Raw genomic sequence first — 55,787 nt, forward strand, 5'->3', positions numbered from 1 at the left:
CGGCCGCCGCCGGCACCGAACCCGACCCGCTGCTGTCGCGGGCCCTGCTGCTCACCGTCAACGGCGTCGCAGCCGGCCTCCGCAACACCGGCTGAGACGGGCCACCGGGCCGCCTTCACGCCGATCCTCCGCCTTCCCGCAACCCACCGGAGTCCCACCATGGCAGACATCTCCCGCAAGCCCGACCCCTCACGCCGTGGGGTGCTGCGCACCGCGATCGCCACGACGGCGGCGGTGTCCGCCTCGTTCCTGGACGTCACCGCGGGCGTCGCACACGCTGCGGCGGAGCCCGGTGCCGCCGGCGGCCTCACCTCGGCGCCGTCGCACGGCCACGACGGGATCGGCAGGCTGAACGACCAGTCCGCCGTCCGTACCTTCACGGTCGGGGACACCCGGCTCACCTACGTCGTCGACGGGGTTCTGGAGCTGGACCCCACGGGATTCCTCCCCGCGATCCCCGCCGCCTACTGGCAGGAACACCCCGAGGCGCTGAACGCCTCCGGCCGCATCGCCGCCTCGGTGGGCGGAGTCCTCGTCGAACGAGGCGGGCGCAGGCTGCTGATCGACGTGGGCCTCGGCAGCAACGTCCTGTCGCCCACGCTCGGCGCATCTCGCGGCGGTGCCCTACTGCGCACCCTTCAGGCGCTCCGTGTGTCACCGCGTTCCATCGACACCGTGGCCTTCACCCACCTGCACACCGACCACACCGGACTCGGCTTCGTCAAGGACGGCGACCAGGTGTGGCACAAGGCCTTCCCGCATGCCGACTACCTGGTGGCCGGTGCCGAATGGGAGCCGTTCTGGCGCGGCGAGATCAAGGTGGGAGCCCCGTCCTGGGACGAGTTCATGGTGCCGATGTCACGTGTGCTGCGGCGGTTCGACGACGGCGAGGAGGTGTGGCCCGGTGTCACCGCGTTGATCACCCCCGGTCACAGCCCCGGGCACACCACGTATGTGATCACGGCCTGTGACGGACGGCGCATCCTGGTCCTCGGCGACGCCTTCCACATCCCCGCCCAGATGGCCCGTCCCGACTGGCCTTCCGGCCCCGACACAGATGTCGAAGCGGTGCGGAAGGCCCGGGCGACCCTCCTGGAGCAGCTGTTCCTGCCCCGTACGTACGCCTTCGCCTTCCACTTCGGAGACCAGACCTTCGGCCGCGTCGTGCGCGACGACGCGGGAGACGCGCACTGGCAACCGCTGCCTGCCCGGCATCTCCTCGCCAACCCGGTCGCCCTCTCCTGACATCCGCCCTACGGCTCGCTCGTCTCCGACTCCAGCTTCGCTCGCGTCGCCGCCCCGTACACCCCTGGCTCGTCCTGTGTGATGCCCCGGCTGACCTGGTAGTTGCGGACCGCGTCCGCCACCTGGGCGTCGTAGGTGCCGTTCGCCGGGCCCACGTACAGGGCCAGTTGGCGCAGCCGGAGCTGCAGTTCCCTGACCTCCGGGCCCTTGTCGCCGGTGCGCAGGGCCTCCGGGCTGCGGTGGGGCTGGGCCCGCGAGGTGGGGGACGCCGTGGCGGTGGCCGGCGCGGTCGTCGGTGTGCCGCTCGGTGTCGGTGACGTGGACGGCGTGGGGGACGGGCTCGACGGTGACGGCGACGGGCTGGCGCTCGGCGACGGCATCCTGCTCGGCGTAGGCGCCGCTCTGGACACCGTGGCGGCCGGCGCGGACGTGCCGTCCGGCGACGACGCCTCCGGGACGCTCGCCCGTATCTCCTGCGGCAGCGCACCGTCCCGCTGCGGAGGGTCGTAGGAGAACAGTCCGCTCGCGTAGCCTGCCGCCGCCAGGACCGCGATCACCGCACCCCCGGTGGCCGGCAGGGCGGTGCGCCGCAGGCGCCGGGGCCGGGGCCGCGGCTCGGCGTCCGAGGGCCCGGCGCCGGCCCGTTCCTCGACCTCGGACACGGCCGCGGTCTCCTCCGGTACGGCGGCCGACCGCGTCAACAGATCCGGCTCTTCCGATACGGCCCCCAACCGCACCGTCGCGTCCGGCTCCTCCCGTACGGCCCCCAGCCGTAACGTCTCGTCCCCCAGCTCCACATACGGCCTGATCCGCAGCGGATCGAAGTCCTCCGCCGCTGCCGCCTGCGCCGTGCGCGCCTCCCGGAGTGCCTCGGCCGCCCGTCGCGTGCACCCGCACGACGGCGTGCCGTCCCCTCGTCGCGGTGCCGCGCACTGCGGGCAGGCCTGTCCGTTCGGTCCGTTCACGCGTGGGCCCCCTCCCCGCCGAATTCCAGAAATTATGCAGATCTCCCTCACGGAATCTCCTGGCGGCCCCCGGAACTCCTCCTTCCCTCCAGGACTCAACAGGCCATAACGGGTCACACCGACCACGATGAGAGTGCACGATGGACGACAGCGCACGGAGGTCGTACGACCGTCCACGGGAGGCCTTGATGACCGATGACACCCAGGGCAGGGCGGCGGGAGAGGACGCGCGGCCGACGGAGCCGGCCATACCCGGCTGCACCGCGGTTGCGGGCACCGGTGGTGCCACCGCCGCGCGCCGCGCGCCCGGCGACGAGAGCGTGCGCGGCGGCGTCCTCGTCTCCATCGGCGCACTGCTGCTCGGCATGCTCCTGGCCGCCCTCGACCAGACGATCGTCTCCACCGCGCTGCCCACCATCGTCAGCGACCTCGGCGGTCTGGAGCATCTGTCCTGGGTGGTCACCGCCTACCTGCTCGCCTCCACCGCGGCCACCCCGCTGTGGGGCAAGCTCGGCGACCAGTACGGGCGCAAGAAGCTTTTCCAGGCCGCGATCGTGCTCTTCCTGATCGGCTCGGCACTGTGCGGCATGGCGCGCAACATGCCCGAGCTGATCGGCTTCCGCGCGCTGCAGGGCCTCGGCGGCGGTGGGCTCATCGTGCTGTCGATGGCGATCGTCGGCGACATCGTCCCGCCCCGGGAACGGGGCCGCTACCAGGGTCTCTTCGGTGCCGTCTTCGGTACCACGAGCGTCCTCGGCCCGCTGCTCGGCGGCCTGTTCACCCAGCACCTCAGCTGGCGCTGGGTCTTCTACGTCAACCTGCCCGTCGGTGTGGTCGCCCTCGCCGTGATCGCCACGGTCCTGCGCATCCCACGGAAGGCCGAACGGCACGTCATCGACTACCTCGGCACCCTCCTCATCGCCTCCGTCGCCACCTGCCTGGTCCTCGTCGCCTCGCTCGGCGGCACCACCTGGCCCTGGGGCTCGCCGCAGATCGCCGGCCTCGCGGCCCTCGGCGCCGTCCTGCTGGTGGCCTTCCTCCTCGTCGAACGCCGCGCCGCCGAACCGGTTCTGCCGTTGAAGCTCTTCCGCGTCCGCACCTTCACGCTCTCCGCCGTGATCAGCTTCATCGTCGGCTTCGCGATGTTCGGGGCGATGACGTACCTGCCGACGTTCCTGCAGATCGTGCACGGCATCAGCCCCACCCTGTCCGGTGTGCACATGCTGCCGATGGTGGCCGGCATGCTGCTGTCCTCCACCGCCTCCGGCCAGATCGTCAGCCGCACCGGCCGCTGGAAGGTGTTCCCGATCGCGGGCACCGCCGTCACCACCATCGGCCTGCTCCTGCTGCACCGGCTCACCGAGTACAGCAGCACCGCCGAGATGAGCGGCTACTTCTTCGTCTTCGGTCTCGGTCTCGGTCTCGTCATGCAGGTGCTGGTCCTGATCGTGCAGAACGCCGTCGCCTACGAGGACCTGGGCGTCGCCACCTCCGGCGCGACCTTCTTCCGCTCCATCGGCGCCTCGTTCGGCGTGGCCGTCTTCGGCACGGTCTTCGCGAACCGCCTCGCCGACAAGCTGGTGGCCGCGCTCGCCGGGCACCCGCTGCCGCCGGGCGTCAGCCCGGGCTCCCTGAAGGCCGACCCGCGCGGCATCGCGGCCCTGCCGCCCGCCGTACGGCCCTCGGTCCTGCACGCGTTCGCCGCCTCCATCACCGACGTCTTCCGCTACGCCGCCCCGGTCGCCCTCCTCGGCTTCGTCCTGGCCTGGTTCCTGCGCGAGGACAAGCTGCGCGGCTCGGTCACGGCGCCGGACGTGTCGGAGACCCTGGCGAGCAACCCGGTGCACCGCTCGTCGTACGAGGAGGCCGGCCGCGCGCTGTCCCTGCTCGGCTCCCGGGAGGGGCGCCGGGAGATCTACGAGAAGATCACCAGGAGGGCCGGGTACGACCTGCTGCCCGCGACGAGCTGGCTGCTGCTGCGGATCAAGAAGCACGGCTGGGCCGAGCCGGCGCTGCTCGCCGAGCGCAGTTCGGTTCCGCTGCCCGTCATCATCGCCGCCGCACGGCAGGTGGAGGAGCGGCGCCTCGGGGTGCGCGCAGGGCTCGAGATGGTCCTGACCGAAGAGGGCCGCGCGGTCGCCGACCGCCTCGCCGAGGCGCGCGAGGAGTCCCTGGCCGAACTGCTCGGCGACTGGTGGGGCCCGGACCGCCCGACCGACCTGGTCAAGCTGGTCCAGGAACTGAACGCTGAGCTGTGCGGCTCGGACGCGGAACGGCCCCACAACGGCTCGACGACACCGCGACAGCTGGGGCGGGCGGTGTAGCCGCTCATATCAGCTGCTTGGCGAACCAGTGCTCGGCGTAGTCGTTGTCGTTGTACGGCGCGGTCTCCTCGTATCCCAGGCGCGCGTACAGGGCGCGGGCCTCCACCAGGTCGCCCCGCGTGTCGAGCACCATCTGCTCCGCACCCAGCGCGCGGGCCGCGTACTCGGCGGCGGTCACGAGGAGCGGGGCGCCGCCCTTGCCGCGCACGTCCGGGTGCACGAAGACCCGCTTGAGCTCGGCCGTCGCCGGATCCATCAGCCGGACGCCCGCCGTGCCCGCCGGGCGGCCGTCGTGGCGGGCCACCAGCAGCACCCCGCCGGGCGGCGCCAGGTAGTGCCCGGTGTCGGCGGCGATCTCGCGCTCCAGCTCGTCCGGGTCCGTACGGCGCCCCTCGTGCAGCAGGTACCAGCGGTCGCTGACCTCCGTGTAGTACGCCCGCCACAGCGCGGCGGCGACCGGGGAGTCGAAGGGTTCCGGGGCGATGGTCCAGCTCATACGGGCCATTCTCCGAAGGACCCGGCAGGGGCGCGCAAACGAATTACGCGCCCCCTCCGGCCTGTCGGCGGTGGGGGAGCGTGGGTTCGTTTGGGGGCCGCCGTCCGGGCAACCCGGGCGGGAGACGGCCCACCGGGCCGTGAGACCTGAAGGCGACCCCGGAAGGCACCCATGTCCACAGGCTGGATCATCGCTCTGATCGTGATCGTGATCGTGGCGGCTGCCCTGGCGGGCGCGGCCGCGGTGTCCCCACGGGCCCGGGGCGCGGTCGGCGGGCGCGGCCTGAAGCGCCGCTTCGGACCGGAGTACGAGCGGACCGTGGCCCGGCACGACGGCGACACCAAGGCCGCGGAGCGGGAACTGACCGAGCGGCTGAACAAGTACGGCGCGTTGCACGAGCACCCGCTGGAGCCGGCCGAGCGCGAGCGGTACTCGGCGCGCTGGGCGGCCGCACAGGAGCGCTTCGTCGACTCCCCGGATGAGGCGGTGGCCGATGCGGACCGGCTGCTCGCCGAGCTGGCGGGCGTGCGGGGCTTCCCGGACGGCACGCGCTACGAGGAGCAGCTCGACGCGCTGTCCGTGCACCACGCCCGTCACGTCCACGGCTACCGCCGGCTGCACCGGGCCGCCCACGCCACGGACACCGGCACCTCCGGGAGCCGCGCGAGCACCGAGGAGATGCGCGAGGCCATGCTGGAAGCGCGTGCGCTCTTCGAGGACCTGATGGCACCCCCGCGCCGGCAGTCGGCCGGCCCCACGGAGAAGACGCCCCGGCACGCCGCGGGCAGCGCCGGGCAGTCCCGTCTGCCGTGGGCGTTCCACAGGCAGCATGTGAAGGGGAGTTGAGGGTGATGACGGAATCGACACCGGGCGGCGCCTTCGAACGCCCGGAAGCGACGGGGGCCCGGCCCGACACCGGAGAGCCCCGGTCCGCGGCGGAGTTCCGGCCCGAGAGCGGTGAGCGCCGGTCGGGCGTGGAGTTCCCGCCGGAGGCAGGGGAGGCCCGGCCCGCGGGCGAGTACCGGCCGGGGATGGGTGAGCCCCGGTCGGCGGCGGAGTTCCGGCCCGAGACCGGCGAGTCCCGGTCGGCGGCGGGCCTCGCGCGGGAGCCCCGGCTGCTGCCGCGGGAGGAGTGCGACAAGTTCGAGCTGCGGTTGCAGCACGCGGTCGGCAGGTTCGTCGACCGGCCCAAGGAGGCCGTGGAGGAGGCGGACCAGGTGGTCCAGGAGGTCGCCTCGCGCCTCGCGGAGGCCGTGTCCTCCCGGCGCCGCACCCTGAAGGCGTCGTGGCAGGAGACGGGCGACGCGAGCCACCCGACGGCCGACACGGAACAGCTACGGCTGGCGCTGCGGGACTACCGGGCGACGGCGGAGCGGCTGCTGAGCATGTGAGCGGTCCCGTGAAGACGGGGCCGGCCCGGACGACACCTCCGGGCCGGCCCCGTTCGTCGTGTCACCGCGTCGACGCGACGTGCCACCGCGCCGGCTGTGCTCGGTGGGGGCCGCGGTGAGCGCTCAGTCCGCTCCCGTGCGCCCCGCATGGCGTTCGCGCCACTGCCTGACGACCGCCTCCACGTCGTACGGCTTCAGGCCCAGCGGCGGGCCCGGGGGCGGCTTGAACATCATGTCGCGGATCTTCACGTTCAGCTGTTCGACCAGTCGCCGTGCCACCCGCTCCGAGGGTGCCTGAGCGGCCGCCGCCAGCGTGTCCTCCGCCTCCTTGCGCAGGGCCAGCGTGGGCGGCAGGACCGAGATCCCCTCGCGGGCCATCTTGCGCTTGATCCACCACAGTTCGTCGTACGCCGTGTCACTGACGGCCGGTGACGGCTCCCCCGCGCCGGGGAGGTTCGCGAACTCTCCTCGCGCCTGGGCGTCACGGATCTGTTTGTCGGCGAACGACTCGAAGCTGACGCCGGGTGGCTTGCGCTCGGTCATGCGCTCATTGTGCCGGACGTCACCCGACGGAGCGATCGGGCGAATTATCATTCCGGCGCGGCACGTCAACCGGGACGGACCGCAAGCAACCCGAACCGCCGCGCCCGAACCGCCCGCGCCCGAACCCCCGCACCCAGAAGGAGCGCACGTGCTCGAACTCACCATGGCCTCGGTCTCCGCGGCGGACGCCGGGGCGACGGCCGGCATGCAGATGGCCGACGCGCCCAGCGACCCGGGCACCGTGCTGCGGGTGGGCCGGGACAGGTCCGTGTGCCGGCTGGCGACCCCCGACGACTGGCTGTTCGTCTCCCGCGTCCATCTGGAGTTCCAGTGCGGCCCCGACGGCGGCTGGCAGGTCACCTGGTTGCGCGGCTCCCAGCCCGATCCCTCCTCCGAGGTCCTGCTCACCCTCGCCGGACACCCCGCCCAGCCCCTGCTCTACGGCGGGACGGCCCAGCTCCCGCACGGCGCCTCCGGTGAGCTCGTCATCCAGGACCGCACCGCCCCGCGCAGCGTCAATGTGGGCTTCTACCACGAGGCCTGAGCATCCCCCTCGGGGTCAGCCCACCACCCGGGCCAGCGCGAACCCGTCGTACCCCTTGGTGCCCACCGTCTGCACCGCCGTCGCGCTCAGCTTCGGGTTCGTGGCCATCAGTTCGAGTGCGGCCCGGGTTCCCCGCACACTCGGGTCCTCGCTGCCGACGTCGGTGACCTGGCCGCCGCGCACCACGTTGTCGAGGACGATCAGGCTGCCGGGGCGGGTCAGCTTCAGCGCCCACTCGACGTAGTGGGCGTTGTTCACCTTGTCCGCGTCGATGAACACCAGGTCGAACGGTTCCTGCTGCTCCTCGGCCAGCTTGGGCAGCGACTCCAGCGCCGGGCCGACGCGCACTTCCGTGATCCCGGCCAGACCCGCTCGTTCGAGGTTGCGACGGGCGACCTCCGCGTGCTTGGCCTGGTACTCCAGGGTGATCAGCCGGCCGTCCGCGGGCAGCGCGCGGCCCAGCCAGATCGTGCTGTATCCGCCGAGCGTGCCGATCTCCAGGATGCGGCGGGCGCCCTGGATCCGGGCCAGGAGCTGGAGCAGCTTGCCCTGGTTCGGCGCCACGTTGATGTGCGGCAGTCCCGCGGCGTCGCTGTCCCGCAGGGCCGCGGTGAGCGCCTCGTCCTCGGGGGCGAGCAGGTCCGTGAAGTACGCGTCCACGTCGTCCCAGAGCTGTTGCGCTGTGCTCATGCACCATGCCTTTCGTGTGGCTGGTTAGATCGCCTAACTAGACTCCCTAACGAATATAGCCACGGCAGGGTGCCGTGTCAGCGGAATTCCACCGCTCGGGTGACGTGCCGCCCGGTCGGGCTACACGTCACCCGCGAGGTTGCTCCCGGTGGACCGGATCAGCGCTCCGCGCGCTCCAGCGACGGTGCCGAACCCGGCAGCGGGCGGCCCGCCGACTCCGTCATGAACCACACCGCGGCACCGCCGATCACGGCCGCCGCCATCATGTAGTACGCGGGCATCATCATGTTCCCGGTCGCGCCGATCAGCGCGGTGACCACCAGCGGGGTCGTGCCGCCGAACAGCGACACCGAGACGTTGAAGCCGATCGACAGCGAGCCGTAGCGGACCCGGGTCGGGAAGAGGGCCGGCAGCGCGGACGGCATGGCCGCCGTGAAGCAGACCAGCAGCAGACCCAGCGCGCCCATGCCGAGCGCGACCGCGAGCAGGCTGCCCTGGCGGATCAGCAGGATGGCCGGGACGGACAGGAACAGGAAGCCCGCACAGCCCGCCGCGATCACCGGGCGGCGGCCGACCCGGTCGGACAGGGCGCCCACGAAGGGCTGCACGATCATCATCAGCGCCATCACGGCGAGCACGACCAGCAGCCCGTGCGTCTCGTCGTACTTCAGCTCACTGGTCAGGTAGCTCGGCATGTACGACAGCAGCATGTAGTCGGTGACGTTGAAGACGAGCACCAGCCCGATGCACAGCAGCAGTGCCTTCCACTGGCCGGCGATCATCTCGCGCAGCGGCACCTTGGGCCGCTCGGCCTCGGCCTTGTCCACCTCGGCCGCGAACGCCGGGGTCTCCTCCAGGCGCAGCCTCAGGTAGAGCCCGATGACGCCCATCGGACCGGCGATCAGGAACGGGATGCGCCAGCCCCAGGACACCAGGTCGTGGGCGGACAGCAGCGCCGTCATCAGGGTGACCAGGCCCGCGCCGCCGATGTATCCGGCGAGCGTGCCGAACTCCAGCCAGCTGCCGAGGAAGCCGCGCCGCTTGTCGGGCGCGTACTCGGCGATGAACGTGGAGGCGCCGGCGTACTCGCCACCGGTCGAGAAGCCCTGTACCAGCCGGGCCACGAGCAGCAGGACCGGCGCGCCGACGCCGATCGCCGTGTACGACGGGATCAGGCCGATCGAGAAAGTGCCGATCGCCATCATGATCATGGTGATGGCGAGCACCTTCTGGCGCCCGACGCGGTCACCGAGCGGCCCGAAGACCATGCCGCCGAGCGGGCGGACCAGGAAGGCCGCGGCGAACGCGCCGAAGGTGGAGAGCAACTGCGCGGTGGAGTTGCCGGACGGGAAGAACACCTTGCCCAGCGTCACCGCGATGTAGCTGTAGACGCCGAAGTCGAACCACTCCATGGCGTTGCCGAGCGCGGCGGCCTGCACAGCGCGCTTGACCAGCGCCGGATCGGTGACGGTGGCGTCGGAGGACTTGGGGACGGGGACGGAGCGGGAAGCGGCAACTGTGGCAGCCGACAAGAGTTCGCTCGCCTACCTTTCGACGGGGACAGGGGCAGGGCCCGCCGTAGTACGGGGCGTGCGTGTGCTGCGTCTCGTACGGCGGACCGGTGGGTCGGCCGCAGGGGCCGGCCGGTGCCGGTCGGGGGTGGGCCCGCAGGGCCGCGCGGGCCGGCGGGAGACCGGCCGGAGACGGGGGCCCAGGGGTCCGGCACGGCGATGGGCCAGGACCAGCTACAGGAACAAGGCTTGCCACAAAGGCGAGCCGAAAAACGACCATAAGGGAAGTTGCCGCCATAACGGAAGGTGACCGGGTCGGCGCACAGAGCGCGAAAAGGCGCCGTGTCCAGGTGTGATGGACCGGCTGCGAACTGCCGTCCGCCGGTGATTCTGTGATCCATCTCGCGAACCGAACTGGAACCGGAAGCATCCGCGCACCGTCGTCATGCGGCCGAAGGCGGAGCGGCCCTCAGGTGAAGAGGGGGTTGCCCGCGTCTCACAGCGAGGGGGCTGCAAACCTCATAGGGTCAGGGCAGGGGTCGCCGCACGGGACCCGCGGGACGTCAGGGACCAAGGGGCGGGGAGGGCCGGCGAGGCGTGGCGAACGTGGAGCACAGCGGGCAGATGGGCGGTGCCTTCGGGGCGGGGGGCGCAGAGCAGGCTCAGGAACGGCTGAGAGCGGCCCGCGTCGCTCTCTGGCTGGTCGCCGCGGTCCTCGCCGTCCGGCAGGCCGCCGTGGTCCTGCACACCCCCAGGGCCCAGCGCCTCACCGATCTGGAGACCTGGGTCGGCGCGGGCGGCGTGCTGCACGTCAAGGGCTCGCTGTACGACTCGACCCGGTTCACCGGTACCCCGTTCGGCGGACTCATCCTCAAGCCGCTCACCCGGGCGGCCGAACAGGCCCTCGGCCTGGCCTGGACCTTCGGCACCCTCCTGCTGGTCGTCGCGCTCGGCCTGGTCGCCGCACGGGCGCTGCCGCAGCCGGTGAGCCGGCGCACCTCGCTGCTCGCCGCACCCGTGGCGATCAGCCTGCTGATGCTGTCGCTGCCGGTCCGCAACGCCCTGCACCTCGGACAGACCAGTATCATCCCGGTACTGCTGGTCCTGCTGGGCTGCTTCACGGTGCGCGGCGAGCGGACGAGCGGCCTCCTGATCGGCGTCGGCGCCGCGATGCAGCCGACGGTCCTGCTGTTCGCGCCGCTGCTGTGGTCGACCGGCCGTCGCCGCGCCGCCGCCTCCACCGGTGTCACCTTCGCCCTGTGCACGGCGCTCGCCTGGGCCGCGATGCCGCACGACTCCGCCACCTACTGGGTGCACCACCTCGCGGGCGTCGGCCTCGGCGGCAAGGCCGACGACCTCGCCAACCAGTCCCTGCACGGCGCCCTGCTGCGCCTCGGCGTGACCGGCCCCCTGGAGATCGGCCTGTTCCTCGTCCTCGGCACCGCCGTCGCGGCCTTCGGACTGCGCCGCGCCGTGCGGTACGCGCGCGACGGGCAACTGCTGCTCGCCGTCGCGATCACCGGCTGCGTGGCCGTCGCCGTGTCGCCGACCACCTGGCAGCACCAGCTGCTGTGGGTGCTGCTCGCGGTGGTCGGCCGGGTCGGCGCGCGCGCCTCCGACCGGTACGTGTGGCCGTTCGCCGTGGTCGCGGTGATGACGCTGCCGGCCAAGGCCCTGGTCCCCAACACGGCACTGCTGGAGCCGCTGAAAGACAACGTCATCCTGCTGGCGGCCCTCGCCGCCGCCTGCGCGGTCCCGTTCCTGGAACGGCAGTCCCCCGCCTACCGGTCACCGCGCCCCGCCGTGTACGGCGCCCCCGTCCCCGCCCGGCTGTCCCTGGTGCCGCTGCTGCCCTTCTGGCGCCGTGTCCTCAGCCGCCCCAACCTGCTGTTCGAACTGCTGCTGATCCGGGTCTGCTACGCCGCCTACTCCCAGGTGCGCCTGGCAGCGACCGGCAGCCGCGAGACCGCGGAGGCGCACGGCCGGCAGATCCACTCCGTCGAGCAGGCCCTCTCCATCGACATCGAGCACTGGGCCAACCACACGGTGGTGAAGGTGCCGTGGCTGGAACACTTCCTCGGCTTCTACTACGAGTCGTTCCACTTCGTGCTGCCGCTGACGATCCTCGGCGCTCTCTACGCCCGGCGCCCGGCCGACTACCGCTGGGCCCGCACCTCGCTCGGCTTCGCCACCCTCCTCGGCCTGCTCGGCTTCTGGCTCTACCCGCTCGCCCCGCCGCGCCTGATGCCGGGCCTCGGTTTCGTGGACACGGTGCACGGCGTCCAGAACCTCGCCAAGCCGGACTACGGCGCGATGACCGCGGTCACCAACCAGTACGCCGCCATGCCGTCCCTGCACTTCGGCTGGTCCCTGTGGTGCGGCATCGTGATCGCCGTCCTGGCCCCCCGCTGGTGGATGAAGGCGCTGGGCATGCTCCACCCCCTCTTCACGGTCTCCGCGATCCTGGCGACGGCCAACCACTGGGTCCTGGACGCGGTGGGCGGCGCGGTGGTGGTGGGCGCCGGCTTCGGGCTGACGTACGTGCTGGCCGGACCGCGGGCGTTGACGTCGCCGGTGGCGGTCGGAACCGGCCTTCCCCATGACCACACGATCAGAGACGGGCGACGGACCGTCAAAAGTCAGCCGACCAAGTAGAGAAGTTGGCTGTGAGGTCCATGCGAGAGTTGTGACCGTCGAGTAAGATCGCCGGGTTCATCGCTTCACTCAATGGCCTTCCACGGGGGATTGCGTACATGGCACGGCGCGGTACGCCCGGTTCGGCCGGCCTGAAACCGCGTGGCAGACATGTGCTGCCCCTCGTGGTGGCGTCGTCCGCGGTCGCGACCTCGTGCGTGGCCGCACTGACCGGCTGCATGTCGGGAACGCCGACGGCTCACGAGCCGCAGAAGAGCCCCACCGCCGACTGCTCCGGCACCCGTGTCATCGGGCACCGCGGCTCTCCTCGGCGCGCGCCGGAGAACACGATCGCCTCCTTCCGAGCCGCAGCCGCTCACGGCGCCGACTACGTCGAGACCGATGTGCAGTTCACCAAGGACGGCCGACCGGTCATCCTGCACGACGCCACCGTGGACCGCACGACCGACGGAACCGGCCGCATCGATCAGCTCACCGCGCAGCAGGTGTCCGGGCTGACGGTCAAGGGCGGTGGACGCGTCCCGACCCTGCGTCAGGCACTGTCCGCCGTCAAGGCGCTTCCGGTCCGGCTCCTCCTGGAGATCAAGGGGCCGCAGACGCCCGCGGCGGTCGACCAGGTCCTGCGGCTGGTCGCCGAGACCGGAATGACCGACCGCACCGTGGTCCAGTCCTTCGACGAGAACATCGTGCGGCACGCGGCGGCCTCCCCGTACAAGATCAAGCTGGCTCTGCTCCGGGACAAGCTCGACGCGGATCCCGTGGCGACGGCGCGGAAGTTCTCCCTGGCCGCCTACGCGGTGAACTTCAACAGCCTCAAGGCGCACCCCGACACGGTGCGCCGGCTCCACGCGGCCGGTGTCCAGACGTTCGTGTGGACGGTCGACGGCGACAGCAAATGGCGGACCGCGACGTCGTGGGGCGTCGACGGCGTCATCACCAACACCGCGGACCGGTTCTTCCAGTGGCGGAAAGACCACTGCGCTCGAAGGTGAGGGGGGCGAAAAGGCGACGTCGCACTTCACCTGCCGCGCTCGCTTCCCCGGCTGTCCTTACCGGCCTGCGCCCAGGAGCAGCCCCATCGGCCTTCCGGCAGGGCTGCTCACGCGCGTCAAGCGACGGTCCCGGCCTCGCACTCGAACCACACGGTCTTGCCGCCCGCACCGTGCGGTTCCACGCCCCAGTTGTCGACCACCGCGTCGAGCAGGAGCAGCCCGCGGCCGTTCTCCGCCTCCGGCCGCAACTTTGAGGGCATCGCGGGGTGTTGCCCGCAGCCGTCCGTCACCTCCACCCGGATACCGGCTGCCTGCCGCAGCACCAGCAGCGTGCAACGCCGATCGGGAACGTGGCGTACGACGTTGGCGATCAGCTCGGTCACGGCCAGCTCGGCGGCGTCGGCCAGTTCCTCCATCTCCCACTCCCGGAGGAACGAGCGGACGATACGGCGGATGTGCCGCGCCGAGTGCTCGGCGACGGTGAGGCGCATGCGGTACTGGGCGGGGAGGCGGCCCAGGAGGGCGACGGGAATGTAGTCGTTCACAGGACGAGCCTGACCTCGCCCGACTACGCTCGGCTACAGATTGGATACAACCGGTCCCGCTGTGGGCCGCGTTGCGCGAAGGGGGCCGTGCGTGACCCACATCAACATCCTCGACCCGGGCGCCTCACCGCTCGACTACTACGGTTTCGAGCTGCGTCGGCATCGAGAGGCTGCCGGGCTGACGCAGAAGCAGCTCGGGGAGATCGTCAACTACACCGGGTCGTTGGTGGGGCAGGTCGAGACGGCGCGGAAGGTTCCGACACCGGAGTTCAGTGAGCGGGTGGATGCGGCCCTGGGGACGGACGGGCTGCTGTCCCGGCTGGTCGAGCTGGTGCTGCGCAGCCAACTTCCGGCACGGTTCCAGCAGGTGGCGGCACTGGAAGTGCGGGCCACTGAGATCTGCACCTTCCAGATGGGCATGGTTCACGGTCTGCTCCAGACCGAGGCGTATGCGCGCGCCACATTAGGCGCACTGGACCAGGCCGACCTCGATGACCGGACCGCCGTACGTCTGGCCCGTCAGCGCATCTTCCAGAAAGAGGAGCCGCCGGTCTTCTGGCTGATCCTCAGCGAGGCCGCTCTGTATCAGGAGATCGGCGGCCCCGAGGCCATGCGTGGCCAACTGGCTCACTTGTTGTCCTTCGAGGACAACCCCCGGATCAACATCCAGGTGCTGCCGTTCTCGGCCGGAGCGCACGCGGGGCTGACAGGCTCATTCACCCTCTACCACTTCACCAACGACCCGGACATCGTCTACACGGAGAGCTACGGCAGCGGGCATCCGACCGCCAACCCGACCACCGTCAAGGACTGCTCGCTCCGTTACGATCATCCTCGTGCCGCCGCTCTCTCCCTCGGGGACTCGGCGGAGCTGATCCGGCGCGTGATGGAGGAACGCTATGGAGAGCAAGGCGATGCCGGCAGGGATCCAGTGGCGTAAGTCCAGCTACAGCAGTGACCAGGGTGGCGAATGCGTCCAGTGCGCCCCCCTCGGCCCCCTGGCCTGGCGCAAGTCGTCCCACAGCAGCGACCAGGGCGGCGACTGCGTAGAGATCGCCGAAGCCCCCTGCACCACCGTAGCCGTACGCGACTCCAAGACCCCCGCCGGGCCGGTGCTCACCCTCGCGCCGGCCGCCTTCTCGGCGTTCGTCTCCTGGGCGGCGGCTACAACCGCTGAATGATCGTCCCGGTGGCCAGTCCGCCCCCGGCGCACATCGTCACCAGCGCGAACTCCTTGTCCGTCCGCTGCAGTTCGTGGAGCGCCGTCGTGATGAGCCGCGCCCCGGTGGCACCCACCGGGTGACCCAGCGCGATCGCACCCCCGTTCACGTTCACCTTCTCCAGGTCCTGGTCGAAGACCTGAGCCCAGCTCAGGACCACCGACGCGAACGCCTCGTTGATCTCGACCAGGTCGATGTCCTTCAGGGACATCCCGGCCTTCCCCAGTACCGCCTTGGTCGCGTCGATCGGGCCGTCCAGGTGGAAGTGCGGGTCCGCACCCACCAGGGCCTGGGCCACGATTCGGGCGCGCGGGCGCAGCTTCAGTGCGCGTGCCATCCGTTTCGACGCCCACATGATCGCCGCCGCGCCGTCCGAGATCTGTGAGGAGTTGCCCGCCGTGTGCACCGCCGTGGGCATGATCGGCTTCAGGCGGGACAGCGCCTCCATCGACGTGTCCCGCAGGCCCTCGTCCCGGTCGACCAGGCGCCACATGCCCTGGCCCGCCCGCTGCTCCTCCTCCGTGGTCGGCACCTGCACGGCGAACGTCTCACGTTTGAACCGCTCCTCCGACCAGGCGACCGCCGCCCGTTCCTGGGAGACCAGGCCCAGCGCGTCGACGTTCTCGCGAGTGAGGCCGCGGTGGCGGGCGATCCGCTCGGCCGCCTCGAACTGGTTCGGGAGGTCCACGTTCCACTCGTCCGGGAAGGGCTTGCCCGGACCGTGCTTGGAGCCCGAGCCGAGCGGCACCCTGGACATGGATTCCACCCCGCAGCTGATCCCCACGTCGATCACACCCGCCGCGACCATGTTGGCCACCATGTGCGACGCCTGCTGGGACGAGCCGCACTGGCAGTCGACCGTCGTCGCCGCCGTCTCGTAGGGCAGGCCCATCGCCAGCCACGCCGTGCGCGCCGGATTCATCGACTGTTCCCCGGCGTGTGTCACCGTGCCGCCGACGATCTGTTCGACGCAGTCGGCGGGGATGCCGGTGCGGCCGAGGAGTTCGCGGTAGGTCTCGCCCAGGAGGTAGGCGGGGTGCAGATGGGCGAGCGCGCCGCCGCGCCTGCCGATGGGGGTGCGCACGGCTTCGACGATCACGGGTTCCGCGGCCATGGGGGCTCGTCCTCTCCTCGGTCACCCGCGCGGCGCGGGCGTCCCGGCCCACCCGCCACGCAGAACTAGTACGCGTTCTAGTTCTGTGTGCAGTTTGCTGACAGGGTGTCCAAGGCCGCAAGGGTCGTGCAGCCTCCGGAGCTGTGATCTGCACGAGTCTCGCACGCAATCGGGGCCCCGTACCCCTTGCGGCTTGTAGAACCCGTTACTACCTTCACGGAAACCTGATAGGCCGTCAGACGGAAGAATGGTGGGGTTCGCCATGCCCTGTCCCGCGCTGCCCGACGGGTTCGACTTCACCGATCCCGATCTGCTGCACCACCGCGTGCCCCTGCCGGAGTTCGCCGCACTGCGCCGGGCGGAGCCGGTGTGCTGGATACCCCAGCCGGCCGGGCTCGCGGGCTTCCAGGACGAGGGCTACTGGGCGGTCACCCGGCACGCCGACGTCAGGTACGTCTCCACACACCCGGAGATCTTCTCCTCGTCCCTCAATACGGCGATCATCCGGTTCAACGAGCACATCGAGCGCGACTCGATCGACGCCCAGCGGCTGATCATGCTCAACATGGACCCGCCCGAACACACCCGGGTCCGCCAGATCGTCCAGCGCGGCTTCACCCCGCGCGCCATCCGGGCCCTGGAGGACAGGCTGCGGGCCCGCGCGCACGCCATAGTCCAGGGCGCCCTCGCCCACGACGGCCCCTTCGACTTCGTCACCCAGGTCGCCTGCGAGCTGCCGTTGCAGGCCATCGCCGAGCTGATCGGCATCCCGCAGGAGGACCGGGGCAAGATCTTCGACTGGTCCAACAAGATGATCGCGTACGACGACCCCGAGTACGCCATCACCGAGGAGGTCGGCGCCCGGTCGGCCACCGAGATCATCGCCTACGCCATGAACATGGCCGCCGACCGCAAGCAGTGCCCGGCGAAGGACATCGTGACGGCGCTGGTGGCCGCCGAGGACGAGGGGAGCCTCAGCTCCGACGAGTTCGGCTTCTTCGTGCTGATGCTGGCCGTCGCCGGCAACGAGACCACCCGCAACGCCATCACCCACGGGATGCACGCCTTCCTCACCCACCCCGCCCAGTGGGACCTCTACAAACGGGAGCGGCCGAGGACCGCCGCCGAGGAGATCGTCCGCTGGGCGACCCCGGTGAACGCCTTCCAGCGCACCGCCACCCAGGACACCGAACTCCGCGGCAAACAGATCCGCAAGGGCGACCGGGTGGGGCTCTTCTACTCCTCCGCCAACCACGACCCCGAGGTCTTCGACCACCCGGACGTCTTCGACATCACCCGCGACCCCAACCCGCACCTCGGGTTCGGCGGCGGAGGCCCGCACTACTGCCTCGGCAAGTCCCTGGCCGTACTGGAGATCGACCTCATCCTCGGCGCGATCGCCGACGCCATGCCGGACATCAAGCCGGTCGGCGACCCGCGCCGCCTGCGCTCCGCCTGGATCAACGGGGTGAAAGAGCTCCGGGTCACCGTGGGCTGACGGATCCGGGCCGTCGGCCTCCCGGCGCCGCAGGCCCGCCCCGAGGGAGGCAGGGGCATCCCCCCTACGCCCCGCCCCTGCCTCCCCCGAGACCCAGGTGCCCCGGCAGTGTGCGAACGTCCCACGCCACCTCGGCGTCTTCAACAGGGCACAATCGTGCCCCTCGCCGACGACGTCGAACGGAAACGCGCGCCCGTGGCCCCTGCCGAGCCCACCCACGCCCAGCCCGAGGACGTGGCCGCCCCCCGGAACCGGCCCCTGCGGGCGCTCTGGAACCGCCATCGGATTCCGCTCCTCGCCACGCTCCCCACCCTGCCGCTGTACGCGGTGTGGTCGCTGTTCCTCGCCACCGGAGGCGGTGATCTCGCCGCCCAGGAGGCCTGGGCCCACTTCGCGGCCCGCTACGGCGCCTCGGCGTACAACCTCTTCTGGTACGGCGGGATGCACACCGCCAACTACAGCCTGATCTCCCCGTACTTGATGGCCGCGCTCGGTGTGCGCACGGTGACGGTGGCCTCCGGACTGGCCGCCTCCTGGCTCGCCGCGCTGCTGATCGTGCGCGCCGGGGTCCGCAGGCCGCTGGGGCCCGCGCTGCTCGCCTCCCTGGCGCTGTGGTGCGACGTGGCCTCCGGCCGCACCACGTTCGCGCTGGGTGTCGCCTTCGGGCTGGGAAGCTGTGTGCTGCTGACAAGGCGGCGGCTGGTGTGGGCGGCGGTCTGCGCGGCGCTCGCCACCATGGCCAGTCCGGTGGCGGGGCTGTTCCTGGCCGTGGTCGGGGCCGGGTTCCTGCCGGTACGGGACTGGGGACGGGCCCTGGTGCTGCTGGTGCCGCCGCTCGCGGTGGTCGCCTGCACCACGCTGCTGTTCCCCTTCCGAGGGCAGCAGCTGATGCCGGCGGACCGGATCTGGCAGCCGGTGCTGTTCGGGCTGTCCGTCGCGGTGCTGTCCCCGCGCGACTGGCGCGTCGCACGCTGGAGCGGCGTCGTCTACGCCGCCGGGACCGTCCTCGCGTATCTGATCCCCTCGCCCGTCGGGACGAACATCGAGCGGTTCGCGGAACTCTTCGCGCCCGCCGCGCTGCTCGCGGTCCTGCTCACCTCACCCCGGCTGCGGATGGTCCGGCGCACCCTGCTGATCGCGGTGCTGGCCTTCTCCGTCTTCTGGGTGGGCCGCAAGACCGTCGACGACCTGGAGGTCTCCACCACGGTGCCGGCCTGGGCAGCGGACACCGACGGAGTGATCCGCGCCGTCCGCGACGTGGGCGCGGACCGCACCCGCGTCGAGGTCGTCCCGGCCCGCAACCACCGCGAGGCCACGGCCCTCGCCCCGTACGTGAACATGGCTCGCGGCTGGAACCGCCAGCTCGACATGGAACGCGGCCGCCTCTTCTACGACGGCACGTTCTCGGCGGCCACCTACCGGACATGGCTGGACCACTGGGCGGTGGGTTTCGTCATCCTGCCGCTGGGCAAGCCGGACGGGTACGCCGAGGCCGAGGCGCGGCTGGTGCGCGACCACCGTCCGGCCTGGCTGGAGCCGGTGTGGCAGGACGCGCACTGGCGCGTGTACCGGGTGCGCGACGCGGTGCCCCTGGTGTCGCCGCCCGCCACCGTGGTCCGCACCACAGGCGCCGAGGTGGACGTCCGGATGCCCGAGGCCGGTTCGGTGACCGTCCGGGTGGCCTACTCGCCGTGGCTGCGCACCGAGGGGGCGTGCCTGCGCCGGGACGGCGACTTCACGCGGCTGACGGTGACCGCGCCCGGCACCTACCGGATCGGCTCCCGGTACGGCGGTCCTGCATCGGAACCGAGGCGCTGCTGACACCCGCGCGCCCGGACCTGTGTCCAGCCGACGGCGCCCATTTGTATCTCAATGGACTGCGGCGCGCCGAGGATGCAACGGATTGGCCGACAAGCCGCTGTTCAAGCGGACGTGATCGGTTGACGGTTGCTGGTGAGGGATGAACTCCGCGTCGAGGGGGCACAGACGGGCCGTCGGACCCGTCCTGAAGGGCAGGGAGATCGGTGGGGGTGGAAAGCACCGGCGGCCGCGTACCGCGTCGGCGACGCCGAACTCAGCCGGCGCCCCGGCCCGTTCCACCGCGCCCTTGAAGCCTGCCCGTCACATTCCCCGCCGCACGACAAGGAGCCCGGCCATGGCCCAGCAGCCTCCGCTCGTCCTCGACCCCACCGGCGCCGACCACCACGCCGAGCACCGCGCCCTACGGGCCCGCGGCCCGGCCACCCGGGTGGACATCCTCGGTGTCACGGCCTGGTCGGTGACCGACCCCGCCCTGCTCAAACAACTGCTCACCAGTCCCGATGTCTCCAAGGATGCCCGCACGCACTGGCCCGCCTTCGAACAGACGGTCAGTTCCTGGCCCCTCGCCCTGTGGGTCGCCGCCGAGAACATGTTCACCGCTTACGGCGCCAACCACCGCAAGCTGCGCCGGTTGGTCGCACCCGCCTTCGGCTCCCGTCGCATCGCCCCCATGAAACCCGCGGTCCAGGGCATGGTGACCCAGCTCATCGACCGCCTCGCGGGCGTCCCCGCGCACGAGACGGTCGATCTGCGCCAAGACCTGGCCTACCCGCTGCCCATCGCGGTGATCAGCCACCTCATGGGCGTGCCCGAGAGCCGGCGGGACGCCTTCCGCGTCCTCGTGGACGGCGTCTTCGACACCACGCTGAGCCCCGTGGAGGCCCAGACCAACACCGCCCGGTTGTACGAGCAGTTGGACCAGCTCATCGCCACCAAGCGCAGTACACCGGGGGACGACATGACGTCCTTGCTCATCGCCGCCCGGGACGACGAGAGCGACGGTTCCCGCCTCTCGCCCGAGGAACTGCGCGACACGCTGCTGCTGATGATCAGCGCCGGCTATGAGACCACCGTCAACCTCATCGACCAAGCCGTGTACACCCTGCTGACCCGCCCCGACCAACTGGACCTGGTCCGCAGCGGCGCTGTGACGTGGGACGACGTCGTCGAGGAGACCCTGCGCCACGAACCCGCCGTCAAACACCTGCCGCTGCGGTACGCCGTCAACGACATCCCGCTGCCCGACGGGCAGACCATCGCCCGCGGCGAGGCCATCCTCGCCTCCTACGCCGCCGCCAACCGCCACCCTGACTGGCACAGCGACGCCGACACGTTCGACGCCGCCCGCAAGCCCAAGGACCATCTGGCCTTCGGTCACGGCGTTCACTTCTGCCTCGGCGCGCCCCTGGCCCGTCTTGAAGTCGCCCTCGTGCTCCAGAGCCTCTTCGACCGCTTCCCCGACATCCACCTCGCCGAACCCGCGGGCCAACTCCCGCCCGTGGCTTCCCTGATCAGCAACGGTCACCAGCGGCTGCCGGTCCGTCTGCACGCCCACTGAGCACCAGCCGCCGCGCCAGGCACCTCATCAGGGGCCTGGCGCGAGGGGGCCCCTCGACCGAACGGGGTCAGGACCCGGTGACCCGCAAGAGAGGTGCTGGTGCCGTCACTCCCGCTCCGAGGCCACCACTGCCAGCACGGCCGTCGCCACGGCCGTGAGCAGCAGGGGCCAGCCCAGGCCGTGGTGGATCACCAGCCAGCCGCCGAGGACGGCGCCCGCGAGCAGGCAGGTCGCGGAGGCCGCGCGGCGCCGGGAGCGCCGGCCCGTGCCCCCGCCGAGCCGGGAGTCGGAGGCGAGCCCGGTGAGGGTCGAGGTGAGCACGGTGGTCGTCGTCAGGTCGGGCACCGCCAGCTTCCGCACCGTCGCGTTGCGCACCCCCATCGCGAAGGCCGTCACCGCGATCAGCGTGTACGTGGTCGTGGTGGTGCCCGGCGCGGCGAAGGCGACCGCCGCCGACGAGCCCAGCAGCACCGCCTCGACCCCGAGCGTCAGCCGGGCCCACGCGCGCCGTGACCCGCCGCCGTAGCGCCGGCCCGCGCGTCCGCCCGCCACCGCCCCCACCAGGAACGACCCCAGCGAGATCACCGCGTGCGAGGTGGAGAAGCCGGGCGCCCCGGCGGCGGCGAAGCCGAGCACCACCACGTTGCCGGTCATGTTCGCCGTGAAGACGTGTCCGAGCCCCAGGTAGCTCACCGCGTCGACGATCCCGCTGATCACGGTCATCACCAGGAGGGCGGGGACCAGGCGCAGACCGCGCGTTCCGGGCTCCTCCACCGGAGTGTCACTGCTCATACGGGCCTCCGGGCAGTGGGACGGGCGTGGTGCACTCAAGTGAAGGCGGGCGCAAACACCAAGGACACCACACCAGTTGGAGCGGTGGGGAAAGGGCTCGCCGTCCGGCCGCCGTGTGCGAGCCTGGGGACACGCCGAAGGCGGCGGCCCCGGGTGCGGGGGCTGCCGCCTTCGCGGTCGGGTGTGATCGGCTCGATCAGTACCAGTGGTGGGTGGACCAGAAGTTCCACGCCGCAGCCGGGCTGCCGTAGCGGGAGTTCATGTAGTTCAGGCCCCACTTGATCTGGGTGGCCGGGTTGGTCTTCCAGTCGGAACCGGCGGACGCCATCTTCGAGGCGGGCAGCGCCTGGACCAGGCCGTAGGCGCCGGAGGAGGCGTTGGTGGCGTGGATGTTCCAGCCGCTCTCATGCGAGACGATCTTGTTGAACGCTTCGTACTGCGCCGCGTCCGGAATCATCTGGTGCGCGATCGCCTGGACGGAAGAGGGCGAGGCCGAGGCCGACGTGGGGGTGGCGGCCTGGGCGGGCGCCGAGGCGAGCAGCGCGCCGGTGGCGGCGGCGGCGACGGCGGTGGCGGCGATGGCCTTCTTCGGGGAGGCGATGCGGCGGATGAAGGAGACGGTCACAGGAAACCTTTTCGTCGGGGACATGGGGGCCGCGAACATGCCGGAACCACGCGGGAGGCGGTGGGGGCATGCGTCGGCGCCGCGACCCGGGTGGGCTCGTCGGCGCCTGGCGACGTCATCCAGAGAAGCAGGCCGACGGGATGTCCGCAATGGCCCCTTTTACTAGTTGTGGTCGCATCCGACGGGAACGTCTGGCGTGTGATCTGGCTCTCAAACCGCAGGTCGGGCGGGCAATTGGCGTATTCATGCCATGGAGATGGATCTACGGTCCGGCGTCGTAGGTGACGGTGGTCACGTGGGGCGCCTCACGGTTTGGGTCACGTAACGCCCATAATGGCTATACGCATAGAAACCGGACAGTGTGACCCGCGCCGCACGAACGGCGGTTGCAATGTGACCGGCGTCGCAGGCGGCAGGCCCGAATCCCGAGCGGGATCCCTATGCCGACGCCAGCCGCGCGGTCGGGCCGCCGAACGGCAGGTGCAGGGCCCGGGAGGCGAGCAGCCAGTGGCCGTCGACCCTGCGGAACGTGTCCTCGTAGTGGCCGACCTGGACCGGTGGACCGGGCGGCACCATGGCGCCGGAGTAACCGTCGACGCGGTACGTCGTGAAGTAGGACGTGGCCTCGGCCGTGTCGGCCGACGTCACCGTGACGAGGATGTTGGACATGATCCGGCGCGAGAGGCGGTCCGCCGGCCGTGAACCGAAGTACTCCCGCAGCGCGTCCCGTCCCTCGAACCGCCGCCCGTCCCCCGGTGCCGGCCACTCCCAGACACCGTCCTCGGTGAACAACTCGGCCACGGAGTCCGGCTCGCCCAGGTCGAGACGGCGGACGAAGTCGATGACGACGCGCTCGCAGGCGCGTTCGACCAGAAGGCGGTCCAAGGGGTCCAGGGGGTCTGAGGGATCCAAGGGGTCCATGGCGTCCATGTGTCTTGGTACCAACCGCCGAGCACGCGGTGCCAGCCGTTTTCACACCGCCACGTACGCCACCGGATCGCTCCCCGTCACCGCCTCCGCCCGGCCCAGCTTCACCAGTCGGCGCAGATGGGCCTCGGCCTCCGCGACCGCGATGTGCCGTGAGCCGTACGGGATCTGCTCCCAGGGGCGGTTCCACTCCATGCGCTCGGCGAGCTGCCAGGGGGTGAGCGGGGCGGACAGCAGGGTCAGCAGCCCGGTCAGCCGCTCCCCGTGGTGCGCCAGCAGTTCCCGTACCCGGCCCGGCGCGTCGGTGAAGGGGTGCTGGTGGGCCGGCAGCACCTCGGCGGGCCCCAGGCGGCCGACGCGCTCCAGCGAGTCGAGGTAGTCGCCGAGCGGGTCGGTCACGGTGGTGTCGTCCGGGTCCTCGTACAGGCCGATGTGCGGGGTGATCTCGGGGAGCAGGTGGTCGCCCGAGAACAGGCGGCCGTGGCCCGGGAGCCCGGCGGGGTGGTCCTCCTCCAGGTGGAGGCAGACATGGCCGGGTGTGTGTCCCGGCGTCCAGATCGCGCGCAGGCTGCGCCCGGGGAGATCGAGGAGTTCCCCGGGGACGATCTCGCGGTCGGGCAGCGCGGGGGTGAGGCCCGGCAGGGCCCGGTGGCCGTGCGCGGCGCGCAGCGGGGCCAGGTGCTCCCCGGGGGCGCCGGCCGCGGCCAGCTTGTCGGCCATGTACGAGTACCAGCGCTCGGGGCCGGTGTCGCGGGTCCGCCGTACGACCGCGGTGTCCGCCGCGTGCATCGCGACCCACGCCCCGGACGCCTCGCGGACCCTCCCGGACAGGCCGTGGTGGTCGGGGTGGTGGTGGGTGATGACGACGCCGAAGACCTCCGCGGGCGACGTCCCGCACGCCGCCAGGCCCCGCGCCAGCGCGTCCCAGGAGTCCGGGTCGTCCCAGCCGGTGTCGATCAGCACCGGGCCGCGGTCGGTGTCGAGGACGTGGACGAGCGTGTGGCCGAGGGGGTTGTCCGGGATGGGGACCCGGAAGGACCGTACGCCTCCGCCGTGGTCGTGCGCCTGTGTCATCGGCTCCCCGCCCTGGCTCGTCGTCATCCCGCCTCAGCCCCGCCCATGGCCCTTGCCCGCTATAACGAGAACTTGTTTCACAAGGTCAGGCCGTGGCCTCGACCAGCCGCTTCATGCCGGGCTGGTCGGTCACGCAGCCCACCAGGCCGAGCGCCCGGGCCAGCGCCAGGTCGCGCTCGTCGTTGACGGTCCAGGCCATCACGTCGATGCCGGCGGCGCCGCACTTCTCCACGATGGCCCGGTTCAGCTGGCGCAGCTCCACGCTGACCAGGGTGGAACCGACCTTTTGGGCGCGGCCGACGAAGGTGTCGCGGTGCGCGCTGGGGCCTGCCACCAGCACGGTGCGGGCCTGCGGCAGCAGGTTGTGGATCTCGATCAGCGCCACGTCGTGGAACGACAGCACCGAGACCCGGTCCAGCAGGTCGCGGTCGGTGAGCACCTTGGCCAGCGACCGGGCGGCGGCCACGTCCTTGATCTCCGCCTGGATCGGCAGCGTCGGCCCGACGGCGTCCAGCACCTCCCCGAACGTGGGGATGCGCTCGCCGAGGCCTGCGTCGAGCTTCTTGAGCCTCCGCAACTTCTGGTCGGCGATCGGACCGGAGCCGTTCGTCGTGCGGTCCAGGGTCTCGTCGTGCATGACGACCAGCTCGCCGTCCTTGCTCAGGTGCAGGTCCAGTTCGATGCCGTCCAGACCCTCGCGTTCGGCCCGCAGGAAGGAGCGCAGGGTGTTCTCCGGCTCGGCGGCCATGACACCGCGGTGGCCGATGGTGAAGAAAGACACTCGGTTGTCGTCCTTGGGTGTGGTGGTGCGGGGCAGCCGAACGAGTGCCGTACCCCCGCCGGCCGGCGGGTCCCGAGCCTAGCTTAGTTCAACTAGAACTGGTATCAGTTCTGAAATGCCGTCAGGAAACGGCACCGCCGGCTCCGCAGGAGGCAGTCGCCATGACCGAGCTCGTGGAACACGGACAGCTGTTCATCGGCGGGGAGTTGACCGACCCCCTGGGTGAGGATGTCATCGAGGTGGTCTCCCCGCACACGGAGGAGGTCATCGGCCGGGTGCCGCACGCCTCGCGGGAGGATGTCGACCGGGCCGTCGCCGTGGCGCGCCGCGCCTTCGACGAGGGGCCCTGGCCGCGGATGACGCTCGACGAGCGGATCGGGGTCGTGACGAGGATCAAGGACGCGATCGCGGTGCGGCACGAGGAGATCGCCCGCCTGATCTCCTCCGAGAACGGCTCCCCCTACTCCTGGAGCGTCCTCGCCCAGGCGCTCGGCGCGATGATGGTGTGGGACGCGGCGATCACGGTCGCGCGGAACTTCAGGTACGAGGAGCGGCGGGACGGCGTCCTCGGCAAGCTCCTCGTGCGGCGTGAGCCGGTGGGGGTCGTGGCGGCCGTCGTGCCGTGGAACGTGCCCCAGTTCGTGGCCGCCGCCAAGCTCGCGCCCGCGCTGCTGACCGGCTGCCCGGTGGTGCTCAAGCCGTCGCCCGAGTCGCCGCTGGACGCCTACGTCCTGGGGGAGATCGCCCGTGAGGCCGGGCTGCCGGAGGGGGTGCTGTCGATCCTGCCCGCCGACCGCGAGGTCAGCGAGTATCTGGTCGCGCATCCGGGGATCGACAAGGTGTCCTTCACCGGTTCGGTCGCGGCCGGCAAGCGGGTCATGGAGGTCGCCGCGCGGAACCTGACGCGCGTGACCCTGGAGCTGGGCGGCAAGTCGGCGGCCGTGGTGCTGCCGGACGCGGACGTCTCCCGGGCCGTGCAGGGGATCGTCCCGGCCGCCTGGATGAACAACGGGCAGGCCTGCGTCGCCCAGACCCGCATCCTGGTGCCGCGCTCGCGCTACGACGAGTTCGCGGACGCCTTCGCCGCCGCGGCGAGCGCCCTTGTGGTCGGCGACCCGCTGGACCCCGCGACCCAGGTCGGCCCACTGGTGGCGCGGCGGCAGCAGCAGCGCAACCTCGACTACATCCGCATCGGCCAGGAGGAGGGCGCCAAGATCCTCACCGGCGGCGGGCGGCCCGCGGGTGCGGAGCGTGGCTGGTACGTGGAGCCGACCCTCTTCGGCGACGTCGACAACTCCATGCGGATCGCCCGCGAGGAGATCTTCGGGCCGGTCGTCTGCCTGCTGGCGTACGGCGACGAGAGCGAGGCCGTGAAGATCGCCAACGACTCCGACTACGGGCTGAGCGGCAGCGTGTGGACGGCGGACGTGGAGCACGGCATCGAGGTCGCCCGGCAGGTCCGTACCGGGACGTACTCGGTGAACACCTTCAGCCTCGACATGCTCGGCCCCTTCGGCGGCTACAAGAACTCCGGGCTCGGGCGGGAGTTCGGCCCCGAGGGGTACGGCGAGTACCTGGAGCACAAGATGATCCACCTGCCGGCCGGGTACGGGGAGGTGTAGCGCATGGGCGACCGCTGGCACATCGAGGTCGACCGCTCGGTCTGCATCGGCTCCGCGCAGTGCGTGCACCGCGCGGCCGACGCCTTCCGCCTCGACGCGGCTCGGCAGTCCCACCCGGTCGAGACGGACGCCGACGCGGGGGAGGAGATCCTTCAGGCGGCGGAGAACTGCCCGGTGGAGGCCATTGTGATCACGCTGGCGGGGAGTGGCGAGTCGGTGTTCCCGCCCGAGGGATAGATCGGGGGAACAGAACAGGGACAGATCAGGAGCAGATCGGGCACGGATCAGGGTGGATGTGCGGCGAACTGTCCGGAAAAAATATAAAAAATCATGGCTTGGGGTCTTCCATCCGAGCCTGGAGGTTCTATTCTGGAAGTTGCCTACGAGGCGAGTGAAGGAACTCGACCGGAGATGCCGACTGGGGCGTGAAGCTTAGGCTTCCGCTGTGGCCGACATCGACGGTCGACAGGCCGGAAGGTCGAAAGACCGGAAGGTCGACCGGAACCCGTCTCGTAGGTCTTTTTTTCGTGCCTTCTCGTGCCTTCACGCCGTGAGGTTCATGCCGTGAGGTCGATCAGGCGGCACACCGTCTCGATGTCGATCCTCACCTGGGCGATGGAGGCGCGGCCCGACAGCCAGGTGATCAGCGCCGAGTGCCAGGTGTGCTCGATCACGCGGACCGCGGAGAGCTGCTCGGGGGTCGGGTCCTCCAGGCCCATCGCGTCCAGGATGATCGCGGTGGTCTGACGTGAGACCTGGTCCACCTCCGGGCTCACGCTGCGGTCCGCGAAGGTGAGGGCGCGGACCATGGCGTCGGCCAGGTGCGGCTCGCGCTGCAGCGCGCGGAAGGCGCGCATCAGGGTCTCGGCCACCCGCTCGGCTGCGGTCTCGCCGGTCGGCGGCTTCTTGCGCAGCGTGCCGTGCATGCGCTCCAACTGGTCCTGCATGGTGGCGACCAACAGGTGCACCTTGGAGGGGAAGTAGCGGTACAGCGTGCCGAGCGCCACCTGCGAGGACTCCGCCACCTCCCGCATCTGCACCGCGTCGAAACCGCCCCGGCTCGCCAGTTGCGCACTCGCGTGCAGGATCCTGCGGCGGCGTGCCTCCTGCCGCTCGGTGAGCGGAGATGAGGCGTGCTGCGCGGCCGGTCGCGCGGTACTGGCTGGCACCTTGGCTTCCGCAGGCATGGGTCCCGTTCCGTGACAGTCGGTGAGGGCGGTGATCAGGTCGGTGAGGGGTGGACGGTCGGACAGCGTGGCAGGGCGTCAGCCGTGGCGCGAATCACCTGATCCACCGCTCACAGTGGCGCTACCTGCCGGTAGATTCAGAGGCTCTTGAACGATCAAGTCTGTAACTTGTTCTAGATTACCGTCCCGGCGTAGTCTCGCGGGAAACTGCAGGGAAGAAGGGGCCGAGAGTGACCGCTGAGGCCAGGGAGGCGGGTCCCCACGGGGGTTCCGCCGCCGGTGGGGGCACCTCCCTGTTCGAGCGAAGCCCAGAACCTGGGGGAGACGGCCCGCTGCGCATCGCGCTCCTGACGTACAAAGGGAACCCGTTCTGCGGCGGCCAGGGCGTGTATGTACGGCACCTCTCCCGCGAACTGGTCCGGCTCGGCCACCGGGTCGAGGTCATCGGCGCGCAGCCGTACCCCGTGCTCGACGAGGGCGAGGGCCTGGACGGGCTGTCCCTGACCGAGCTGCCCAGCCTCGACCTGTACCGCCAGCCCGACCCCTTCCGCACCCCCAGGCGCGAGGAGTACCGGGACTGGATCGACGCCCTCGAAGTCGCGACGATGTGGACCGGCGGCTTCCCCGAGCCCCTGACGTTCTCCCTGCGGGCCGGCCGCCATCTGCGCGCCCGGCACGGCGACTTCGACGTCGTGCACGACAACCAGACGCTCGGCTACGGCCTGCTGGGCGACGTGGGCGCACCGCTGGTGACCACCATCCACCACCCCATCACCGTGGACCGCCAGTTGGAGCTGGACGCGGCCGAGGGCTGGCAGCGGCGGCTGTCGGTGCGGCGCTGGTACGCGTTCACGCGGATGCAGAAGCGGGTCGCGCGCCGGCTGCCGTCGGTGCTCACCGTCTCCGGCACCTCCCGTCAGGAGATCGTCGACCACCTGGGCGTCCCCCAGGACCGTATCCACGTCGTGCACATCGGCGCCGACACGGACCTGTTCTCGCCGGACCCGTCGGTTCCGCAGGTGCCGGGCCGGATCGTCACCACCTCCAGCGCGGACGTGCCGCTCAAGGGCCTCGTCTTTCTGATCGAGGCACTCGCCAAGGTGCGGACCGAGCACCCCGGGGCGCATCTCGTCGTGGTCGGCAAGCGCGCCGAGGACGGGCCCGTCGCGCAGGCCATCGAACGGTACGGGCTTGAGGGCGCCGTCGAGTTCGTGAAGGGCATCTCCGACGCGGAGCTGGTCGACCTGGTGCGGTCGGCCGAGGTGGCGTGCGTGCCGTCGCTGTACGAGGGGTTCTCACTGCCGGCGGCCGAGGCGATGGCGACCGCCACGCCGCTGGTGGCCACCACGGGCGGTGCCATACCGGAGGTCGCGGGCCGCGACGGGGAGACGTGCCTGGCGGTACCGCCCGGCGACGCGGGGGCGCTGGCCGCCGCGTTGAGCCGGCTGCTGGCGGACCCCGAGCTGCGGGCCCGGCTCGGTGCGGCGGGCCGTGCACGGGTGCTGCGGCACTTCACCTGGGCGAAGGCGGCGGAGGGGACGGTGGCGCGGTACCGCGAGGCCATCGCCCTCGCCCGGGCCCGGCACCGCTCACGCGGGGGCGCCCCCGCCGCAACAGTCGCCGCCCCGGCAGCCGCCTCCGAAGACATCGTCGTACCCGACCGCGAAAGCAGGGCCACGTGCTGACCGTCGACTTCTCCCGGTTCCCGCTCGCTCCCGGCGACCGTGTGCTGGACCTCGGCTGCGGTGCCGGACGGCACGCGTTCGAGTGCTACCGGCGCGGTGCCCGGGTCGTGGCCCTGGACCGGAACGGCGAGGAGATCCGCGAGGTCGCCAAGTGGTTCGCGGCGATGAAGGAGGCCGGTGAGGCCCCGGCCGGGGCCACCGCGACGGCGATGGAGGGCGACGCGCTCGCCCTGCCGTTCCCCGACGAGTCCTTCGACGTCGTCATCATCTCCGAGGTCATGGAGCACATCCCGGACGACAAGGGTGTCCTCGCCGAGATGGTCCGGGTCCTCAAGCCGGGCGGCCGTATCGCCGTCACCGTGCCGCGCTACGGCCCCGAGAAGGTCTGCTGGGCCCTGTCCGACGCCTACCACGAGGTGGAGGGCGGCCACATCCGTATCTACAAGGCCGACGAACTGCTGGCGAAGATACGGGAGGCGGGCCTGAAGCCGTACGGCACGCACCACGCGCACGCGCTGCACTCGCCGTACTGGTGGCTGAAGTGCGCGTTCGGTGTCGACAACGACAAGGCGCTGCCGGTGCGCGCGTACCACAAGCTGCTCGTCTGGGACATCATGAAGAAGCCGCTCGCCACCCGGATCGCCGAACAGGCGCTGAACCCGGTCATCGGCAAGAGCTTCGTGGCGTACGCGACCAAGCCGCACCTGCCGCCTCTCGCGGAGGACGCCGAGACCGCCGAGACCGCCGAGGTGGCCGCCAAGTGACCACCCCCCGGACAGAACACCTCGTCCTGCCCGGGGTCCTCACCGCCGAGCAGGCCGCCGAGACCGTCGCCGGGATCCTCGCCGTGCAGCGGGAGGACGGCGCCATTCCGTGGTTCCGCGGGCACCACCTCGACCCGTGGGACCACGTCGAGGCGGCGATGGCGCTGGACGCGGCGGGCGAACACACGGCGGCCGAGCGGGCCTACGACTGGCTGGCACGCCACCAGAACGAGGACGGGTCCTGGTACGCGGCCTACGCCGACGGCGACCCCGAGCAGGTCACCGACCGCGGCCGGGAGACGAACTTCGTCGCGTACGTGGCCGCGGGCGTCTGGCACCACTACCTGGCGACCGGCGACGACACGTTCCTGGACCGGATGTGGCCGACGGTGTACGCGGCGGTCGAGTTCGTGCTGCGGTTGCAGCAGCCGGGCGGGCAGATCGGCTGGAAGCGGGAGGACGACGGCACGGAGGTGGCGGACGCGCTGCTGACCGGGTGCTCGTCCATCCACCACGCGCTGCGCTGCGCGCTCGCGATCGCCGAGCAGCGTGAGGAGCCGCAGCCGGACTGGGAGTTGGCGGTGGGCGCGCTCAGGCACGCGATACGCCGGCACCCGGAGCGGTTCCTGGACAAGGACCGCTACTCGATGGACTGGTACTACCCGGTGCTCGGCGGCGCGCTGACGGGCGCGGAGGCCAAGGAGCGCATCGAGGCGGACTGGGACCGCTTCGTCGTCCCCGGCCTCGGCGTGCGCTGCGTCGTCCCCAACCCGTGGGTGACAGGCGGCGAGTCGGCCGAACTCGCCCTGGCCCTGTGGGCGATGGGCGAGTCCGACCGCGCCCTGGAGATCCTCCAGTCGATCCAGCACCTGCGGGATGCGAAGACGGGCCTGTACTGGACGGGCTACGTCTTCGAGGACGGGGCGATCTGGCCCCGGGAACTCACCACCTGGACGGCGGGTTCACTGCTGCTCGCCGTCGCCGCCCTGGGCGGCGACGAGGCGACCTGCACGGTCTTCGGCGGAGAGCGACTGCCCCGGGGCCTGGACACCGACTGCTGCGCCTAGGGCGTGGTGCGACAGGCAGGTCATGGACCCTTGCGCACGATGCGGTTGGCCTGTGAGCCGTCGGACTTGGTGAGCCGGGGGCCGGAGGTCGGCACTCCCAGCTCGTCGGCGAGCTGCCGTCCGTAGAGGTCGACGGTCGCCTCGACGACATCGGCGAACGCGTCCACGGCGGTGCGGTTGGCGTGCCAGGCGTACGCTCCCAGCAGCACCGCGACGACGACAGCGGGCCACCACCAGATGCCCAGGAACAGATAGCACACTGCCCAGGTGGCCGACCACGCCGGGGCGGCCGAGCGTTCACGGGCCAGCGCGACCTCCTGCCGTGCTGTCTCCGGCAGGACCAGCCAGAGCCTGGACCAGACGATGCCGAGATCGAGTCCGTAGGTCTCCCGTACCCTCAGCTGGGTGGCGTGCATGCGGTCCCCGGTCCAGGTGGCCGACTGGGGTTCGTACCGGGCGATCGAGAACTGCTGGGCGAGGCGGAGTGCCGCCAGGGCGGCGGCGGCCGGGGTCCGGCGCGCCAGGGCCTCCCTGGCTGCCTCCTCGTAGCGGGTGCGCGCTCGCCGCCACCGCCTCGCACGTACGGCGATCAGAGCCCGGGCCAGGGGTGCGGCCGGTCGGGGCCAATGGCCCGACCAGACGACCTCGGTGATGCGGGTGACCGCCTGGACGGCGAAACCCGAGGCCGCCGCGAGCGGGACGATCAGCACCGCAAGAGCCGCCAGACGGGCCGTCCTGTCGCCCCGGGCGTCGGTGAGCGCATGGGTGAGCGGACGATACAGCCGGTGGACATCCGCCCAGTGCGTCTGGCCCAACTCCCGTCCCGCCAGCGCGAGGACGACGAACAGCAGCCCCGGCAGCAGGATGCGGTCGACGAACCGCTGGGGGGTGCGGCGAGCGATCTCGCCGATCAGCGTATCCACCGGTCACAGGGTCCGCTGTCGCATGGGAAGGGAGCGGAGCGCGCACTCGGGTGCCGAGGGCAGTTCGATGTACGGCCCCCGCGCCAGTTCGATACGGCTGCACGCCCCCAGCGGGCAGACCCAGCCGTCGACCTGCGGCAGCGGCTGCCACGGCGAGAGGAGGTCACCAGGCCCTCGGGACGCGTTGAGGCCGAGTCCGCTGGGCAGACCCGCCTCACGGAGCAACCGGTCGAGCCCGTCCAGACCCTCTCGCCACGCCGCGGAGCCCGGTGCGCCGGTGCGCACCGTATCGAGCAGCGCGTTCCAGCGTGAGCGGTGTGCCTTGCCTGCCACATCGTCGGTCAGCGACCGCAGATGCTCGCACAGGTATGCCATCGCGCGTGCGTACCGCGGCTCGGTTGGTGGCCCGACAGCGTCGTCACTGAACGTCCTGTCGTCTCCGCTCATGCCCGCGTCCCGCTCCCCACGTCTCGGCGCCGCCTACGTTACCGGGTTGGTACGCGTCATGTATCCAGGGCCGACCGGTGGTTGATGGTGTATCGGGTCTCCGTACGACCACGGTTCGCGTCTACGCTGGCACCAGGGAACAGCCGTGGGGGAGGGGATCCTCGGGTATGACCGGCGGGGAGCTGGTGCCGGCGATGGCCGTGCGCATCCACCAGGCATTGACCAGTGAGGACCTCACCTCCCTCCTCTCCGACGAGGCGCTCAGCGAGGCCCGTCGGTTGGTCGACGCCGCCGCGCCCTGCCCCGATGCGCCTTTCGACCTGGATCCGCTCATCGCCGCCGGTTGGTACTACTGGCTGCGTGTGGCGGCTCGGCGCGGGGAGCGGCCGGATCGGGACTTCGATCTCCTCAGCGCTCTGGACGACCAGGAAGTCCGTAACGACGCGACGTTCGCCGCCGTGCTGCTCTCCGTGGTCCACCGGCAGCGCCCCGATGACGTGCCCGACGACGTACGCCGCAGATTCGAGGACCCGACCGAGACCGGAGCGGTGGCGCGCATCCGCGCGATGGGCGACGCGGTGGTCGGCTGGTGCATCGGCACCCTCGTCACGCGTGAGGCGGCGGACAGGGGCGACGCGGCCATGACGGGCCGCGGCCTGGCCTGGCTACGGGCCGCACTGCCCGCACTGCCGGCCAACGACCCCATGCGGTCGTTGGTGCGGGGCACCCTGGGCGCAGGTGCCATGTCCAAGTACGCACTGGACGGTGACGTGGCCTCGCTGAGCGAGGCCGTCGACATCTTCGGGGGCACCCTGGACGAGTCCGGTGTCGGCGACGGACAGCTCTCCCCGGAACTGCTCGGGTCGCTCGGTGCCATGCTGCCGGCCGCGATGGCCGAGGGCGTGCTCCCTGCCGAGCAGGCCACGCAGCTGGCGGCACGCGTCCTGCCGTCCGTGCCCGCCGACCACCCCGGGCATGCCGCCCTGGCGTACGTACCCGTCCTGGCCGACGAGTTGGCGGCTGCGGCGAGCACCTCGGCCGACGCACTCGACGCCCTCCGTGGCGGCGTCCTGGCCCAATGGCACGGCGAAGACGGTCCGCTCGCCGCGCTGGAGCGGGGCATCGCCCTGTTACGGCGCTCCCTGGGGGATGCTGCGACCGACCGCACCGAGAGGGGGATACGGCTCAAGAACCTCGGCGCGGCGCTGTTCGCCCGGTACCGCAGGCAGGCCGGCGAATCGGCGGCCGACTCGGCCGACGAGGCGGTCGCCGTACTGCGTGAGGCGGCCCTGCTGCTGCCCGAGGACCATCCGGCGTACCTGCAGGTCCAGATGCTGATCTTCAGTGCGCAGATGTCGACCGCCTCGTGGGCGGTGGGCGACACCGCCGACAGCGCCTCCACGCTGTTCGCGCTGACCTCAGCGGCGGACGTCGCCACACCGGATGGCCGGGAGGGCGGCACACGGCTGGCCAACTCCCTCGTGTCCTTCGTCGCCGCCGCGATGCGCCTGGCCAATCGCCCCGACCCGGACGCGCGCCAGGCCGCCGAGACAGCCGCCGCCGAAGTCGACCGTCTCCTCGGCAGTGTCGACGACGAAGAACTCCCGCCGGGACTGCGCCCGCTGCGGCCGATGCTGCGTCCCGTCGTCCGCGGCATGCTCACCGACCTCGTCCGGCAGCCACCGGCCGTACCCGCCGGGGGCCTGGACGCGCTGCGCCAAACGGTCGCGTCGTTGCCCGAGGCCGACCCCCGACGCGGCGAGCTGGCGGGCGTCCTCGCCGCCGTCACCCTGCTGGACGCGTCAGCCGCGGCCGACCCTCGGGGAGAGCGAGAAGCCGCCCAGCACTTCGACAGCATGCTCCGAGTGCTGCCCGAGCAGCACCGGCTACGTCCCATGGCACTCGCCGGCACAGCTCAGCTCGCGGACCTCGCGGCGGTACGGGCGGGGGAGTTCGCGGCGATCCGTGCCGCCCTCGCCTTCGGTGAGCAGACGATGGCCGCGCTTCCCGACAACCACCCCATCGCGGTTCTGCTGACGATGCGAAAGCGCCTTCTGGAATGGCTGGGCGACGCGAACCGGAACGAGCCGGGAACAGACCGGCACCCGCCGACCGTGGACACCGCGGCGGTGGTCGGCCAGGTCCTACCGGGCCTGCTGGAACTGCACGGCTTCGTCACGCCGACGGAGCAGGGCACCAGCCCGGCGGAGCTGGAGGAACTCCGCGCGGCGATCGCCGCCCTGCCCCCGACCAGCAGGCAGCGGGCCTTCCTGGAGAAGACCCTCGGCGACATGCTCGCGGACATCGCCATCCGGACCCGTGCGGCGGACGCCGAGCGGGAGGCCGAGACCTGCTATGACGCGGTTCTTCGGGCACTGCCCGCGAGTGACCAGCTGGCGGTCGCGGCGCTGGTCGGAAAGTCGAAGGTCGCTCTTGCCCGTGCTTCCCGCACCGGCGATCTCGCGCTGCTCGCTTCCGCCTCCGAGCTGATGCAGCAGGCTCTCACCACGCATGGACGGGACGACGCCACGGCCGCCCTCCTGCGCCTCGTCCAGGTCGGTCTGGAGGGCGCCAGTTGCATGGCCGGCCCGGACAGCCGGTCAGCCGACGTGGTACGCGATCCGAGGCTTCCCGTCACGATGCGCATGGAGGCCGCCGTGTTGCACGTCCAGGACGGCGGTGTGTCCGACGCCTCGGCGGTGGACATCGCGGAGGAAGCAGTAGCGCTCCTCCGGCTCATGGGCGAGCGGGGCCAGACTCGCGCGGCGGCCGAACTCGGGCTCGCGGGCTTCGACGGCTTCGTGCGGTTCGCGGCGAGCAGGGCCCTGCGGGCCGGGGACGCGGAGCGGGCACTCACGCTGCTCGAGAACGGCCGCGGAGTGCTGCTGGGCCAACAGCTCGATCTGCGCGTCGACCTCACCGGTCTGCGTCGGCGCGCCCCCGCACTCGCCGAACGGTTCGCGACCTGCGCGGCGCGCCTGGAAGCGGACGCTGCGTCCTCCTCCACCGTAGCGGGGCGTTCGGAACTGGTGCGCGCTGCTCGGGAACGCCTCGAACGCCGCCGCGCCGCCGACGACTTCGACCGGGTGGTCACCGAGATCAGGGCCGTGCCCGGGTTCGAGAGGTTCCTCGCTCCGCTCACCGTCCCCGAGCTGACGGCGCTCCCCGCTCCCCGGCCCATCGTCGTCCTCAACGCCGGTGGTGCCCGCTGCGACGCGCTGATCCTCGGCACCGACGGCATCAGCACCGTCGAACTCGATCACGCGCTCGTTCAGGAGCTGCCCAGGCGCGCCCGATCCCTCACGCGGTCCCTGCGCGCCCTCGATCTGCGCTCGACACCGGTCCGGCAGCTCGCCGCCAACCGGGAGCTGCAGAGCGTTCTCTCCTGGCTGGCGGACGAGGTGACGGAACCGGTCCTGCAGGCGCTGGGCCTGGTTCGTGACCCGACGACCGGGACGGCGCCGACCCGGGTGTGGTGGGTACCCACCGGGCCGTTCGCCGTCATGCCCCTGCACGCGGCCGGGCGTGACGGCGACCGCGTACTCGACCACGTGGTGTCCTCGTACGCGCCGACCGTCCGAGCGCTGGCCAGCAGCCACACGAGCGGCCACACCAGTCGGGCCGCCCGCGACGGCACACCCGCCCGACTGCTCGGCGTCGCGATGCGGAACACCCCGGCAGCCCCGGACGGTCCCGCTCCCGGTCCACTGCCGCGGGCACGGACCGAGGTGGAGGCCCTGGCGCGGGTCACCGGGATGGACCTCGACCTGCTCTGCGACGACAACGCCACCTTCCAGGCCGTCACCGAACTCCTGCCGCAAGCCCGCTGGGCGCACTTCGCCTGCCACGCCCGCAGCGAGAGCGACGACCCGTCGGCCGGTCGGCTGCTGCTCCACGACCACGAACGCAGACCGCTGACGGTACTGGACGTCGCCCGCGCCCGGCTGCAGGACGCCGAGCTCGCCTTCTTGTCGGCGTGCGAGACCGCCCGGGTCGGCGAGCGCCTTGCCGATGAGTCGATCCACATCACGAGCGCTTTCCAACTGGCCGGCTACCGGCACGTGGTGGGCACGCTCTGGCAGGTCGACGACGCGGTGGCCGTGGAGATCGCGCGAGACTTCTACACAGGCCTGGCCCAGGACGCCGTGGTCGACGTGGACCGAGCCGCCCTCGCACTGCACCAGGCGGTGTGCTCCGCCCGCGACCGCTACCCGGACCTGCCGCATCTGTGGGCGGCCCACATCCACACCGGCCCCTGAGGGCCCGGGGCTTGTCGTCGGCGAAGGGAGTGGCCCGGCGGACGGAGGACGGGCGTGGCTGCGTCCGCCGGAACCGTTTCAGTGGCGGTGTATGCGGTTGGCGATGGCGTGGCCCACGAAGAGGTAGACGACCGCGGCCAGGCCGTAACCGGCGACCACCCGTGCCCACGCCTCGTGGAACGTGAACAGATCGTGCGACCAGCCCGCCAGCCATGCCGCCGCGTCGTGGACGAACTGCACGAGGTCGTTGGCGGGGTTCGCGTTCAGCAGATACATCAGGATCCACAGGCCCAGGATGACGGCCATGATGTCCGCGATCACGGCGATGACCGTACCGGCCTGATTCGCACCGTTGCGATATCGAGGGGACATGTCCTCCGGGTTGCCCGGCGCTTCGCGGTCAAACTCATGGAGGGCGGGGCGGACCGTGCGCGGGCCGGCTCACCCGATCGCCACGTCCGGGCGGCAAGGCCGGGCGACGTGGGTGAAGCTGTCGGTGGATCAGTCGGCTTCCCGTCCCGGAGGCTCCCGTGCCCGCACCGATACGCTCCCCGAAGCTCTTCGAGCGGGGGGTACCCCCACTCGCCCTGGCGTTCGTCCTCTGCTCCGCGCTGTTCACCGGTGCCGCCGCCTGCGGTGACGGCAGCGCCGCGCAGCAGGCCGCCGCCTACATCGCGGTCCCCACGCCCACCCCGACGACCCCGGCGGAGCGGCAGAAGGTCGCCAGGGCCCGGTTCGTGGCGGACGCGGGGCTCGCGGCGGGGGCGGTCCACGAGTGGATCGTGAAGCCATGGAAGGCCGGTACGTTCAAGAAGGGCGCCCAGGGACGCAGGACGGCCCTGGCCAAGGCCGGACTCGCCGGCACCTTCGCGCACGACCGGCTCCGAGCCGCCGTACGCAACGCCCGGGGCGACCCCGGGCTGGCCAGGGCCCTCGCCCCGCTGGGGCCGGGCGTCGACGGGCTCCAGGACCTGCCGTCCCGCCTGAGCAAGGGCGACGAGTCGGCCGCGGCGTCCTACGCCGCGCTCGTCGACAAGGTGAAGGCCGCGGCCAAGAACGCGGGCGTCACCGTCCGCAGCCAGCTCCCGTCCGCCGCGCAGCTCGCACGCGGCTGACGGGGCCAACGGGGCACCGCCGTGCAGCGCTCCGCGGCGGTGCCCTACCTGTCTGCCACCGGGTTCAGTTCAGCTCGGCCAGCACCCGCAGCGAGTGCGGGTCCGGCGCCAGCGCCAGCAGGTCCGTCACCGGGCCCTTGCGCCACAACTCCAGCCGCTCCGCGATGCGTTCACGCGGCCCCACGAGTGAGATCTCGTCCGCGAACGCGTCCGGCACCGCCAGTACCGCCTCCTCCCTGCGGCCCTCCAGGAACAGCCGCTGGATACGGCGCGCCTCCTCCTCGTAGCCCATGCGGGCCATCAGGTCGGCATGGAAGTTCCGGGCCGCGTGCCCCATCCCGCCGATGTAGAAGCCGAGCATCGCCTTCACCGGCAGCAGCCCCTCGGCGACGTCGTCGCAGACCTTGACCCGCGCCATCGGGGCCACGACGAACCCCTCACGCAGGTCGGTCAGCGCCGCCCCGTACACCTCCGGGCGGGTCGGCGACCAGTACAGCGGCAGCCAGCCGTCCGCGATCCGCAGCGTCTGCGCCACGTTCTTCGGGCCCTCCGCGCCCAGCAGGACGGGCAGATCCGCGCGCAGGGGGTGCGTGATCGGCTTCAGGGGCTTGCCGAGACCGGTGCCGTCCGGGCCGGGGTAGGGCAGAGGATGGAAGCGGCCGTCCAGCTCCACCGGCGCCTCGCGGCGCAGCACTTGACGTACGACCTCGACGTACTCCCGGGTCGCGGTGAGCGGTGAGCGCGGGAACGGGCGCCCGTACCAGCCCTCCACCACCTGCGGCCCGGACAGACCGAGGCCCAGCATCACGCGCCCGCCCGAGAGGTGGTCCAGGGTGAGCGCGTGCATCGCGGTCGTGGTGGGGGAGCGGGCCGCCATCTGGGCAACCGCCGTCCCCAGCTTGATCCTTGACGTCCGCGCGGCGATCCAGGTGAGCGGCGTGAACGCGTCCGACCCCCACGACTCGGCGGTCCACACCGAGTCGTAGCCGAGCCGTTCCGCCTCCCGCGCCAGCGTGACGTGGTCCGCCGAGGGGCCCCGCCCCCAGTAGCCGAGCGCGAGTCCGAGCCGCATACCGCCTCCGCTTCCCTGACGGGCCATCAGATTTTTAGGGTGGCTGTGACTGTACGACGACGGCCCCCCGCCCGGAAGGGCGAGGGGCCGTGCGGACGAGGTGGGCTCAGCCGCGCTGGATGCCGCTCGTGTCCTGCAGGACACCCCGGCGGCCGTCCTGCGTCTGGGCCACCAGGGCCGGGCCGCGCTGCTCGATGGCCAGGTACCAGGTGCCGGGCGCCAGTTCGGCGATCGGCGTGGGGGAGCCGTCCTCCGGGAACAGCGGGCGCGGCACCGGCACCGCGAACCAGAACGGCGAGAAGTCCGCGGCGGGAGCCGCCTGCTGCGGCTGCTGCGCGCCGAACGGCTGCTGCCCCTGCTGCGGCTGACCGCCGTACGGCGGCTGCTGCGCGCCCGGGTAGCCGTACCCGCCCTGCGGCTGCGCGCCGTAGGTCTGCGGGGCGGCCGGCTTGGGGGCCGGGACGAGGCCGGCCTGCAGGGCCGGAACCAGCGGAGTGGCGATGGCCGCAGCGGCCATGACAACGGTGGCGACGAGGCCGAGGATCAGACCGGTGCCGGCGCCGACTCCGTTGTCCGACGCGGAGCCGACGTTGTCGACGCCGCCCATCGGGTCGAAGACGTTGCCGAGCGCGCTCCAGGCGGCGAAGACCGTGAACGCGACGCCGAACTGGCCGAGGTCGAGACCGGCGACCTTGGGCACCTGCGGCAGGCCGCGGGTGACGACGACCAGCGCGGCGCCGATGATGCCGGCCAGGAAGACGCTCAGCAGGAGCGGTCCGCTGGCCCAGGCGCTGGGGATGTCCGCGCTGCTGGGGGCCCCGTCAATCGAGTAGATGTCGAGGAACGACGCGATGAACAGCAATACCGCTGCTCCGATCACCACGCCGTCGCCTCTCGTGAGGGAGCGGATATTCACTTCGGGTCCTTCGTCTGTCGTCTCGTCGTCGGTGGAGGCGTCGCTGTCACCATGTCGACCTCGGCCGCGGTGTGAAGCGCGGGGGTGACCCCTCATCGTAGGGAGACACTATCGTCAGCCCGGCCGGGGTGTCCGCCGGGTCGGAGGCGATGATCGCTACCCGCGCAGGAAGCTCACGATTCCCTCAGAGATTCCCTGCGCCGCCTTCTGCCGCCACGAGCCGCTGGTCAGCAGTGCCGCGTCCTTGGAGTCGCGCATGTTGCCGCACTCGATGAACACCTTGGGAACCGTTGACAGATTGAGACCGCCCAGATCGCTCCGTACGACGAGACCGGTGCCGTTGCCCACGTAGTTGGACGGAGCGCTTCCGGTGACGCGGACGAAGTCGCCCGCGACGCGTTCGCCGAGGTCGCGGGAGGGGCCGACGATGGGACGGGTGTCGGCGGCGCCCTTGTGCACCGAGGCCGGGAGGATGACGTGGAAGCCGCGGTCGCCCTGGGCCGCGCCGTCCGCGTGGATGGAGATCGCCGCGTCCGCGTGCGCCGCGTTGCCGATCCGCGCCCGCTCGTCCACGCACGGCCCCCATGACCGGTCGCCGTCCTGCGTGAACTTCACCGCGGCACCCTGCTGCTCCAGCAGCGTGCGCAGCCGGCGCGCCACGTCCAGGGTGAACTGTGCCTCGGTGTAACCGGAGTTGGTGGACGTGCCGGTGGTGTCGCACTCCTTGAAGTTGGTGCCGATGTCGACCTTGCGGTTGATCTCGGCCGTGTGGCGGACGTTGCCGGGGTTGTGCCCGGGGTCGACGACGACGACCTTGCCGGCGAGGGGTCCGGAACCGGAGCGTGCGGTGGACGACGCGTCCGGCTGCGCGCCGCCGGCTGGGGAGCCGGAAGCCCCCGGTGCGGCGGCGGACGGCGAGGTTCCCGCGGACCTGGCCGGGGGCGCCCCGCCCGCCGCTCCGCCACCGCTGTCGGCCACGGCCTCGTACACCAGCCACCCGAGCACCGCCGCCGGCACCAGCGCGGCCACCGCGACCGTCAACGGCCCACGCCGACGGCGGCGGGGTTCGGGGGCATCGAAGTCCGGTCCAACGTACGACATGCCTGCCACCTTAGGGCGCTGCCGCGTGTCCGCGGGCTACCCGGCCCGTCCGTGTCGGCCGACGTCGCCCGCCGGCGGTGTCGCGGCGAGGGGGACTGCGCCGTTTCGGCGCTGAGCCGACGGCCGCGCGGCCGCCCCAGGGGCGAGGGCGACGAGGGCCCGCCTGCGACCGTTCGGGTCGGGCCGCCGCTCCACGAAGCCCGCGTTCTCCAGGCGGTCGACCATCCCGGACGCCGATCCGGAGGCCGATCCGGCCGCCGGCCCGGTCAGCCGGGCGATCTCCCCGGTCGTCACCCCGGTCGAGCTCACCCCGTCCGTGCCGGGGCCGACCGGCCACCCCGCGCGCACCTTCGCGACCTGGGCACGGGACCACACCGACGGGTCTGACGGGAGCGGAGGCTCCGGATCGCCGGAGGATGCCGGCGACCTCACGGAAGGGTCAGCTCCGCGCCCGCGTTCGCCGCAGGACGCGCAGTGAGCCGGTTGCCGAGACCTCCGTGAACTCGCCCGACTCCAGGGCCCTGAGGTAGACGCGGTACGGGGCCTGGCCGGTGAACTCGTCCTTCGGGTCCGGGAACACGTCGTGGATGACGAGGAGGCCGTCCTGGGCCACATGGGGGGCCCAGCCCTCGTAGTCGGCATGGGCGTGTTCGTCGGTGTGGCCACCGTCGATGAACACCAGGCCGAGCGGGGTGCCCCAGACCTTCGCCACCTGGGGGGAACGGCCCACGAGTGCGATCACGTGGTCCTCCAGGCCCGCCCTGTACAGGGTGCGCCGGAAGGTGGGCAGCGTGTCCATCAGGCCGACCGCGGGGTCGACCGTCTCCGGGTCGTGGTAGTCCCAGCCCGGCTGCTGCTCCTCGCTGCCGCGGTGATGGTCGACCGTGAGCGCGGTGACCCCGGCGGCGCGGGCCGCGTCGGCGAGCAGGATCGTGGACCGGCCGCAGTACGTGCCGACCTCCAGCAGCGGCAGCCCGAGCCGCCCCGCCTCGACGGCGGCCTCGTACAGCGCCAGCCCCTCGTGCCGGGGCATGAACCCCTTCGCGGCCTCGAACGCGGCCAGGATGTCGGGCTTGGGGGCCGCGGGCATGGGGGTCCTTTCGGTCGTACGAGCGCATGGGCGCCCCATGGTGCCGCACCCCCCGGCGGCGCTGCGACGGGGGGTGCGGGTGGCGTGCACGACGGGCTGCTCAGACCTCTGCCACCGGGACCGGCTCCCCCGGAAGGGACAGGTCCAGGTCCACCGGGCGGTCGTCGCCCGAGTGGGTCGCCGACGAGGCGACGGGGGCGTGGCCCGCAGCCCTGGCGGCCAGGACGTACGGGCCCTCGGCCGGCACGGCCAGCGTGTAGCTGCCGTCCTCCTCGGTCAGCGTGGCGCCCGCCTGGCGGCCCCGGCGGTCGATCAACGTGACCTTGGCGCGGGCCACCGGGGCGCCGTCGGCGGCCAGGACCCGGCCGCGGAAGCCGCGCAGCACCTCCTCGGCGCGCTCCAGGTTCGCGTCCTCCTCGCTGCTCGCGCGCAGCTGGGGCCGGGCCGCGGGGCGGCGGCCGGGCAGGAAGAGGGCGAGCAGCAGGCCGAGGGCGACCGCGGCCGTCGCGATCAGGAAGGAGACGCGGAAGCCGTGCATCGTCGGGATGGCGAGGCCCTGCACGTGGTTCGCCGTGTTCGCCAGAACCATGCCGATCACGGCGCTCGACACCGATGTGCCGATGGACCGCATCAGGGTGTTCAGGCCGTTGGCCGCGCCCGTCTCCGAGGCCGGGACCGCGCCGACGATCAGGGCGGGGAGGGAGGAGTAGGCGAGGCCGATGCCGGCGCCCAGGACCACCGAGGTGACGACGGTCTGCCAGGCCGCGTCCATCAGGCCGAGGCCGCCGCCGTAGCCGAGGGCGATGACGAGCAGGCCGATGATCAGGGTGACCTTGGGGCCGTAGCGGGCGGACAGGCGGGCGTAGACCGGGGCGGTGAACATCATCGTCAGGCCCAGCGGAGCCACGCACAGGCCCGCGACGACCATCGACTGGCCGAGGCCGTAGCCGGTCGCGGTGGGCAGCTGGAGCAGCTGCGGCAGGACGAGCGAGACGACGTAGAAGCTGACGCCGACCATGATCGAGGCGAGGTTGGTGAGCAGCACCTCGCGGCGGGCGGTGGTGCGCAGGTCCACCAGCGGCGCGGACACGCGCAGCTCCAGCACGCCCCACAGGAGCAGGACGACGACGGAGGCGGCGAACATGCCGAGCGTGGTGCCGGAGGACCAGCCCCAGTCGCTGCCCTTGGTGATCGGCAGCAGGAGCAGCACCAGACCGGCGGACAGGCCGAGCGCGCCCAGCAGGTCGAAGGAGCCCTTGGCGCGCATCGGGGACTCGGGTACGGCGAGGAGGGTCAGGGCTATGGAGAGGGCGCCGAGTCCGGCGGAGCCGTAGAACAGGGCGTGCCAGTTGGTGTGCTCGGCGACCAGGGCGGCGGCGGGCAGCGCGAGGCCGCCGCCGACGCCGATCGATGAGCTCATCAGGGCCATCGCCGAGCCGAGCCGCTCGCGGGGCAGCATGTCACGCATCAGACCGATGCCGAGCGGGATCGCGCCCATCGCGAAGCCCTGGAGCGTACGGCCGACGATCATCGGCAGCAGGGCGCTCGTGACGGCGCTGACCAGGGCGCCGACCACCATCACGGCCAGGCTGGTGAGCAGCATGCGCCGCTTGCCGTACAGGTCGCCGAGCCGGCCCATGATCGGGGTGGCGACGGCGCCGGAGAGGAGGGTGGAGGTCAGGACCCAGGTGGCGTTGCTGGGCGCGGTGTGCAGCAGCTGGGGCAGATCCTTGATGACCGGGACGAGCAGGGTCTGCATCACCGCGACCACGATGCCCGCGAAGGCGAGCACCGGCACGATCGCGCCGGACGGCCTCGGTGCGGGCTGGTCGGTCGTTGGGTGCGTCATTGGATCGGGGCCTCCAGGCCTGGTCGGTGACGTGCGGAAGCGGCCCGCTCCGGAGAGCGGGGGAACCGGTAAGTGCTGGATAAAGCACGTATGCACAGGCAACTATTCCGATGCTTCGGCGTACTAACGAATCCTTGACCGACCCATGGGTTTCTGATCCGCCGTCAGGAGTGCGGGGGGTTGCGGCGCAGGATGTAGGTCGTACGGCCGAGGCAGGGCTGGGCGAAATCCCGATGCGCGGGGCGTGGCGGCGTTGGGAGCATGACCGCCATGCTGCGAGCCGCCGAAGACACCGCCGTCAACCGTCGTACCGCGCCGCCCGCCTGGGTGGTCGTCGCCCTCGCGTGCGCGGGACAGTTCCTCGTCGTCCTGGACGTGTCCGTCGTCAACGTGGCGCTGCCGTCGATGCGAGCCGACCTCGGGTTGAGCGCGTCGGGGCTCCAGTGGGTGGTGAACGCGTACGCGATCGCCTTCGCCGGGTTCATGCTGCTCGGTGGGAGGGCCGGGGACCTGTACGGGCGCAAGCGGATGTTCCTCGTCGGGCTGGCCCTCTTCACGCTGGCCTCCCTCGCCGGTGGGCTGGCCCAGCGGGACTGGGAGCTGCTGGCCGCCCGGGCCGTGCAGGGGCTCGGGGCGGCGGTGCTCGCGCCCTCGACGCTGACGCTGCTCACCGCGGCGGTCCCGGAGGGCGCCGCACGGGCCCGCGCGATAGCGACCTGGACCGCGGTGGGCGCCGGCGGCGGCGCGGCGGGCGGGCTCGTCGGCGGGCTGCTGGTGGACGGGCTGTCGTGGCGCTGGGTGCTGCTGATCAACGTGCCGGTCGGCGGGGTCGTCCTGGCCGGGTCGGTGCGGTGGCTGGTGGAGAGCCGTGCGGGGGACGGGCGGCGCCTCGACCTGCCGGGCGCCCTGCTGGTGACGGCGGGGTTGGCGACGCTCGCCTACGGGATCGTGCAGACGGAGGCGCAGGGCTGGACGGCGGCGGCGACGCTGGTGCCGCTCGCCGCCGGACTCGCGCTCATCGGGCTGTTCCTCGCCGTCGAGGCGCGGGCGAAGGCGCCGCTGATGCCGCTGAAGCTGCTGCGGGTGCGGTCGGTGTCCTCGGCGAACGCGGCCATGTTCGTCTCGGGCTCCGCGATGTTCTGCATGTGGTTCTTCATGACGCTGTACGCGCAGAACGTGCTCGGCTACTCGCCCCTGGACGCCGGGCTCGCCCTGGTGCCCAGCTCGCTGGCCGTGGTGCTCGGCTCCAAGGTCGCGCCGCGGGTGATGCGGGCCGTGGGGGCGCGGAACCTGGCGGTGCTCGGGACGCTGGTCGCCGCGGCCGGGTTCGGCTGGCAGTCGACGATGACGGCGGACGGCTCCTATGTGACGGCGATCATGCTCCCGGGCATCCTGATGATGCTGGGCGCGGGCCTGGCGGGCACCCCGCTGGCCGCGCTCGCGACCTCGGGGGCCGCGCCGGGGGACGCCGGACTGGTGTCGGGGCTCATCAACACCTCGCGCACCATGGGCGGTTCGCTCGGCCTCGCGGTGATGTCCACGGTCGCGGCGGCGCGCACCGGGGGACGCGGCTCGGCCGACGCGCTCACGCAGGGCTATGCGGAAGCCTTCCGGACGAGCGGCTGGGTGCTGCTGCTGGGGGCCGTGCTGATGCTGGCGTGGCTGCCGCGCACGGCCTCCGGTCGCAACGGGGCCTACTAGAGCCACCCCTGCTGCCGCGCCTCCCGCATCGCCTCCATGCGGTTGCGGGTGCCCGTCTTGCCGATGGCGGAGGAGAGGTAGTTGCGGACCGTCGACTCCGAGAGGTGGAGCCTGGCGGCGATGTCGGCGACCGTCGCCCCGTCCACGGAGGCCTTCAGTACGTCGCACTCGCGCGCGGTCAGCGGATTGGGGCCGGCGCTCAGGGCCGCCGCGGCGAGGGCCGGGTCGATGACCGTCTCGCCGGTGAGCACCCGCCGGATCGCCGCCGCCAGCTCCTCCACCGGCCCGTCCTTGACGAGGAAGCCGGCGGCGCCCGCCTCCAGGGCGCGGCGCAGATAGCCCGGGCGCCCGAAGGTGGTGAGGATCAGCACCCGGCAGCCCGGAGCCTCCTCGCGCAGCTCGGCCGCCGCGTCCAGGCCGCTCTTCCCGGGCAGTTCGATGTCCAGCAGCGCCACGTCCGGGCGATGGGTCAGCACGGCGTCCACGATCGCGTCACCCGCCGCGACCTGTGCGACGACCTCGATGTCCTTCTCCATGCCGAGCAGCAGGGCGAGGGCGCCGCGCATCATGCCCTGGTCCTCGGCAAGAAGTACCCGGATGCATCTCGTCGGCCGGTGACCTCGGGGCATCTCGTTCACGAGCCAAGAGTACGGGCAGCGGGCGGGCCCGGGGGCGTACCGCCGACCGTGCCGCCAACTCGCCGACATGACCCGGCAATTAAAGAATCTCCATTGTTCCGCACCGCCGGTCTTGACGGATTCTGACCGTGCCCAAACAATCGGCTCGGCATTCGGAGAACTCCTGGCGAATTCCTGTGCACCAACTCCCGTAGTTGTTCGGAATTTCGACAGGGGACAGGTTCGGCATTTCGGTCGAACGTTGTTCGGTATATCGAATAGAGCCCGCACGGCCCTACCGCAACGGAAGAGGTACCCCGTGTCCCCCACGCCACCGCCCCCACGCCCGCAGCGCCTCGGAAGCACGGTCCTGTCCGCGCTGGCCGCGTTCGTGACCGTGGTCGCGCTCGCCCTCGGCCTCTCGGTCGGCGCCGCCGCGCCCCCGGCCGCCGCCGCGGGCTCGCTCCCGTGCGACATCTACGCCTCCGCCGGCACCCCCTGTGTCGCCGCGCACAGCCTCGTCAGAGCCCTCTACTCCTCCTACAACGGCCCGCTCTACCAGGTGAAACGCGCCTCGGACAGCGCGACGACGAACATCGGCCTGCTGGCGGCCGGCGGGTACGCCAACGCCGCCGCCCAGGACTCCTTCTGCTCCGGCACGACCTGCATCATCACCAAGATCTACGACCAGTCCTCCCGCCACAACGACCTCACCGTCGAGGGCGCCGGCGGGGCCGGAGCGGCCGATGTCGGCGCGCCCGCGGACGCCCTCCCGGTGACCGTCGGCGGACACCAGGTCTACGGCCTGGAGATCTCCGCCGGCATGGGCTACCGCGACAACGCGACCTCCGGTGTCGCGGTCAACGGGCAGGCCGAGGGGATGTACATGGTCACCTCCGGCACCCATGTCAACGGCCGTTGCTGCTTCGACTACGGCAACGCCGAGACCAACAACATGGACACCGGCAACGGCCACATGGACGCCATCAACTTCGGCACCGAGTGCTGGTTCTCACCGTGCTACGGGCAGGGCCCCTGGGTCCAGGCCGACCTGGAGAACGGCCTGTTCCAGTCGGATTCCGGCTACAGCAAGAACACCTCCAACACCGGCACGGGACCGCTTCCCTTCGTCACCGCGCTGCTGAAGAACAACGGCCAGAACCATTTCGCGCTGAAATACGGCAATGCGCAGTCCGGCGGTCTCACCACCACCTATTCGGGCGGTGAACCCACCGTCAACGGCGGCGGCTACTCGCCGATGCACCAGGAGGGCGCGATCGTCCTCGGCACCGGCGGCGACAACAGCAACGGCTCCATCGGGTCCTTCTTCGAAGGCGTGATGACCTCGGGCATCCCGACGGACGCGGCCGACGACGCGGTGCAGTCGAACATCGTGTCCGTCGGCTACGGCGGCGCGACCGGCTCGGCCGGCTCCCTCACGCCCGGTTCGGAGATCTCGCTGCGCGCCACGACCTCCTGCTGCACCGGTGACTACGTTCGCCACCAGAACGGCTACGCGGTCATCTCGTCGATCACGTCGAGCAGTTCGAGCCTCGACAAGAACGACGCCACCTGGATCGTCCGCCGGGGCCTCGCCGGCAGTTCCTGCGTCTCCTTCGAGTCCAGGAACTATCCGGGCGACTTCCTGCGGCACTACAACTACCAGCTCCACCGCCAGCCCATGGACGGCACCGCGCAGTTCAGAGCCGACGCCACGTTCTGCCCGCAGACCGGCAAGAGCGGCACCGGGACGTCGTTCGCCTCGTACAACTACCCGAGCAAATACCTCCGCCACTACGACTACAACGTCTACATCGCGAGCAACGGCGGCTCGAACGCCTGGGACAGCTCCACCTCCTGGACGGACGACGTGAGCTGGGTGGTCAGTCAGCCCTGGGCGCCGTAGCCGCCGGGGACGGTGACCGGAGGGGCGGCTCCACGGACGGTACGGGCTCCACCGGGAGTTCGGCGGTGACCGTGAAGCCGCCCTGCGGCGACGGGCCGGCCCGCAGGGATCCGCCCGCCGCCGCCAGCCGCTCCGTCAGCCCCTTCAGGCCGGTCCCGCCGACACCCGGCGGGGCCGGCTCCGCGGGAGCGCCGCCGCCGTTGTCGGCGACCGTCAGCCGGACGCGCTCGGGGGTCCCGTCGACACTGATCTCGCAGCGGGTCGCGCCGCTGTACCGTACGGCGTTGGTGACCGCCTCCCGCACCACCCAGCCCAGCAGGGCCTCGGTCTGCGGGACCAGGGGAGGACCGGAGCGGCGTACCACGGGTTCGATGCCGGCGGCGGTCAGGGCCGAGCGGGCCCGGTCCAGCTCCGTACCGAGGCTGCCCTCGCGGTAGCCGGTCACCGCCTCGCGTATCTCGGTGAGCGCCTGCCGGCCGACCGACTCGATGTCCGTCACCTGCGCCAGCGCCGCGTCCAGGTCGCGGGTGGCGAGTCGGCGGGCCGCCTCCGACTTCACCACGATCACCGAGAGCGTGTGGCCGAGCAGGTCGTGCAGGTCGCGGGAGAAGCGCAGGCGTTCCTGTTCCACCGCGCGGTGGGCCAGCTCCTCGCGGGCGGCGCGCAGTTCCCGCACGGCCTCGGACAGGGAAAGGATCACGGCGGTCACCATCGTCGACAGGAACGTGCCGTAGGCGACGTTGACCCCGTCCCAGCCCTCGCGCAGGCAGGAGACGGCACCCGCCACGGCGGTGAGGACGAGGCCCGTCCTGCCGAGCCACGCGCCGCGCACGACCGCTCCCGTGGCGAGGCCCAGCAGCGGGAAGAACAACAGCCAGTTGCCGCCGTACCCGATGGCCAGGCCGAAGGCCACCACGCCCATCACGACCAGCGCCACCCGTGTGGACCGGGCCTCGCGCGTCTGCTTGTGGAAGGCGCGGAACGTCACGTAGACGTAGCAGGAGTTGAAGACAAGCAGGCCCACACCGCCGATCCACGCGTCGGGGGTCTTGCCCTGGAAGAGGTCGGAGAAGGCGCCCATCCCCATCAGCAGCCACGGCAGCAGGGAGAATCCGGTGGGCGGCGGTCCCGGGTTCTCGGGCGTCCTTACGGCCTTCCGGGCGGCCCTCTGCTCGGCCTTGAACCGCTCCTTGTTCTCCTGCCAGTAGCGCTGCAGCTCCCGCGCCTGCCGGACGGCCGACCGCCACTCGGCCCAGTGGCACGCGACCCGACTCTTCCAGGACATCTCCCCGTTCCCCCGTTCCCCCGTCCGGATGGTCCCCACGCTCCCGCGGTACGACAGCACAGCGTACGAACGGGACGTCGTCCTTTCCTGCGTACGACGCTACGCGGGGCGCGGTACCGCCCGGCAGATGTCTTTGTCAGTGATCCGGCAGGACAAATGTCCCGGCCCGGCGACCTGCCGGCCACCGAGCTGACGCGACGTCAGGAGACTTCACAACGGTGGACCGCTGGGCTATACAGGGTTCCGCCGGACTGGAACGCGTTCCAGTTCCGCCCGAGACGACCTCGGTGCGGCCGACGGTGCGGACGGCCGCACCGAGGTCTCCAACGGTCAGGAGCCCCATGCCCATCGACGAAGCCTCGGCCCTCGCGGCCGAACCCCGGACCGGCGAGATCACCTGGACCCGCAAGGACGTGCAGCTCTACCACCTCGGCATCGGCGCCGGCATCCCCGCCACCGACCCCGACGAACTGCGCTACACCCTCGAGTCCCGGCTGCACGTCCTGCCCAGTTTCGCCACCGTCGCCGGCGCCGGCTCCCCGGGCGTGATCGGCGGTCTGTCCATGCCCGGCGTGGACGTCGACCTCGCCCGCGTCCTGCACGGCGGCCAGTCGCTGACGATCCACCGCCCGCTCCCGGCCAACGGCAGGGCCACGGCGACCTCCCGCATCGCCGCCGTGTACGACAAGGGCAAGGCGGCCGTACTGGTGATGCGCACCGATGTCGCCGATGCCGACGGGCCGCTGTGGACCAACGACGCGCAGATCTTCGTCCGTGGCGAGGGCGGCTGGGGCGGCGATCGCGGTCCCTCCGCGCGCCTCGACCCACCCACGGGCGAGCCCACCAAGGTCGTCGAACGGCCGACCCGCGAGGACCAGGCCCTGCTCTACCGCCTCTCCGGCGACTGGAACCCCCTGCACGCCGACCCGGAGTTCGCCGAGCTCGCCGGGTTCGAGCGGCCCATCCTGCACGGCTTGTGCACCTACGGGATGACGCTCAAGGCGGTCGTCGACACGCTGCTCGGCGGTGACGTGACCCGTGTGCGCTCCTACGCCACGAGGTTCGCCGGTGTGGTGTACCCGGGGGAGACCCTGCGCATCCGCATGTGGCGCCAGGGGGAGCAGGGGGCGCAGGGGGCGCAGGGCGTGGTGCGGGTGACCGTGGGTGCGGTCGAGCGTGGCGATGCGCCGGTCCTCGCCGACACGATCGTCGAACTCTCCTGAACCGCCGCCGAGCCGCCCGAACACTCCTGAGCCACCGAGCCGTCCGAACACTCCTGAGCCACCGAGCCTCCGAGGGGAGCCGCACCATGCGCGCAGCCGTACTGCACGAGATCGGCCAGGACAAGCTGGAGGTCCTCGACGACGTCGAGGTGACCGGCTTCGGGCCCGGCAGGGTCAGGATCCGGGTGCGCGCCACGGGGCTGTGCCACTCGGACCTGTCCGCGATGAGCGGGGTGCTGCCGCAGCCGGGGCCGTTCGTGCCCGGCCACGAGGGTGCGGGGGAGATCCTCGACGTGGGGGAGGGGGTCACCCATGTGAAGGCCGGTGACCGGGTCGTGGTCTGCTGGCTGCCCGCCTGCGGAGCCTGTCCCGCCTGCCGGCGCGGCCAGACGGAGCTGTGCCTGACCGGGTTCATGAACGCGGGCACCCCCAATTTCAGGCGCCCCGGCGGTGACGTCTTCGGCTTCGCGGGCACCGGCACCTTCGCCGAGGAGGTCGTCGTCGACGCGGGCTGCGCGGTCCCGATCCCCGACGACGTGCCGTTCGACATCGCCGCCCTCATCGGCTGCGGGGTGACGACCGGGCTGGGCGCGGCGCTCAACACCGCCGATCCCGAGGCGGGTTCGTCGGTGGCGGTCATCGGCTGCGGGGGCGTCGGCATCTCCGCGATCCAGGGGGTACGGCTGAAGGGCGCCGCCGAGATCGTCGCCGTCGACCCGGTCGCCTCGCGCCGGGAGGCGGCGCTGAGGTTCGGCGCCACCAGGGCCGTGTCACCGGACGAACTGCCCGACGCCAAGCAGCAGGTCACCGGCGGCGAGGGCTTCGACTACGTCTTCGAGGTCGTCGGGAAGTCGGCCACGGCCCGGACGGCGTACGAGAACACCCGGCGCGGCGGCACGCTCGTGGTGGTCGGCGCCGGGGCCATGGACGACTTCCTCCGGCTCAGCATGTTCGAGCTGTTCTTCGACGAGAAGCGGATCCTGCCGTCCCTGTACGGCGGTGGGGACGTCCGGCGTTCGTACGAGCGGGCCATCGCGCTGTGGCGCGCCGGGCGCATCGACCTGGCGGGCCTGATCACGCACCGGGTGCCGCTCGCCGAGATCAACCAGGCGCTGGACCAGATGCGGACGGGGACGGCACTGCGTACGTGCATCGAGATCTGAACCTCGTCCGATCCTCATGCGAACCACCCTGCGGCGAGAGGACGTTCATGTCACTGCCACTCGAGGGACGCACCGCCGTGGTGACGGGCGCCGGCCGGGGGATCGGCCGGGTCGAGGCACTGGAACTCGCCCGGCTCGGCGCGGCCGTCGTCGTCAACGACTACGGGCAGTCGTCCACGGCCCCCGCCGAGGCGGTCGCCGCCGAGATCCGCGCGGCCGGCGGCCGGGCCGTCGCCCACACCGGGGACGTGTCCGACTTCGAACAGGCCCGAGCACTGGTGGACTTGGCGATCGACCGGTTCGGAAAGCTCGACATCCTCGTCAACAACGCGGGCATCCTGCGTGACCGCATGGTCTTCTCGATGTCCGAGGAGGAGTGGGACTCGGTGATCCGGGTCCACCTCAAAGGCCACTTCAACACCATCCGTTTCGCCGCAGCACACTGGCGGGCCCGCTCCAAGGCGGCGGGCGGGCCGGTGTACGGGCGGATCGTGAACACGTCGTCGGAGGCGTTCCTGGCGGGCTCGGCCGGGCAGCCCAACTACGCGGCGGCCAAGGGCGGAATCGTCGGGCTCACCACGTCGACGGCGCTCGCCCTCGCCAAGTACGGCGTCACCGCCAACGTGATCTGCCCGCGCGCCCGGACCCGAATGACCGAGGACGTGTTCGCCCGCGTCGAACCCCCAGAGGACGGCCTGGACCCGCTCGCGCCCGAGCACGTCGCCCCCCTCGTCGGTTACCTGGCCTCACCCGCCGCCGCACAGGTCAACGGGCAGCTCCTCGTCGTACACGGCGGAATGGTGGCGATCGTCGAACGGCCGCGGATACGCGCGAGGTTCGACACCAAGCAGGACGTCTTCACGTACGACGAACTCGACGCGCTGCTCACCCCGCACTACGCCGAGCGGCCGCGGGACGAGACGTTCGCGGCGGTGGAGGTGCTGGGGCTGCGGCACGAGGGCTGAAGGGCCCGACGCGGGTTCCCGTGCGACGGCCCCGCCCGTCGCGGGGACGGGCGGGGCCGGAGAGACGCGGCAGTCGGCCGGATACGGCGACTGACGGGCCGTCACATGCGGCGGCAGAGCTGGTTCAGGCCGCCGTGCCGGTCTGTTGCTGCTCACCGGCCGGCTTGCGGTGCCGGCCGTGCGGCGCCGCCTCGTGGTCCTCGGCGGAGACCGGACCGCGGTGCTTGCCGTGCCCCGGGTTCTCCTGGACCTCGGCAGAGAGAGGGTGCGTGGTGCTGGTGTCGCTCATCGGAAGTGTTCACCCCGTCGAAAACATGATCCTTCGTACAGCCGGGCGAGTCTAACGGGCGGCGACGACAGCCGTGCCGGGGGCCGGGGGTGTCGTGCCGCGGCTGCCGCCCTGGCCCTGCGCGTGCCCGGGAAACCCGTCCCTACTCCCGGCCGGGGCCTGTCTCTTGCGGATCCACACGAGGGGCGTCGGAGCCGCGTCGGCGCGCCGTGGCGACAGCGCCTGCTGCAACGTGACCGGTCGGGCCACCGACGGCTCCGGAGGCCGCGGAACCGGCCGTTCACCCGTCTCACCCGTCTCCCGGGCCGGCGCGGCGACCGCCGCCCCGGGCACCTCCAGCCGCGCCACCCCACACCGCACCGCGCCCGCCGCGTACGGCAGCCGCAGCACCCCGTCCCGCGTCCACAACCCGGCCCCAGCCAACCAGCCCGTCGGCGCCGCGAGTTGGTGGACCCTGCGGTTCACGGGGCGCCAGACTCCGACCCAGCTGCCGGCGGGCCCGTCGATGCGCAGCGCCACCGCGCAGCTCTCCGGCGTCAGCGCCTGCCCCGGCTGGATGGCGAACGGGGTCACCGGGCGGTCCAGCCGCAGGCACTCGGGGAAACGGACCGGGAGGGTGCTCCCCAACACGCCCCAGCCGAGCCGCTCCCGGCCGGGTGAGGGCGCGTCCGAGCGGATCAGCAGCAGGCCGCTGTCCGGGTCGGCGAGCAGCAGCCGGTCATTGCTGCCGTCCGCGATCTGCAGCAGCGGCGACACCTCGCCGCCCCGCTCCAGATCGACCACCACCGTCTTGGTGGGACCCCTGTCCTGCGGCGTGCGGTCCACGGCCAGCAGCCGGCCGGTACGGTCCAGCCACACCCCGCCCGAGCATCGGCCCGGCACCTGAGCCACCCGCTCGGGCCCCCTGGCACCGCCCGCCACCAGCCACACCGCGCTCGCCCCCTGGTCCACCTCCAGCGCGAACGCCCGGTCCCCCGTCGGCGCGGGCGGCAGCAGCCGCAGCCGGGTGCCCTGAGTGGCGCACTCCACCGCGCCCAGCAGCCGCTCCCCGGTCCCCGGCCCCGTCGGATACAGCAGCGAGAACGTGTGCCGCCCGGCCGCGACGCGATGGACCAGCACCCGCCCGTCGGCCAGCGGCTGCACCTCGGTGCCGGGCTCCTCGGGCTGGTTGACGGGCAGCGCCACGGCGTACGGTTCCGGGCCGTCCAGGGTCCAGCGCTCCGGGTACCAGGACGCGCCGTCCAGGGCGAGACGCGCCGCGTACGAACCGTCCGCGGTGATCACGCATCCGGGCGCGGGCGCCCCTTCGGGGCCGGTCGTCGTGGCGGATGTGAAGGCACAGGCCGTCATCGTTCGGTCACCTCCGGCGACGAAGCTAGTTTTCGTACGCACAGGCGTGGAATCCCCGGGCCGCCGCTTCACACGTAAGGGTGTCGGTGCCGGGATTCCTGTGAATAAACGGGGGCGGCTGTGCTGCACGAGGGGCGCACGGACGGCCAACTCACCACCTGTTGCTGTGACCGGACGACGAGCGGCCCGGTGCGCGTTCCTCCCGCCGCCCGGTCGAACGACCCGCGCCCGGTGGGTCACCGCCGCGGGGCAGGTAGCCTTTTCCCCGTGCCCCGTCTGTCTGAAGTCATCGCCGCGCTGGAGAACCTGTGGCCCGCCGAGCGGGCCGAGTCCTGGGACGCGGTCGGCACGGTCGTCGGCGACCCCGACCAGGAAATCTCCCGGGTCCTCTTCGCCGTCGACCCCGTCCAGGAGATCGTCGACGAGGCGGTGAAGCTGGGCGCGAACCTGCTGGTCACCCACCACCCGCTCTATCTGCGCGGTACGACGACGGTGGCGGCCTCCACCTTCAAGGGCCGGGTCGTGCACACCCTGATCAAGAACGACATCGCGCTGCACGTCGCCCACACCAACGCCGACACCGCCGACCCCGGCGTCAGCGACGCGCTGGCGGGCGCGCTGGACCTCAGGGTCGTGCGCCCCCTGGTGCCGGACGCCACCGACCCGGAGGGCCGTCGCGGCCTCGGCCGCGTCTGCGAGCTGGACCACCCGCTGACCGTCCGCGAGCTGGCCGCCCGCGCCGCCGAGCGGCTGCCCGCCACCGCGCAGGGCATCCGCGTCGCCGGCGATCCCGAGACCCCCGTCCACACGGTCGCCGTCAGCGGCGGCTCCGGCGACAGCCTCTTCGACGCGGTGCGCGCGGCCGGCGTCGACGCCTTCC

Annotated in this window: 52 protein-coding genes (1 of these 52 running past the window's edge); 26 read left to right on the plus strand and 26 right to left on the minus strand. The window is 71.8% G+C overall.

The window, feature by feature from the left end:
• Both ACFYZJ_RS03060 and ACFYZJ_RS03065 read left to right on the plus strand, forming a co-directional pair.
• A partial coding sequence (locus tag ACFYZJ_RS03060) for a phosphoenolpyruvate carboxylase (protein WP_388563343.1) occupies positions 1–95 on the plus strand: 95 nt, incomplete at its 5' end.
• Positions 96–159: 64 nt separating this feature from the next.
• Positions 160–1,245 (plus strand): MBL fold metallo-hydrolase, encoded by a 1,086-nt coding sequence (locus ACFYZJ_RS03065; protein WP_388562239.1) that lies wholly within the window; start codon positions 160–162, stop codon positions 1,243–1,245.
• Between the two features lie 8 nt (positions 1,246–1,253).
• Here the strand turns inward: ACFYZJ_RS03065 and ACFYZJ_RS03070 are convergent, their stop codons facing one another.
• Entirely contained in the window at positions 1,254–2,210 is a 957-nt protein-coding gene (locus ACFYZJ_RS03070) for a peptidoglycan-binding protein (protein ID WP_388562241.1), read from the minus strand.
• A gap of 188 nt (positions 2,211–2,398) precedes the next feature.
• On the opposite strand from ACFYZJ_RS03070, the gene ACFYZJ_RS03075 reads away from it, so the two are divergent.
• The gene (locus tag ACFYZJ_RS03075) at positions 2,399–4,534 is read left to right on the plus strand and encodes a DHA2 family efflux MFS transporter permease subunit (RefSeq protein ID WP_388562243.1); all 2,136 of its coding nucleotides are present in this window, start codon (positions 2,399–2,401) and stop codon (positions 4,532–4,534) included.
• A 4-nt stretch (positions 4,535–4,538) separates the two neighbouring features.
• On the opposite strand, the gene ACFYZJ_RS03080 is transcribed toward ACFYZJ_RS03075, so the two are convergent.
• Positions 4,539–5,030 (minus strand): GNAT family N-acetyltransferase, encoded by a 492-nt coding sequence (locus tag ACFYZJ_RS03080; protein ID WP_388562245.1) that lies wholly within the window; start codon positions 5,028–5,030, stop codon positions 4,539–4,541.
• Positions 5,031–5,201: 171 nt separating this feature from the next.
• On the opposite strand from ACFYZJ_RS03080, the gene ACFYZJ_RS03085 reads away from it, so the two are divergent.
• Together ACFYZJ_RS03085 and ACFYZJ_RS03090 are read left to right on the plus strand one after the other, a co-directional pair.
• The gene (locus ACFYZJ_RS03085; protein WP_388562247.1) at positions 5,202–5,876 is read left to right on the plus strand and encodes a hypothetical protein; all 675 of its coding nucleotides are present in this window, start codon (positions 5,202–5,204) and stop codon (positions 5,874–5,876) included.
• Between the two features lie 5 nt (positions 5,877–5,881).
• On the plus strand, positions 5,882–6,421 hold the full coding sequence (locus ACFYZJ_RS03090) for a hypothetical protein (RefSeq protein WP_388562249.1): 540 nt from the start codon (positions 5,882–5,884) through the stop codon (positions 6,419–6,421).
• A gap of 123 nt (positions 6,422–6,544) precedes the next feature.
• Here ACFYZJ_RS03090 and ACFYZJ_RS03095 read toward each other — a convergent pair whose 3' ends face one another.
• Positions 6,545–6,964, minus strand: coding sequence for a DUF1992 domain-containing protein (locus tag ACFYZJ_RS03095; RefSeq protein WP_388562250.1), 420 nt, complete (start codon positions 6,962–6,964; stop codon positions 6,545–6,547).
• 148 nt (positions 6,965–7,112) lie between these two features.
• Between ACFYZJ_RS03095 and ACFYZJ_RS03100 the strand changes: the two genes are divergently transcribed.
• On the plus strand, positions 7,113–7,508 hold the full coding sequence (locus ACFYZJ_RS03100) for a hypothetical protein (protein WP_388562252.1): 396 nt from the start codon (positions 7,113–7,115) through the stop codon (positions 7,506–7,508).
• Between the two features lie 15 nt (positions 7,509–7,523).
• Here the strand turns inward: ACFYZJ_RS03100 and ACFYZJ_RS03105 are convergent, their stop codons facing one another.
• Together ACFYZJ_RS03105 and proP are read right to left on the minus strand one after the other, a co-directional pair.
• Positions 7,524–8,198, minus strand: coding sequence for an O-methyltransferase (locus ACFYZJ_RS03105; RefSeq protein ID WP_388562254.1), 675 nt, complete (start codon positions 8,196–8,198; stop codon positions 7,524–7,526).
• Between the two features lie 158 nt (positions 8,199–8,356).
• On the minus strand, positions 8,357–9,730 hold the full coding sequence (gene proP, locus ACFYZJ_RS03110) for a glycine betaine/L-proline transporter ProP (RefSeq protein WP_388562256.1): 1,374 nt from the start codon (positions 9,728–9,730) through the stop codon (positions 8,357–8,359).
• Positions 9,731–10,306: 576 nt separating this feature from the next.
• Between proP and ACFYZJ_RS03115 the strand changes: the two genes are divergently transcribed.
• Positions 10,307–12,364, plus strand: coding sequence for a bifunctional glycosyltransferase 87/phosphatase PAP2 family protein (locus tag ACFYZJ_RS03115; RefSeq protein WP_388562257.1), 2,058 nt, complete (start codon positions 10,307–10,309; stop codon positions 12,362–12,364).
• Between the two features lie 98 nt (positions 12,365–12,462).
• A complete protein-coding gene (locus ACFYZJ_RS03120) occupies positions 12,463–13,356 on the plus strand; it encodes a glycerophosphodiester phosphodiesterase (RefSeq protein WP_388562259.1) in 894 nt (297 codons plus the stop codon).
• A gap of 116 nt (positions 13,357–13,472) precedes the next feature.
• On the opposite strand, the gene ACFYZJ_RS03125 is transcribed toward ACFYZJ_RS03120, so the two are convergent.
• Positions 13,473–13,901: an ATP-binding protein gene (locus tag ACFYZJ_RS03125; protein WP_388562261.1), complete on the minus strand. Its 429-nt coding sequence runs from the start codon at positions 13,899–13,901 to the stop codon at positions 13,473–13,475.
• 91 nt (positions 13,902–13,992) lie between these two features.
• Here ACFYZJ_RS03125 and ACFYZJ_RS03130 point away from each other — a divergent pair, with 91 nt between their 5' ends.
• Positions 13,993–14,841, plus strand: a complete 849-nt coding sequence (locus ACFYZJ_RS03130; RefSeq protein ID WP_388562263.1) for a helix-turn-helix domain-containing protein — start codon at positions 13,993–13,995, stop codon at positions 14,839–14,841.
• Positions 14,816–15,082 (plus strand): DUF397 domain-containing protein, encoded by a 267-nt coding sequence (locus tag ACFYZJ_RS03135; protein ID WP_388562265.1) that lies wholly within the window; start codon positions 14,816–14,818, stop codon positions 15,080–15,082. Before ACFYZJ_RS03130 ends, ACFYZJ_RS03135 begins: the two co-directional genes overlap by 26 nt.
• Here the strand turns inward: ACFYZJ_RS03135 and ACFYZJ_RS03140 are convergent.
• Positions 15,066–16,235 (minus strand): steroid 3-ketoacyl-CoA thiolase, encoded by a 1,170-nt coding sequence (locus tag ACFYZJ_RS03140; RefSeq protein ID WP_388562267.1) that lies wholly within the window; start codon positions 16,233–16,235, stop codon positions 15,066–15,068. The two genes, ACFYZJ_RS03135 and ACFYZJ_RS03140, sit on opposite strands and share 17 nt — an antisense overlap.
• Before the next feature lie 262 nt (positions 16,236–16,497).
• On the opposite strand from ACFYZJ_RS03140, the gene ACFYZJ_RS03145 reads away from it, so the two are divergent.
• The 3 genes from ACFYZJ_RS03145 (at position 16,498) to ACFYZJ_RS03155 (ending at position 21,112) form a co-directional block, all read left to right on the plus strand.
• Positions 16,498–17,733 (plus strand): cytochrome P450, encoded by a 1,236-nt coding sequence (locus ACFYZJ_RS03145; protein WP_388562269.1) that lies wholly within the window; start codon positions 16,498–16,500, stop codon positions 17,731–17,733.
• 195 nt (positions 17,734–17,928) lie between these two features.
• Complete coding sequence (locus ACFYZJ_RS03150; protein WP_388562271.1) at positions 17,929–19,554, plus strand: hypothetical protein; 1,626 nt, start codon at positions 17,929–17,931, stop codon at positions 19,552–19,554.
• A gap of 334 nt (positions 19,555–19,888) precedes the next feature.
• Complete coding sequence (locus ACFYZJ_RS03155; protein WP_388562273.1) at positions 19,889–21,112, plus strand: cytochrome P450; 1,224 nt, start codon at positions 19,889–19,891, stop codon at positions 21,110–21,112.
• A 105-nt stretch (positions 21,113–21,217) separates the two neighbouring features.
• On the opposite strand, the gene ACFYZJ_RS03160 is transcribed toward ACFYZJ_RS03155, so the two are convergent.
• The 5 genes from ACFYZJ_RS03160 to ACFYZJ_RS03180 form a co-directional block, all read right to left on the minus strand.
• A complete protein-coding gene (locus tag ACFYZJ_RS03160) occupies positions 21,218–21,904 on the minus strand; it encodes a YoaK family protein (RefSeq protein WP_388562275.1) in 687 nt (228 codons plus the stop codon).
• Positions 21,905–22,100: 196 nt separating this feature from the next.
• On the minus strand, positions 22,101–22,529 hold the full coding sequence (locus ACFYZJ_RS03165) for a transglycosylase SLT domain-containing protein (RefSeq protein WP_388562277.1): 429 nt from the start codon (positions 22,527–22,529) through the stop codon (positions 22,101–22,103).
• Between the two features lie 438 nt (positions 22,530–22,967).
• Positions 22,968–23,450 carry a nuclear transport factor 2 family protein gene (locus tag ACFYZJ_RS03170; RefSeq protein ID WP_388563345.1) on the minus strand — a complete coding sequence of 161 codons (483 nt, stop codon included), beginning with the start codon at positions 23,448–23,450 and terminating at the stop codon, positions 22,968–22,970.
• A gap of 51 nt (positions 23,451–23,501) precedes the next feature.
• Complete coding sequence (locus ACFYZJ_RS03175) at positions 23,502–24,530, minus strand: MBL fold metallo-hydrolase (RefSeq protein WP_388563347.1); 1,029 nt, start codon at positions 24,528–24,530, stop codon at positions 23,502–23,504.
• Positions 24,531–24,615: 85 nt separating this feature from the next.
• Positions 24,616–25,311, minus strand: coding sequence for a glycerophosphodiester phosphodiesterase (locus tag ACFYZJ_RS03180; protein ID WP_388562279.1), 696 nt, complete (start codon positions 25,309–25,311; stop codon positions 24,616–24,618).
• Between the two features lie 161 nt (positions 25,312–25,472).
• On the opposite strand from ACFYZJ_RS03180, the gene ACFYZJ_RS03185 reads away from it, so the two are divergent.
• Entirely contained in the window at positions 25,473–26,933 is a 1,461-nt protein-coding gene (locus ACFYZJ_RS03185; RefSeq protein ID WP_388562281.1) for an aldehyde dehydrogenase, read from the plus strand.
• Positions 26,934–26,936: 3 nt separating this feature from the next.
• Complete coding sequence (locus ACFYZJ_RS03190) at positions 26,937–27,170, plus strand: ferredoxin (protein WP_388562283.1); 234 nt, start codon at positions 26,937–26,939, stop codon at positions 27,168–27,170.
• A gap of 320 nt (positions 27,171–27,490) precedes the next feature.
• Here the strand turns inward: ACFYZJ_RS03190 and ACFYZJ_RS03195 are convergent, their stop codons facing one another.
• Positions 27,491–28,120: a TetR family transcriptional regulator gene (locus tag ACFYZJ_RS03195; RefSeq protein WP_388562285.1), complete on the minus strand. Its 630-nt coding sequence runs from the start codon at positions 28,118–28,120 to the stop codon at positions 27,491–27,493.
• Between the two features lie 230 nt (positions 28,121–28,350).
• On the opposite strand from ACFYZJ_RS03195, the gene ACFYZJ_RS03200 reads away from it, so the two are divergent.
• The 3 genes from ACFYZJ_RS03200 to ACFYZJ_RS03210 are packed head-to-tail and all read left to right on the plus strand — an operon-like array spanning position 28,351 to position 31,636.
• Positions 28,351–29,805, plus strand: a complete 1,455-nt coding sequence (locus ACFYZJ_RS03200; RefSeq protein WP_388562287.1) for a glycosyltransferase family 4 protein — start codon at positions 28,351–28,353, stop codon at positions 29,803–29,805.
• Positions 29,799–30,569, plus strand: coding sequence for a class I SAM-dependent methyltransferase (locus ACFYZJ_RS03205; RefSeq protein WP_388562289.1), 771 nt, complete (start codon positions 29,799–29,801; stop codon positions 30,567–30,569). Before ACFYZJ_RS03200 ends, ACFYZJ_RS03205 begins: the two co-directional genes overlap by 7 nt.
• Positions 30,566–31,636, plus strand: coding sequence for a prenyltransferase/squalene oxidase repeat-containing protein (locus ACFYZJ_RS03210; RefSeq protein WP_388562291.1), 1,071 nt, complete (start codon positions 30,566–30,568; stop codon positions 31,634–31,636). Before ACFYZJ_RS03205 ends, ACFYZJ_RS03210 begins: the two co-directional genes overlap by 4 nt.
• Before the next feature lie 20 nt (positions 31,637–31,656).
• Here ACFYZJ_RS03210 and ACFYZJ_RS03215 read toward each other — a convergent pair whose 3' ends face one another.
• Positions 31,657–32,559: a hypothetical protein gene (locus ACFYZJ_RS03215; RefSeq protein ID WP_388562293.1), complete on the minus strand. Its 903-nt coding sequence runs from the start codon at positions 32,557–32,559 to the stop codon at positions 31,657–31,659.
• Between the two features lie 3 nt (positions 32,560–32,562).
• A complete protein-coding gene (locus ACFYZJ_RS03220; protein ID WP_388562295.1) occupies positions 32,563–32,934 on the minus strand; it encodes a hypothetical protein in 372 nt (123 codons plus the stop codon).
• A 239-nt stretch (positions 32,935–33,173) separates the two neighbouring features.
• Here ACFYZJ_RS03220 and ACFYZJ_RS03225 point away from each other — a divergent pair, with 239 nt between their 5' ends.
• On the plus strand, positions 33,174–37,265 hold the full coding sequence (locus ACFYZJ_RS03225) for a CHAT domain-containing protein (protein WP_388562297.1): 4,092 nt from the start codon (positions 33,174–33,176) through the stop codon (positions 37,263–37,265).
• Between the two features lie 78 nt (positions 37,266–37,343).
• Here ACFYZJ_RS03225 and ACFYZJ_RS03230 read toward each other — a convergent pair whose 3' ends face one another.
• Positions 37,344–37,637, minus strand: a complete 294-nt coding sequence (locus ACFYZJ_RS03230) for a hypothetical protein (RefSeq protein WP_388562299.1) — start codon at positions 37,635–37,637, stop codon at positions 37,344–37,346.
• A gap of 158 nt (positions 37,638–37,795) precedes the next feature.
• Here ACFYZJ_RS03230 and ACFYZJ_RS03235 point away from each other — a divergent pair, with 158 nt between their 5' ends.
• Positions 37,796–38,380, plus strand: a complete 585-nt coding sequence (locus tag ACFYZJ_RS03235; RefSeq protein WP_388562300.1) for a hypothetical protein — start codon at positions 37,796–37,798, stop codon at positions 38,378–38,380.
• A 64-nt stretch (positions 38,381–38,444) separates the two neighbouring features.
• On the opposite strand, the gene ACFYZJ_RS03240 is transcribed toward ACFYZJ_RS03235, so the two are convergent.
• The 6 genes from ACFYZJ_RS03240 to ACFYZJ_RS03265 form a co-directional block, all read right to left on the minus strand.
• Entirely contained in the window at positions 38,445–39,452 is a 1,008-nt protein-coding gene (locus ACFYZJ_RS03240; protein ID WP_388562302.1) for an LLM class F420-dependent oxidoreductase, read from the minus strand.
• A gap of 106 nt (positions 39,453–39,558) precedes the next feature.
• Positions 39,559–40,368, minus strand: a complete 810-nt coding sequence (locus ACFYZJ_RS03245; RefSeq protein ID WP_388562304.1) for a hypothetical protein — start codon at positions 40,366–40,368, stop codon at positions 39,559–39,561.
• A 156-nt stretch (positions 40,369–40,524) separates the two neighbouring features.
• Entirely contained in the window at positions 40,525–41,469 is a 945-nt protein-coding gene (locus ACFYZJ_RS03250) for an N-acetylmuramoyl-L-alanine amidase (protein ID WP_388562306.1), read from the minus strand.
• 36 nt (positions 41,470–41,505) lie between these two features.
• On the minus strand, positions 41,506–41,901 hold the full coding sequence (locus ACFYZJ_RS03255; RefSeq protein WP_388562308.1) for a MarR family transcriptional regulator: 396 nt from the start codon (positions 41,899–41,901) through the stop codon (positions 41,506–41,508).
• A 7-nt stretch (positions 41,902–41,908) separates the two neighbouring features.
• Positions 41,909–42,559 (minus strand): class I SAM-dependent methyltransferase, encoded by a 651-nt coding sequence (locus ACFYZJ_RS03260; protein WP_388562310.1) that lies wholly within the window; start codon positions 42,557–42,559, stop codon positions 41,909–41,911.
• 100 nt (positions 42,560–42,659) lie between these two features.
• On the minus strand, positions 42,660–44,408 hold the full coding sequence (locus ACFYZJ_RS03265; RefSeq protein WP_388562312.1) for an MFS transporter: 1,749 nt from the start codon (positions 44,406–44,408) through the stop codon (positions 42,660–42,662).
• 270 nt (positions 44,409–44,678) lie between these two features.
• Here ACFYZJ_RS03265 and ACFYZJ_RS03270 point away from each other — a divergent pair, with 270 nt between their 5' ends.
• Positions 44,679–46,109 carry an MFS transporter gene (locus tag ACFYZJ_RS03270; RefSeq protein ID WP_388562314.1) on the plus strand — a complete coding sequence of 477 codons (1,431 nt, stop codon included), beginning with the start codon at positions 44,679–44,681 and terminating at the stop codon, positions 46,107–46,109.
• On the opposite strand, the gene ACFYZJ_RS03275 is transcribed toward ACFYZJ_RS03270, so the two are convergent.
• Positions 46,106–46,738 (minus strand): response regulator, encoded by a 633-nt coding sequence (locus ACFYZJ_RS03275; RefSeq protein WP_388563349.1) that lies wholly within the window; start codon positions 46,736–46,738, stop codon positions 46,106–46,108. The two genes, ACFYZJ_RS03270 and ACFYZJ_RS03275, sit on opposite strands and share 4 nt — an antisense overlap.
• A 307-nt stretch (positions 46,739–47,045) precedes the next feature.
• Between ACFYZJ_RS03275 and ACFYZJ_RS03280 the strand changes: the two genes are divergently transcribed.
• Positions 47,046–48,632 (plus strand): alpha-L-arabinofuranosidase B, encoded by a 1,587-nt coding sequence (locus ACFYZJ_RS03280; RefSeq protein ID WP_388562316.1) that lies wholly within the window; start codon positions 47,046–47,048, stop codon positions 48,630–48,632.
• Here ACFYZJ_RS03280 and ACFYZJ_RS03285 read toward each other — a convergent pair.
• Complete coding sequence (locus ACFYZJ_RS03285) at positions 48,610–49,917, minus strand: sensor histidine kinase (protein ID WP_388562318.1); 1,308 nt, start codon at positions 49,915–49,917, stop codon at positions 48,610–48,612. The genes ACFYZJ_RS03280 and ACFYZJ_RS03285 overlap by 23 nt on opposite strands.
• A 341-nt stretch (positions 49,918–50,258) precedes the next feature.
• On the opposite strand from ACFYZJ_RS03285, the gene ACFYZJ_RS03290 reads away from it, so the two are divergent.
• The 3 genes from ACFYZJ_RS03290 to ACFYZJ_RS03300 all read left to right on the plus strand — a co-directional run bounded on the left by ACFYZJ_RS03290 (position 50,259) and on the right by ACFYZJ_RS03300 (position 53,268).
• Complete coding sequence (locus ACFYZJ_RS03290; RefSeq protein ID WP_388562319.1) at positions 50,259–51,140, plus strand: MaoC/PaaZ C-terminal domain-containing protein; 882 nt, start codon at positions 50,259–50,261, stop codon at positions 51,138–51,140.
• A gap of 86 nt (positions 51,141–51,226) precedes the next feature.
• Positions 51,227–52,303 (plus strand): Zn-dependent alcohol dehydrogenase, encoded by a 1,077-nt coding sequence (locus ACFYZJ_RS03295; RefSeq protein ID WP_388562321.1) that lies wholly within the window; start codon positions 51,227–51,229, stop codon positions 52,301–52,303.
• Positions 52,304–52,350: 47 nt separating this feature from the next.
• On the plus strand, positions 52,351–53,268 hold the full coding sequence (locus ACFYZJ_RS03300) for a 3-oxoacyl-ACP reductase (RefSeq protein ID WP_388562323.1): 918 nt from the start codon (positions 52,351–52,353) through the stop codon (positions 53,266–53,268).
• A 124-nt stretch (positions 53,269–53,392) separates the two neighbouring features.
• Here the strand turns inward: ACFYZJ_RS03300 and ACFYZJ_RS03305 are convergent, their stop codons facing one another.
• Entirely contained in the window at positions 53,393–53,557 is a 165-nt protein-coding gene (locus ACFYZJ_RS03305; RefSeq protein ID WP_388562325.1) for a hypothetical protein, read from the minus strand.
• A gap of 51 nt (positions 53,558–53,608) precedes the next feature.
• Positions 53,609–54,907 (minus strand): hypothetical protein, encoded by a 1,299-nt coding sequence (locus ACFYZJ_RS03310; RefSeq protein ID WP_388562326.1) that lies wholly within the window; start codon positions 54,905–54,907, stop codon positions 53,609–53,611.
• Positions 54,908–55,174: 267 nt separating this feature from the next.
• Between ACFYZJ_RS03310 and ACFYZJ_RS03315 the strand changes: the two genes are divergently transcribed.
• On the plus strand, positions 55,175–55,787 hold the 5' portion of the coding sequence (locus ACFYZJ_RS03315; RefSeq protein WP_388562328.1) for a Nif3-like dinuclear metal center hexameric protein. The gene runs 239 nt beyond the window's last position; only the first 613 of its 852 coding nucleotides appear in the window; the start codon lies at positions 55,175–55,177; its stop codon lies off the right edge, out of view.

The organism is Streptomyces sp. NPDC001848, assembly GCF_042891915.1.
GTDB lineage: Bacteria > Actinomycetota > Actinomycetes > Streptomycetales > Streptomycetaceae > Streptomyces.

Bases quoted from the DNA above. Each gene is read 5' to 3' on its own strand.
- ACFYZJ_RS03250 (WP_388562306.1), bottom strand. From the start codon at position 41,469: ATGTCGTACGTTGGACCGGACTTCGATGCCCCCGAACCCCGCCGCCGT.
- ACFYZJ_RS03260 (WP_388562310.1), bottom strand. From the start codon at position 42,559: ATGCCCGCGGCCCCCAAGCCCGACATCCTGGCCGCGTTCGAGGCCGCG.
- ACFYZJ_RS03175 (WP_388563347.1), bottom strand. From the start codon at position 24,530: ATGACACAGGCGCACGACCACGGCGGAGGCGTACGGTCCTTCCGGGTC.
- ACFYZJ_RS03265 (WP_388562312.1), bottom strand. From the start codon at position 44,408: ATGACGCACCCAACGACCGACCAGCCCGCACCGAGGCCGTCCGGCGCG.
- ACFYZJ_RS03190 (WP_388562283.1), top strand. From the start codon at position 26,937: ATGGGCGACCGCTGGCACATCGAGGTCGACCGCTCGGTCTGCATCGGC.
- ACFYZJ_RS03075 (WP_388562243.1), top strand. From the start codon at position 2,399: ATGACCGATGACACCCAGGGCAGGGCGGCGGGAGAGGACGCGCGGCCG.
- ACFYZJ_RS03295 (WP_388562321.1), top strand. From the start codon at position 51,227: ATGCGCGCAGCCGTACTGCACGAGATCGGCCAGGACAAGCTGGAGGTC.
- ACFYZJ_RS03300 (WP_388562323.1), top strand. From the start codon at position 52,351: ATGTCACTGCCACTCGAGGGACGCACCGCCGTGGTGACGGGCGCCGGC.
- ACFYZJ_RS03220 (WP_388562295.1), bottom strand. From the start codon at position 32,934: ATGGCATACCTGTGCGAGCATCTGCGGTCGCTGACCGACGATGTGGCA.
- ACFYZJ_RS03270 (WP_388562314.1), top strand. From the start codon at position 44,679: ATGCTGCGAGCCGCCGAAGACACCGCCGTCAACCGTCGTACCGCGCCG.
- ACFYZJ_RS03275 (WP_388563349.1), bottom strand. From the start codon at position 46,738: ATGCCCCGAGGTCACCGGCCGACGAGATGCATCCGGGTACTTCTTGCC.
- ACFYZJ_RS03090 (WP_388562249.1), top strand. From the start codon at position 5,882: ATGACGGAATCGACACCGGGCGGCGCCTTCGAACGCCCGGAAGCGACG.
- ACFYZJ_RS03240 (WP_388562302.1), bottom strand. From the start codon at position 39,452: ATGCGGCTCGGACTCGCGCTCGGCTACTGGGGGCGGGGCCCCTCGGCG.
- ACFYZJ_RS03195 (WP_388562285.1), bottom strand. From the start codon at position 28,120: ATGCCTGCGGAAGCCAAGGTGCCAGCCAGTACCGCGCGACCGGCCGCG.
- ACFYZJ_RS03285 (WP_388562318.1), bottom strand. From the start codon at position 49,917: ATGTCCTGGAAGAGTCGGGTCGCGTGCCACTGGGCCGAGTGGCGGTCG.
- ACFYZJ_RS03105 (WP_388562254.1), bottom strand. From the start codon at position 8,198: ATGAGCACAGCGCAACAGCTCTGGGACGACGTGGACGCGTACTTCACG.
- ACFYZJ_RS03135 (WP_388562265.1), top strand. From the start codon at position 14,816: ATGCCGGCAGGGATCCAGTGGCGTAAGTCCAGCTACAGCAGTGACCAG.
- ACFYZJ_RS03305 (WP_388562325.1), bottom strand. From the start codon at position 53,557: ATGAGCGACACCAGCACCACGCACCCTCTCTCTGCCGAGGTCCAGGAG.
- ACFYZJ_RS03185 (WP_388562281.1), top strand. From the start codon at position 25,473: ATGACCGAGCTCGTGGAACACGGACAGCTGTTCATCGGCGGGGAGTTG.
- ACFYZJ_RS03120 (WP_388562259.1), top strand. From the start codon at position 12,463: ATGGCACGGCGCGGTACGCCCGGTTCGGCCGGCCTGAAACCGCGTGGC.
- ACFYZJ_RS03085 (WP_388562247.1), top strand. From the start codon at position 5,202: ATGTCCACAGGCTGGATCATCGCTCTGATCGTGATCGTGATCGTGGCG.
- ACFYZJ_RS03080 (WP_388562245.1), bottom strand. From the start codon at position 5,030: ATGAGCTGGACCATCGCCCCGGAACCCTTCGACTCCCCGGTCGCCGCC.
- ACFYZJ_RS03225 (WP_388562297.1), top strand. From the start codon at position 33,174: ATGACCGGCGGGGAGCTGGTGCCGGCGATGGCCGTGCGCATCCACCAG.
- ACFYZJ_RS03310 (WP_388562326.1), bottom strand. From the start codon at position 54,907: ATGACGGCCTGTGCCTTCACATCCGCCACGACGACCGGCCCCGAAGGG.
- ACFYZJ_RS03155 (WP_388562273.1), top strand. From the start codon at position 19,889: ATGGCCCAGCAGCCTCCGCTCGTCCTCGACCCCACCGGCGCCGACCAC.
- ACFYZJ_RS03065 (WP_388562239.1), top strand. From the start codon at position 160: ATGGCAGACATCTCCCGCAAGCCCGACCCCTCACGCCGTGGGGTGCTG.
- ACFYZJ_RS03170 (WP_388563345.1), bottom strand. From the start codon at position 23,450: ATGGACCCCTTGGATCCCTCAGACCCCCTGGACCCCTTGGACCGCCTT.
- ACFYZJ_RS03290 (WP_388562319.1), top strand. From the start codon at position 50,259: ATGCCCATCGACGAAGCCTCGGCCCTCGCGGCCGAACCCCGGACCGGC.
- ACFYZJ_RS03145 (WP_388562269.1), top strand. From the start codon at position 16,498: ATGCCCTGTCCCGCGCTGCCCGACGGGTTCGACTTCACCGATCCCGAT.
- ACFYZJ_RS03230 (WP_388562299.1), bottom strand. From the start codon at position 37,637: ATGTCCCCTCGATATCGCAACGGTGCGAATCAGGCCGGTACGGTCATC.
- ACFYZJ_RS03140 (WP_388562267.1), bottom strand. From the start codon at position 16,235: ATGGCCGCGGAACCCGTGATCGTCGAAGCCGTGCGCACCCCCATCGGC.
- ACFYZJ_RS03095 (WP_388562250.1), bottom strand. From the start codon at position 6,964: ATGACCGAGCGCAAGCCACCCGGCGTCAGCTTCGAGTCGTTCGCCGAC.
- ACFYZJ_RS03160 (WP_388562275.1), bottom strand. From the start codon at position 21,904: ATGAGCAGTGACACTCCGGTGGAGGAGCCCGGAACGCGCGGTCTGCGC.